The 57,671-nt window shown below is 63.6% G+C and carries 43 protein-coding genes and 1 pseudogene (1 of these 44 running past the window's edge); 18 read left to right on the top strand and 26 right to left on the bottom strand.

The annotated features are described in order from the left end of the window. Positions 1-74 carry the beginning of a response regulator gene (locus QSV36_RS16900; RefSeq protein ID WP_289133437.1) on the bottom strand. It extends 925 nt beyond the left edge of the window, so 74 of the gene's 999 nt are visible here — the first part of the coding sequence; its start codon is at positions 72-74; the stop codon falls past the left edge of the window. Between the two features lie 238 nt (positions 75-312). Between QSV36_RS16900 and QSV36_RS16895 the strand changes: the two genes are divergently transcribed. Next, positions 313-5,361: a trifunctional serine/threonine-protein kinase/ATP-binding protein/sensor histidine kinase gene (locus tag QSV36_RS16895; RefSeq protein WP_289133436.1), complete on the top strand. Its 5,049-nt coding sequence runs from the start codon at positions 313-315 to the stop codon at positions 5,359-5,361. A 117-nt stretch (positions 5,362-5,478) separates the two neighbouring features. Here QSV36_RS16895 and ycaC (QSV36_RS16890) read toward each other — a convergent pair whose 3' ends face one another. After that, a complete protein-coding gene (gene ycaC / locus QSV36_RS16890) occupies positions 5,479-6,105 on the bottom strand; it encodes an isochorismate family cysteine hydrolase YcaC (RefSeq protein ID WP_004375560.1) in 627 nt (208 codons plus the stop codon). Positions 6,106-6,177: 72 nt separating this feature from the next. Further along, positions 6,178-6,540, bottom strand: a complete 363-nt coding sequence (locus tag QSV36_RS16885) for a helix-turn-helix domain-containing protein (protein ID WP_170033726.1) — start codon at positions 6,538-6,540, stop codon at positions 6,178-6,180. 180 nt (positions 6,541-6,720) lie between these two features. Here QSV36_RS16885 and QSV36_RS16880 point away from each other — a divergent pair, with 180 nt between their 5' ends. The 3 genes from QSV36_RS16880 (at position 6,721) to QSV36_RS16870 (ending at position 10,437) form a co-directional block, all read left to right on the top strand. After that, positions 6,721-7,695: a GlxA family transcriptional regulator gene (locus QSV36_RS16880; protein WP_289133435.1), complete on the top strand. Its 975-nt coding sequence runs from the start codon at positions 6,721-6,723 to the stop codon at positions 7,693-7,695. Between the two features lie 181 nt (positions 7,696-7,876). After that, entirely contained in the window at positions 7,877-9,664 is a 1,788-nt protein-coding gene (locus QSV36_RS16875) for a monovalent cation:proton antiporter-2 (CPA2) family protein (RefSeq protein WP_289133434.1), read from the top strand. A gap of 194 nt (positions 9,665-9,858) precedes the next feature. Further along, on the top strand, positions 9,859-10,437 hold the full coding sequence (locus tag QSV36_RS16870) for a PBECR2 nuclease fold domain-containing protein (protein ID WP_289133433.1): 579 nt from the start codon (positions 9,859-9,861) through the stop codon (positions 10,435-10,437). A 195-nt stretch (positions 10,438-10,632) separates the two neighbouring features. Here the strand turns inward: QSV36_RS16870 and ycaC (QSV36_RS16865) are convergent, their stop codons facing one another. After that, entirely contained in the window at positions 10,633-11,262 is a 630-nt protein-coding gene (gene ycaC / locus QSV36_RS16865) for an isochorismate family cysteine hydrolase YcaC (protein ID WP_289133432.1), read from the bottom strand. A 180-nt stretch (positions 11,263-11,442) separates the two neighbouring features. Here ycaC (QSV36_RS16865) and QSV36_RS16860 point away from each other — a divergent pair, with 180 nt between their 5' ends. Beyond that, positions 11,443-12,354 (top strand): LysR substrate-binding domain-containing protein, encoded by a 912-nt coding sequence (locus tag QSV36_RS16860; RefSeq protein ID WP_289133431.1) that lies wholly within the window; start codon positions 11,443-11,445, stop codon positions 12,352-12,354. Here the strand turns inward: QSV36_RS16860 and QSV36_RS16855 are convergent. Further along, positions 12,315-13,514: a YbfB/YjiJ family MFS transporter gene (locus QSV36_RS16855; protein WP_289133430.1), complete on the bottom strand. Its 1,200-nt coding sequence runs from the start codon at positions 13,512-13,514 to the stop codon at positions 12,315-12,317. The two genes, QSV36_RS16860 and QSV36_RS16855, sit on opposite strands and share 40 nt — an antisense overlap. Positions 13,515-13,640: 126 nt before the next feature. Between QSV36_RS16855 and QSV36_RS16850 the strand changes: the two genes are divergently transcribed. The 3 genes from QSV36_RS16850 (at position 13,641) to QSV36_RS16840 (ending at position 17,444) form a co-directional block, all read left to right on the top strand. Continuing rightward, complete coding sequence (locus tag QSV36_RS16850) at positions 13,641-14,498, top strand: LysR family transcriptional regulator (protein ID WP_289133429.1); 858 nt, start codon at positions 13,641-13,643, stop codon at positions 14,496-14,498. Positions 14,499-14,581: 83 nt separating this feature from the next. Further along, entirely contained in the window at positions 14,582-15,844 is a 1,263-nt protein-coding gene (locus tag QSV36_RS16845; RefSeq protein WP_289133428.1) for an OprD family porin, read from the top strand. A gap of 1 nt (position 15,845) precedes the next feature. Then, the gene (locus QSV36_RS16840; protein WP_289133427.1) at positions 15,846-17,444 is read left to right on the top strand and encodes an MFS transporter; all 1,599 of its coding nucleotides are present in this window, start codon (positions 15,846-15,848) and stop codon (positions 17,442-17,444) included. Positions 17,445-17,610: 166 nt separating this feature from the next. On the opposite strand, the gene QSV36_RS16835 is transcribed toward QSV36_RS16840, so the two are convergent. The 4 genes from QSV36_RS16835 to ycaC (QSV36_RS16820) all read right to left on the bottom strand — a co-directional run bounded on the left by QSV36_RS16835 (position 17,611) and on the right by ycaC (QSV36_RS16820) (position 21,986). Further along, positions 17,611-19,452 (bottom strand): amidohydrolase, encoded by a 1,842-nt coding sequence (locus QSV36_RS16835; protein ID WP_289134199.1) that lies wholly within the window; start codon positions 19,450-19,452, stop codon positions 17,611-17,613. Between the two features lie 365 nt (positions 19,453-19,817). After that, positions 19,818-20,636 (bottom strand): alpha/beta fold hydrolase, encoded by an 819-nt coding sequence (locus tag QSV36_RS16830; RefSeq protein WP_225779736.1) that lies wholly within the window; start codon positions 20,634-20,636, stop codon positions 19,818-19,820. 38 nt (positions 20,637-20,674) lie between these two features. Continuing rightward, entirely contained in the window at positions 20,675-21,241 is a 567-nt protein-coding gene (locus tag QSV36_RS16825; protein ID WP_289133426.1) for an antibiotic biosynthesis monooxygenase, read from the bottom strand. Positions 21,242-21,356: 115 nt separating this feature from the next. Next, positions 21,357-21,986: an isochorismate family cysteine hydrolase YcaC gene (gene ycaC / locus QSV36_RS16820; protein ID WP_289133425.1), complete on the bottom strand. Its 630-nt coding sequence runs from the start codon at positions 21,984-21,986 to the stop codon at positions 21,357-21,359. A gap of 301 nt (positions 21,987-22,287) precedes the next feature. Here ycaC (QSV36_RS16820) and QSV36_RS16815 point away from each other — a divergent pair, with 301 nt between their 5' ends. After that, positions 22,288-23,715, top strand: coding sequence for a mechanosensitive ion channel family protein (locus tag QSV36_RS16815; RefSeq protein ID WP_289134197.1), 1,428 nt, complete (start codon positions 22,288-22,290; stop codon positions 23,713-23,715). A gap of 38 nt (positions 23,716-23,753) precedes the next feature. On the opposite strand, the gene amaA is transcribed toward QSV36_RS16815, so the two are convergent. Together amaA and amaB are read right to left on the bottom strand one after the other, a co-directional pair. Further along, the gene (gene amaA / locus QSV36_RS16810) at positions 23,754-25,040 is read right to left on the bottom strand and encodes an L-pipecolate oxidase (RefSeq protein WP_289133424.1); all 1,287 of its coding nucleotides are present in this window, start codon (positions 25,038-25,040) and stop codon (positions 23,754-23,756) included. Positions 25,041-25,206: 166 nt separating this feature from the next. Continuing rightward, positions 25,207-26,697, bottom strand: a complete 1,491-nt coding sequence (gene amaB / locus QSV36_RS16805) for an L-piperidine-6-carboxylate dehydrogenase (RefSeq protein WP_289133423.1) — start codon at positions 26,695-26,697, stop codon at positions 25,207-25,209. A gap of 135 nt (positions 26,698-26,832) precedes the next feature. Here amaB and QSV36_RS16800 point away from each other — a divergent pair, with 135 nt between their 5' ends. Then, positions 26,833-27,723, top strand: a complete 891-nt coding sequence (locus QSV36_RS16800; protein WP_289133422.1) for a LysR family transcriptional regulator — start codon at positions 26,833-26,835, stop codon at positions 27,721-27,723. Positions 27,724-27,864: 141 nt separating this feature from the next. Beyond that, positions 27,865-29,259, top strand: coding sequence for a 2-oxoadipate dioxygenase/decarboxylase HglS (gene hglS, locus QSV36_RS16795; protein WP_289133421.1), 1,395 nt, complete (start codon positions 27,865-27,867; stop codon positions 29,257-29,259). Positions 29,260-29,300: 41 nt separating this feature from the next. Here hglS and QSV36_RS26120 read toward each other — a convergent pair whose 3' ends face one another. The 3 genes and pseudogenes from QSV36_RS26120 to QSV36_RS16785 form a co-directional block, all read right to left on the bottom strand. After that, positions 29,301-30,023, bottom strand: coding sequence for a methyl-accepting chemotaxis protein (locus tag QSV36_RS26120; RefSeq protein ID WP_437179847.1), 723 nt, complete (start codon positions 30,021-30,023; stop codon positions 29,301-29,303). A 135-nt stretch (positions 30,024-30,158) separates the two neighbouring features. Next, a pseudogene (locus QSV36_RS26115) lies at positions 30,159-31,199 on the bottom strand (Cache 3/Cache 2 fusion domain-containing protein); the annotation flags it as partial. 167 nt (positions 31,200-31,366) lie between these two features. Then, positions 31,367-32,293: a LysR substrate-binding domain-containing protein gene (locus QSV36_RS16785; RefSeq protein WP_289133419.1), complete on the bottom strand. Its 927-nt coding sequence runs from the start codon at positions 32,291-32,293 to the stop codon at positions 31,367-31,369. Positions 32,294-32,447: 154 nt separating this feature from the next. On the opposite strand from QSV36_RS16785, the gene QSV36_RS16780 reads away from it, so the two are divergent. Next, positions 32,448-33,836: a NorM family multidrug efflux MATE transporter gene (locus tag QSV36_RS16780; protein ID WP_289133418.1), complete on the top strand. Its 1,389-nt coding sequence runs from the start codon at positions 32,448-32,450 to the stop codon at positions 33,834-33,836. A 60-nt stretch (positions 33,837-33,896) separates the two neighbouring features. On the opposite strand, the gene QSV36_RS16775 is transcribed toward QSV36_RS16780, so the two are convergent. Further along, positions 33,897-35,453, bottom strand: coding sequence for a putative bifunctional diguanylate cyclase/phosphodiesterase (locus QSV36_RS16775; RefSeq protein WP_502945718.1), 1,557 nt, complete (start codon positions 35,451-35,453; stop codon positions 33,897-33,899). A gap of 405 nt (positions 35,454-35,858) precedes the next feature. On the opposite strand from QSV36_RS16775, the gene rep reads away from it, so the two are divergent. Next, positions 35,859-37,868 carry a DNA helicase Rep gene (gene rep / locus QSV36_RS16770; protein WP_186671893.1) on the top strand — a complete coding sequence of 670 codons (2,010 nt, stop codon included), beginning with the start codon at positions 35,859-35,861 and terminating at the stop codon, positions 37,866-37,868. Between the two features lie 60 nt (positions 37,869-37,928). Further along, positions 37,929-38,501, top strand: coding sequence for a xanthine phosphoribosyltransferase (locus tag QSV36_RS16765; protein WP_289133416.1), 573 nt, complete (start codon positions 37,929-37,931; stop codon positions 38,499-38,501). A gap of 121 nt (positions 38,502-38,622) precedes the next feature. On the opposite strand, the gene QSV36_RS16760 is transcribed toward QSV36_RS16765, so the two are convergent. The 5 genes from QSV36_RS16760 to dadA all read right to left on the bottom strand — a co-directional run bounded on the left by QSV36_RS16760 (position 38,623) and on the right by dadA (position 44,352). Then, the gene (locus tag QSV36_RS16760; RefSeq protein WP_289133415.1) at positions 38,623-40,482 is read right to left on the bottom strand and encodes an acetyl-CoA hydrolase/transferase C-terminal domain-containing protein; all 1,860 of its coding nucleotides are present in this window, start codon (positions 40,480-40,482) and stop codon (positions 38,623-38,625) included. Between the two features lie 128 nt (positions 40,483-40,610). After that, entirely contained in the window at positions 40,611-41,015 is a 405-nt protein-coding gene (locus QSV36_RS16755; protein ID WP_038408395.1) for a c-type cytochrome, read from the bottom strand. Positions 41,016-41,169: 154 nt separating this feature from the next. Continuing rightward, on the bottom strand, positions 41,170-41,718 hold the full coding sequence (locus QSV36_RS16750; protein WP_013974777.1) for a cupin domain-containing protein: 549 nt from the start codon (positions 41,716-41,718) through the stop codon (positions 41,170-41,172). A 109-nt stretch (positions 41,719-41,827) separates the two neighbouring features. Beyond that, on the bottom strand, positions 41,828-42,901 hold the full coding sequence (gene alr / locus QSV36_RS16745; protein WP_289133414.1) for an alanine racemase: 1,074 nt from the start codon (positions 42,899-42,901) through the stop codon (positions 41,828-41,830). A gap of 146 nt (positions 42,902-43,047) precedes the next feature. Then, complete coding sequence (gene dadA, locus QSV36_RS16740; RefSeq protein ID WP_170033773.1) at positions 43,048-44,352, bottom strand: D-amino acid dehydrogenase; 1,305 nt, start codon at positions 44,350-44,352, stop codon at positions 43,048-43,050. A 156-nt stretch (positions 44,353-44,508) separates the two neighbouring features. On the opposite strand from dadA, the gene dadR reads away from it, so the two are divergent. Further along, positions 44,509-44,997 carry a transcriptional regulator DadR gene (gene dadR, locus QSV36_RS16735; protein WP_003258963.1) on the top strand — a complete coding sequence of 163 codons (489 nt, stop codon included), beginning with the start codon at positions 44,509-44,511 and terminating at the stop codon, positions 44,995-44,997. A gap of 2 nt (positions 44,998-44,999) precedes the next feature. Here the strand turns inward: dadR and QSV36_RS16730 are convergent, their stop codons facing one another. From QSV36_RS16730 to QSV36_RS16720, 3 genes are all read right to left on the bottom strand, one after another. Beyond that, positions 45,000-45,353 (bottom strand): YkgJ family cysteine cluster protein, encoded by a 354-nt coding sequence (locus tag QSV36_RS16730; RefSeq protein WP_289133411.1) that lies wholly within the window; start codon positions 45,351-45,353, stop codon positions 45,000-45,002. Between the two features lie 539 nt (positions 45,354-45,892). Continuing rightward, on the bottom strand, positions 45,893-46,228 hold the full coding sequence (locus QSV36_RS16725; protein ID WP_289133409.1) for a hypothetical protein: 336 nt from the start codon (positions 46,226-46,228) through the stop codon (positions 45,893-45,895). After that, a complete protein-coding gene (locus QSV36_RS16720) occupies positions 46,225-50,724 on the bottom strand; it encodes an RHS repeat-associated core domain-containing protein (protein WP_289133407.1) in 4,500 nt (1,499 codons plus the stop codon). The genes QSV36_RS16725 and QSV36_RS16720 overlap by 4 nt, the downstream gene beginning before the upstream one ends. Before the next feature lie 348 nt (positions 50,725-51,072). Here QSV36_RS16720 and QSV36_RS16715 point away from each other — a divergent pair, with 348 nt between their 5' ends. Beyond that, entirely contained in the window at positions 51,073-52,365 is a 1,293-nt protein-coding gene (locus QSV36_RS16715; protein ID WP_289133405.1) for an NAD(P)/FAD-dependent oxidoreductase, read from the top strand. Positions 52,366-52,391: 26 nt separating this feature from the next. Here QSV36_RS16715 and QSV36_RS16710 read toward each other — a convergent pair whose 3' ends face one another. Continuing rightward, entirely contained in the window at positions 52,392-52,622 is a 231-nt protein-coding gene (locus tag QSV36_RS16710; RefSeq protein WP_225779750.1) for a DUF1127 domain-containing protein, read from the bottom strand. A gap of 177 nt (positions 52,623-52,799) precedes the next feature. Between QSV36_RS16710 and QSV36_RS16705 the strand changes: the two genes are divergently transcribed. Together QSV36_RS16705 and QSV36_RS16700 are read left to right on the top strand one after the other, a co-directional pair. Continuing rightward, a complete protein-coding gene (locus tag QSV36_RS16705; RefSeq protein ID WP_289133403.1) occupies positions 52,800-54,230 on the top strand; it encodes an aminotransferase-like domain-containing protein in 1,431 nt (476 codons plus the stop codon). Between the two features lie 60 nt (positions 54,231-54,290). Then, positions 54,291-55,844, top strand: a complete 1,554-nt coding sequence (locus tag QSV36_RS16700; RefSeq protein WP_289133401.1) for a phospholipase D family protein — start codon at positions 54,291-54,293, stop codon at positions 55,842-55,844. 35 nt (positions 55,845-55,879) lie between these two features. Here the strand turns inward: QSV36_RS16700 and QSV36_RS16695 are convergent, their stop codons facing one another. Continuing rightward, entirely contained in the window at positions 55,880-57,019 is a 1,140-nt protein-coding gene (locus QSV36_RS16695) for an MFS transporter (RefSeq protein WP_289133399.1), read from the bottom strand. 99 nt (positions 57,020-57,118) lie between these two features. Continuing rightward, positions 57,119-57,671, bottom strand: a 553-nt coding sequence (locus tag QSV36_RS16690) for an aldehyde dehydrogenase family protein (RefSeq protein ID WP_289133397.1), incomplete at its 5' end; no start/stop codon positions are given.

Raw genomic sequence — 57,671 nt, 5'->3', positions numbered from 1 at the left:
AACAGGATCGGCTTGCCGTCGACAAACACTTCGCGCCGCTCCAGCGACACCTGGGCATTGCCTATTCGGATCATGGCTTCCTCGCGCGGGCACCGGCATTTTCGCTGCCTGGGCAGCCTAGGCCAGCGAACGCGTTCAGACAATTATCCCGAGGGATAGGTTGGTCTGAGGACTATACAAAAGCCCGCCAGCTGCCAGGGGACGATAACGGACAACAGCGTGCCCGTTCCTGCCAAGCAAGCTGTAACCCGCATCAGCACTGGGCCCGCTGCGTATACTCGCGCCTCAGGATGTCGCTAGCGGGGGTGCTTTATGCTCGATGAACGCCTTGCCCACGGGCCCATCGATTACGACCAGTCGATCGACGAGGGCTGGCTGAACCGATGCGAGATCAGCGCGCTGGGCCAGGAAGGCGAGCTCAGCTACTTCCGCCTGCGCGACCCGGCCACCCGTCAGGCCTGGATCGCCGTGCGCGCCCCGCTCGAGGCCCCCGCCGCCTGCCAGCGCCTGGAACGTGACTACCGCCTGCAACTGGACCCACAGTGGGCGGTAGTCCCGTCGGCGTTCGTACGTTCGGCCGAAGGCCCATTGCTGGTGTACCCGGCCGGCCGCTCGGTCGCCGACCTGCTCGCCGACGGCCCGCTGGCCCTGACGCCGTTTCTGGACATCGCGGTAAATGCTGCCAATGCCCTGGCACAGGCGCACGAACACAATGTGCTGCACGGAGCGCTGCAGCCCGGGCATGTATGCCTGCATGGCCACCAGCGGGTGCGGCTGGGCTTCTTTCGCGCCGACCACGCGCAGCGGCTCAGCGACCAGGGCGCCCCGCTCGGCAACTGGGCCTACCTGGCGCCGGAGCAGGTTTGCCCGCACGGCAGCAGCAGCGACCGCCGCAGCGACATCTATGCCCTGGGCGCCATCCTCTACCAGCTATTGCTGGGCGAGCTGCCACTGGCCGGCCGCGACATCCAGCACTGGCGCCAGCTGCATGCCGGCGTACAGCCGCGGGCGGCCTGCGAAGTGAACGGCAACGTGCCACAGCCCCTCAGCCTGATCCTGGCCAAGGCTTTGGCCAAAGAGCCGGACGCCCGCTACCAGAGCGCACGCGCCCTGGCGGTCGACCTGGCTCATTGCCAGCGGCAATGGGCGGCCACCCAGACCATGGCGCCCTTTACCCCAGGTTGCGCCGACCCGGTCGCGCCCAGCCGCGTGCGCCTGTATGGCCGCAGCACCGAGCAGCAGGCAATCGCCCGGCTGCTCAAGGCCATGCGTCGCGACAGCGCGCCACAAGTCCTGCTCATCAACGGTGCAGTCGGCATGGGCAAGTCGAGCCTGGTCGAAGCCGTCCTCAAGGCCGACACCGAGGGCTACCGCGCCGTCGGCAAGTGCAACAGCCTGGCCCAGGCCGTGCCCTACACGCCATGGGTTGACATACTCGGTGCGCTGACCACCCAGTTGCTGGCCAAGAACAGCCAGGACCTGGATACCCTGCGCCGCGAGATCCTGCAGCGCATCAAAGGTCATGGCCGCCTGCTCGGCAAACTGGCCCCGGACCTGCAGCTCATTCTCGGCCCGCAGCCGCAACTGCCGGCCAAGCTCACGCGCCTCGGGTTGCACAAGGAATTGCACGCGGTCATTGAATTCCTCCAGGTTTTCAGCCGCCCTGGACAACCGCTGGTACTGTTCTTCGACGACCTGCAGTGGGCTGACGACGCCTCCCGGCAGCTACTGGCCCAATTGCTGGCGGATGCGCCCGATAACCTGCTGCTGATGTTCGCCTGCAACAACGACGCGCCCACCAGCAGCCCGCCACTGGCCATACCCGCAACGCTGCGCAGCACCACGCTGAACCTGCAACCGCTGGGTGTCGAGGCGGTAACCGCACTGATTGGCGAGCGCTACCACGTCGCCCCCGGGGACGCCTTGCCGCTGGCCGAAAGGGTTCATGACAAGACAGCCGGCAACCCGTTCTTCATCAACCAGATCCTCAAGGCGATGGTCGAAGACCAGCTGTTCACCTTCGACACCCATGCCATGCGCTGGTCGTGGTGCCTGCACGCCGTGACTCGACACTGCTACGCCGACAATGTCGCCGAGCTGATGATCCAGCGCCTGGCGCGCCTGCCCGCAGCGCAACGCGACCTGTTACGGGTCGCCAGCGCGGCGGGCGGCCGCTGCGATCAGCACCTGCTGCGGCAGGTGCTCGTCCAACCGCCAGGCGAACCGTTGAAAGCCTTGATTGGCGCGGGTTTCCTGCAACCAGGGGCGAACGGTTTGTGCTTCACCCATGACCGGGTGATGGAAGCCGCCTACGCGCTCACCCCGGCGTCCGAGCGCGCCTCGCTGCATGCCCGCATTGCCCTGGCCATGCGCCAGGCCTGGGCAGGCCGCCTGCACGAGGTACTGTTCGAGCTCGCCAGCCAGCTGCAACGCGCCAGCCCGTGCGGGTTTGCAGCGGACGACTGCGAAGCGTTCCTGCAGCTTCTGCGCGAAGCGGCATCACGTGCACGCGACCGTGGCGCCTTCGAGCAAACCGCTGATTACCTGCATACCGCCGAGCAGTTGCTGCAGCACGGCGCCTCGCTGGAAAGCCGCACCACCCATGGCTTTGCCATCGCCTGCATGGCGACGGAGTGCGACATTCAGCTATCGCGGACGAGCAGCGCCGAAGCCCGCCTGACGGAATGCCGCCAGCACGCACACTCGGCGTTGGACCAGGCACGGGTGTGCCGCCTGCAAGCATTGCTGTGCACCTTGCGCGGCGACTATCAGGTGGCCATCGACAGCGCCCTGTCCGGCCTGGACCTGCTGGGTATAAACCCGGCGCGGGGCGTCGACTGGCAACAGGCCGAGGCCTGTCATGCCCATGTACAAGCTCTGGTCGAACAGAAAGGCCGGCATTGCCTGGAGTCACTGCCACGCACCGACTCAGAGGAAGTGACGGTCGCCATCAGCCTGCTGGCCACGCTGTCATCCTCGTTTTTCGTAAAGGACGACATCTGTTTCCTGCACCTGGCCAAGCTCATGGAAATGTCGCTGCAGCATGGCGTCGCCCCGGGCAGCACCTACGGCATGGCCTGGTACGGGGTGATGATTGCCGAGCGTTTCGGTGCCTACCATGACGGCCATGCCTATTGCCTGGCCGCGCTCAAGCTGATCGAGCGGCACGGTCTCGAGGCCGACCTGACCAGTGCCCTGCTGGCCCTGGACCAGGTCAGCGCCTGGACCTCGCCCATGGAGTTCGCCCGCCGCACCGCGCTCGACGCAATCCACTCGGCGCGCCTGAGCGGCGACCTGGCGATGAGCTGCTACGCCTGCAACCACCTGGTTTCCGACTCGCTGTTCATGGGCCGCTACCTGCCGGAAGTGGTCGAGGAAGTGGCGCAAGGCCTGGCCACCGTGCGGCGCCACGGCTACCACGATGTCGAACAGATCCTGCAGGCCCAGCAAGCGTTCGTCGCCATCCTCGGCGGTATGCCCGGCCAGGCCTCGGCCGCTTCTTCAAAATCCCCTACCACGCGGTTCTTCCAGCACCTGTTCGCCGGCATGGGCGCCTTCTACATGGGCAATATCGCGCAGGCCATGCGCAACCTCGCATTGACCGCTGACAACGCCTGGGCTGCACCGGCACACATCAACCTGGCCGACTACCACCTGTTCCGCGGCCTGGCGCTGGGCAGCCCGGAGGCCCCCGGCAACCAGGCCGACAAGCTGCGCGAGCTGCATACCCTGCGCGAGCGCTTCAGCCGCTGGGCCGGCTTCAACCCGGCCACCTTCCGCAACAAGCTGCTGCTGATCGAGGGCGTGATCGCCAAGCTCGAAGGCGACGGCCTGGCTGCGATCCGCTGCTTCGACCAGGCGCAGATCGCCGCTACTGCCGCCGGTTTCATCCACGAGCAGGCGCTGGCCCATGAACAACTGGCCGAGGTGTGCATTCCCAGCGGCCTTATTTCCGGGGCCAACCTGCACCTGCGTATCGCCCGCGACTGCTTCCATATCTGGGGCGCGAGCGGCAAGGTGCACCAACTGGAGACGCTGCATCCATTCCTGCGCACCCAGCCGATCCAGGAGACCTATCGCGCCACCCAACAGGCCAGGCTGGACCTGGAAGCCGGTATCGAAGCCGCGCGGGCGTTGTCCGAGGAAGTGCTGCTCGAAGGCCTGATCGAAACCCTGATGGGCCACCTGACCCAGCACTCCGGCGCCGACCACGGCGCGCTGCTGATCGTCAGCGGTGCCGAGTTCCAGATGGCCGCCCTCGCCTACATCGATGATGACGGACTGCACGTGAGCATGGACAACTGCCAGAGGTTCATGACCCAGGCGCCGCTGTCGGTCATCAACGCCACCATGCGCACCCGCAAGCCGCTGGTACTCAACGATGCCATCAGCGATTGCCCGGAGGCTTTCCGCCCGCAGTTGCAGGCACGCAACGCCCGCTCGGTGCTGTGCCTGCCGCTGGTAATCCAGGGCGTGCTGATCGGCCTGGTATACCTGGAAAACCGCCTGGTGCCGAACCTGTTCGGCAGCCAGCGCCTGGCCATGCTGGAAATTCTCGCCTCACAGGCAGCGGTGTCGCTGCAAACCGCCAAGTTCTATACCCGCCTCGCCGAAGACAACCAGACGCGCGCCCAGATGGAAGCCGAATTGCGCCGCTCGCGGGCCGAATTGGCGCGCAGCGCACACCTGCAGGTGATGAACGAGCTGTCGGCCTCCATCGCCCATGAAATCAGCCAGCCGCTGCTGGGCATCGCTTCCAACGCCGCGGCCAGCCTGCGCTGGCTGAAGCGCGCCGAGCCCAACCTGGAAGAAGCGATTGCCGGCCTGGAAGACATCCGCAATGACAGCGAACGGGCCGCCAACATCGTGCGGGCGCTGCGGGCGCTGGCCAAGCAGTCGCCGATGCAACTCAAGGCGGTGCAGCTGGACGAGCTGATCCGCGAGGTGGTGCGCCTGACCTCGGCCGATGCCGCCAGGAGCCGGGTCGACGTGCAGACGCAGTTGCAAGCCGGGGTGTGCGTGACAGCCGACCCGGTGCAGTTGCAGCAACTGATATACAACCTGATCACCAATGCCCTGGAGGCACTGGCGGGGTATCGCAGTGATGGCGTGCTGCAGATTGCCTCGGCGCTGGTCGAGGGTGGCGTGGCGATCTGTGTGGACGACAACGGGCCGGGGATTGCCGCAGACGAGCGCGAGCGTGTCTTCGATGCGTTTCATACCACCAAGACCGGTGGCATGGGCATGGGTCTGGCGATCTGCAGCTCGGTGGCCCAGGCGCACGGCGGGCAATTGCAGGCGCTGGTGTCGCAGCTGGGTGGGTGCCGGATTCGTTTCACTTTGCCTGTGAATTCTTCTTGAGCCTGTACCGGCCCTTTCGCGGGTGAACCCGCTCCCATAGGAACTACACGGAACTCAAGAGCTGTGATGTACCTGTGGGAGCGGGTTCACCCGCGAAGAGGCCGGTACGGGTTTGCATCAACGGGCGCTCAGGGCCGCATAGCTGTTCATCAGGTTGCGGTAGTTGGGGATGCGCTGCGACAGCAGGTTGCCCAGCCCTTCGATATCGTTGCGCCAGTCGCGGTGCAGCTCACAGGCCACCGAGAACCAGTTCATCATCTGCGCACCTGCCTGGGTCATGCGCACCCAGGCTGCCTGCTGCACGGTCTCGTTGAAGGTGCCCGAGGCATCGGTCACCACGAACACTTCAAAACCTTCCGCCAGCGCCGACAGGGTCGGGAAAGCCACGCACACATCGGTCACCACACCGGCGATGATCAGCTGCTTGCGGCCAGTGGCCTTGATTGCCTTGACGAAGTCTTCATTGTCCCAGGCGTTGATCTGGCCCGGGCGGGCGATGTATGGCGCGTCCGGGAACATTTCTTTCAGCTCGGGCACCAGCGGGCCGTTCGGGCCTTGCTCGAAGCTGGTGGTGAGGATGGTCGGCAGGCCGAAGAACTTGGCCAGGTCGCCCAGGGCCAGCACGTTGTTCTTGAACTCGTTGGGCGAAAAGTCCTGCACCAGCGAGATCAGGCCGGTCTGGTGGTCGACCAGCAGCACCACGGCGTCGTCTTTGTTCAAGCGCTTGTAATCGGGTTGGCTCATGGGGGTGACTCCTTGGGTTGGGATAACGGGCCGGCCCTGTCCGCAGGGGTTATACCGGCGGATAGCTTCGGCTTAAGAAAGTACCTGCGCCTGGCGCCACGCCTTCGGCGGCTGGCCGACCAGGCGGCTGAAAGCGCGGGTGAAATGGGCCTGGTCGCAAAAGCCGCATTCCAGGCTCACGTGGGTGATGGGCGCTTCGGTCGCGAGCAGGCGCTTGGCCTTTTCCATGCGCGCCAGCAGGCGCCAGGCCTGGGGCGACAGGCCGGTAGCCACTTTGAACGCGCGGGAGAAATGGCTACGAGTGAGGTTGCATACCGCGGCGATCTCGATGATCGACAACGGGCTGTGCAACATCAGTTCCTTGGCCCGGCGCAGCCGCGCGGGCGTTAGTGCGCCGGGGGTTTGCAGCGGCGCTTCGGGCGTCCCAGGGTGCATGGCGACTCTCCTGTTCAATGAAGAAAGTCTCGCCCCCGGCGCATGACAAAGTCCTGAGCCAAACCTGAATTGTTGTTAATTGTGCGTTGCTGGCCCAGGCCGTTTTGCCGATACCATAAGATGCGTTTCGTATTCAGCTTCTGGCCGCTGCCAGCGGCCGGCATTCAAGGCGAAAGAGGTATGCAGGAAAACCCCGCCCACCGCACCGTGGCCATGGTGCTGTTCAACGATGTGTTGCTGCTGGATGTCACCGGCCCCATGGATGCATTTGCCATCGCCAACCGGTTCCTGCCTGCAGAGCGGCAGTACCGGCTGCTGACCGTGGCCGAGGGGGAAGCGGCGGTACGCGGCTCATGCGGCCTGAAAGTGGTGCCTGACCGGCGCCTGGAGGATATGCCGGAGGCCGTCGACCTGTTGCTGGTGCCAGGTGGCCCGGGGGCCTATGACATCGCCCTGCCCGGGATCGAGCGCTGGTTGCCCCAGGCCGTGCGCCGGGCCAGGCGCTTCGGCGCCATCTGTACCGGGGTGTTCCTGCTGGGGCGGGCCGGGTTGCTGGATGGCTATCGCTGCACCACCCACTGGAACTACGTGGAGCGCCTGGCCCAGGCGTTTCCCCTGGCCAAGGTCGAAACCGAGCAGATCTACGTGATAGACCGCTGCCTGATCACTTCGGGCGGCATCACCGCTGGTATCGACCTGGCGCTGGCGGTGGTCGCTGAAGACCACGGCAAGGCACTGGCCCTGGACGTAGCGAAAGTGCTGCTGGTCGCCCGCCATCGCCAGGGCGGGCAGACGCCCTACGGGCCGCTGCTGGCGGCGGTGCCGCGGGATGACTCGCCGATTGCCCGGGTACAGGCGTACATCGTCGACCATATCGAGCAGGCGTTTACCGTACAGAAGATGGCCGACCTGGTGGCCATGAGCGGGCGCAACTTCGCCCGCACGTTCCAGCGCGAGGTGGGCATCACACCGTTGCAGTACTTGCAGAACGCGCGCATCGACCGGGCGCGCAAGCTGCTGGAAGGTAGCGATCTGCCGTTGAAGGTGGTGGCCGCGCAGTGCGGGTTCGGCAGCGACCGGCATATGCGCAAGGTGTTCTGTGAGCGGATCGGCATGACGCCGGCGCAGTATCGGGCGCAGTTCGGGGGCAGTTGAGCTGCAGGTCTACTGTGCCGACCTCTTCGCGGGTTCGCCCGCAAAAGGGCCGACACAGGCTGTCACCTATTTCGGGACAATCTTTCTCCGCCCAGGCGGATTGTCTGCCTCCAGCCGTGCCCCCAGAATTGTCCGTCAAACTGATCTAACGCTGCCCCGGCAGCTCATGGAGTACGAGCCAATGCCACACGAAGGCAGCCTTCTGCAAACCGCGGTGATCTTCCTGCTCGCCGCAGTCCTCGCCGTTCCCCTGGCCAAACGCCTGCAATTGGGTGCCGTGCTCGGCTACCTGCTTGCCGGGGTGATCATCGGCCCGCAGGCACTCGGCCTGATCCGCGATACCGAAAGCGTGGCGCATATTTCCGAACTGGGCGTAGTCCTGCTGCTGTTCATCATCGGCCTGGAATTGTCGCCCAAGCGCTTGTGGCTGATGCGCAAGGCGGTGTTCGGTGTCGGGACTGCCCAGGTACTGCTGACCGGCGCAGTGATCGGCGCCATCGCGCTGTTCGGCTTCAGCCAGACGCTAGCGGCAGCCATCGTGCTCGGCCTGGGCCTGGCGTTGTCGTCCACCGCCCTCGGCCTGCAGAGCCTGGCCGAGAGCAAGCAGCTCAACGCGCCACACGGTCGCCTGGCGTTCGCCATCCTGTTGTTCCAGGACATTGCCGCGATCCCGCTGATCGCCCTGGTCCCGCTGCTGGCCGCCAGTGGCCCGGACACCAGCAGTGGCGACAGCCTGGGGCATGGCCTGAAGGTGTTCGCCAGCATTGCCGTGGTCATTGTCGGTGGCCGTTACCTGCTGCGCCCGGTGTTTCGCACCGTGGCCCGCACGCGCCTGCCGGAAGTGTCCACGGCCACCGCGCTGCTGGTGGTGATCGGCACCGCCTGGCTGATGGAACAAGCCGGTATCTCCATGGCCCTGGGTGCGTTCCTTGCCGGGCTGCTGTTGGCCGATTCGGAATACCGCCACGAGCTGGAATCGCAGATCGAACCGTTCAAAGGCTTGCTGCTGGGGCTGTTCTTCATCAGCGTCGGCATGGGTGCCAACCTGCGCCTGCTGCTGGAGATGCCGCTGGTGCTGCTGGGCCTGACCCTGTTGCTGGTGGCGGTGAAGCTGGTGCTGCTGATCGGCGTCGGCCGCCTGGCCGGTGGCCTGAGCAGCGCCAGCGCGCTGCGCCTGGGCATGGTGCTGGCCGCAGGTGGCGAGTTCGCCTTCGTGGTGTTCAAGCTGGGCAAGGACCAAGGCCTGTTCGACACCCAGACCTATGACCTGCTGTTGATGACCATCACCCTGTCGATGGCGATTACCCCGCTGTTGATGATTGGCTGCGCCCGCGCCCTCAAGCGCCCGCAAGCGGTGCGTGAAGTGCCTGAGCAGTACAAGCAGATCCAGACCGACACGCCACGGGTGGTGATCGTCGGCATGGGCCGCATGGGCCAGATCGTCGCGCGCATCCTGCGCGCCCAGAAGATCCCGTTCATTGCCCTGGAAACCTCGGTGGACACCATCGAGATGACGCGCATGTTCGAACAGGTGCCGGTGTTCTACGGCGACCCGCTGCGCCCCGAGGTGCTGCATGCGGCCAAGGTGGGCGAGGCGGAGTACTTCATCATCACCATCGATGACCCGGAGGCCGCCATCCATACGGCAGAGCGGGTCAAACGCCTGTACCCGCACCTGAAAGTGCTCGCCCGAGCGCGTAACCGCCAGCATGTGCACAAACTCGTGGATGCGGGTGCCGAACCGATTCGCGAGACGTTCTACTCCAGCCTCGAGATGACCCGCCGGGCATTGGTGGGGTTGGGCTTGAGCGACGAGCAGGCGGCGGACCGCATCGAGCGGTTTACCCAGCATGACGAAGAGGTGCTGGTGGCCCAGGGGCAGGTGCGCGATGACCGGGCCAAGGTGATGCAGACGGCCAAGGAGGCGCGGGTGGAGTTGGAGCGGTTGTTTGCTTCGGATGCGGATTGAAGAAAGGCGCATCGACATAGGAAGAGGGCTCAGCCCTCTTTTTTTTGCCTCGCGATAGCGGGACTGCTGGAACCCCATTTAGGAAACGCCCTACAAGACGAGTCACTCCCCGTCTGATTGTTCGAGGAAACCCTTCTCCCTAGGCTCACTTGCCGCCATCGCGTCAGCGACACTGATCGCAGCCAGGTATTGCATTGAGCCCCAACAACCCAGTCGCGAAGATCGCCGAGAAGAAAGGCCAGAGCACTTGGCTGGATGAAAAACTACCGGACCTCAGAACGCTTGCACGTGAATTACGTGCCCAGGCTATCGAAGAGCTGGCTGCTGCCGATTCGCATGACTCCGTAATTGAATTCGCTGCACAGTATCTGGGTTTGGATACAGATAAAGCCGGTGTTGTAACTGTCAAAACGCCAATGGGTGATGTTCGGATTCAGCGGAGCTGTCTCTATCACATCTTCGAAAAGCGGCAAGACGCCCGAGAACGCTATGTGAAAGTAGCGCTGGATACGCTGCTCGGACCATTTGAGATCTGGCAGGTTGCCTACACCAATCGCACCCACAGGCTGGCCTTCATTGGCGTCTACGAAACCAAGCGGCAGGTGCTGGTGGTCGTGACGCTCGATAGAGGCAAAATGCTGTGGAATTTCATGCAATGCGATGCAAAGGCGCTGAACAAGCATCGCCACGGTAAGCTGCTTTACAAGCGGTACACCTTTCTGGCGAGCAACGAAAAGGGCCACTGTCACCAGTGGCCCTATGTCCGTGCTTGATATTCATATACACACCCTCAAGCCGGGGTGTGGAGGTCTCACCCGACGCTGATGATTCAGCCATCGACGGGGTTCCTACACCAGCTATTGCCGCTGAATGGCAGCTGGTTTCGCGCTCAGGTGAAACGCTAACAACACGCTTGGCCCTAGTCAACGATGGCCTCCGGCAGAGGCCATCCATCAAGTTGCTTGATGTTACTTAGCCGCAGTCAGAGCGTTATAGCTGGTAATCAGATTGCGATAGTCCGGAATATGGTTGGAGCACAGCGCCGCCAGGCCCTCGATGTCGTTGCGCCAGTCGCGGTGCAGTTCGCAGGCCACGCCGAACCAGGTCATCAGCTGTGCACCGGCCTGGCTCATGCGGTCGTGGGCGGCGTCGCGGGTCATGGAGTTGAAGGTGCCAGATGCGTCGGTCACCACGAACACTTCGAACTCTTCTTCCAGGGCCGACAGCGCCGGGAAGGCTACACAGACCTCGGTCACCACGCCGGCGATGATCAGCTGCTTCTTGCCGGTGGCCTTCACTGCCTTGACGAAGTCTTCGTTGTCCCAGGCGTTGATCTGGCCTGGGCGGGCGATGTACGGGGCGTCCGGGAACAGCGCTTTCAGCTCGGGTACCAGCGGGCCGTTGGGGCCTTGCTCGAAGCTGGTGGTGAGGATGGTCGGCAGGTTGAAGAACTTGGCCAGGTCAGCCAGCGCCAGCACGTTGTTCTTGAACTTGTCCGGCTCGATATCGCGCACCAGCGACAGCAGGCCAGCCTGGTGGTCGACCAGCAGGACAGCGGCGTCGTCTTTGTTCAGGCGGTTGTAGGTGAATTTGCTCATGGTCTGTGCTCCCAAGGGTTTATGAATTTTTCAGCATTTCGAGATGTTTCGCGTTGATGGGCACAGATTAAAATCACCCCCTTTAAGGCGGTAGATAGCAAAATTTGGCTTTAGCGTTCTGATTCATGAACGATGATTTGCTGGGCCAGCACCGGCAACCACACGCCTGGAGACCGATCATTGGAAGACCTCAACTCGCTCTACTACTTCACCCAGGTAGTCGAGCACGGCGGCTTCGCCCCGGCCGGGCGAGCGCTGGACATGCCCAAGTCAAAGCTCAGCCGGCGCATCGCCGACCTTGAAGACCGCCTGGGTGTACGCCTGCTGCACCGCACCAGCCGCCATTGTTCGCTCACCGAGATCGGCCAGGCCTACTACAACCGCTGCCTGGCCATGCGCGTGGAAGCCGAGGGCGCGGCGGAGATCATCGAGCGCAACCGCAGCGAACCGCGCGGTCTGGTACGCATCAGCTGCCCGACTACCCTGCTCAACTCCTGGGTTGGCCCGATGCTGACCCGCTACATGCTCAAGTACCCCCAGGTGGAACTGTTCATCGAGAGCACCAACCGCCGCGTCGACCTGCTGCACGAAGGTTTCGACGTCGCTCTGCGGGTGCGCTTCCCGCCACTGGAAAACACCGACATGGTGATGAAGGTACTGAGCAACAGTACCCAGTGCCTGGTCGGCCAGCCGCAGTATCTGGAGCGGCTGCCCAAGGGCTTCGACCCGCAGCTGCTCGGCACGCTGCCCAGCCTGCACTGGGGCAGCGCCCAACGCGAATACCACTGGCAGTTGTTCCAGGGCGAGAACACCAGCCACAGCATCGTCATCCCGCATACGCCACGCATGGTCACCGACGACCTGTTCGCCCTGCGTCATTTCGTGGTCGCTGGTGTGGGCATCGCGCACCTGCCGCGGGTGGCAGTGCGCGAGGACCTGGCGTCCGGGCGGCTGGTGGAGCTGTTGCCGGGTTGGCACCCGCGCTGCGGCATCGTGCATGCGATCTTCCCGTCGCGGCGCGGTTTGCTGCCCTCGGTACGGGCACTGATCGATCACCTGGCCGAAGAGTTCGCCATCAGCGACATGGCCTGATTGTCGCTGGCCAGCATGTCCACCAGCAGCGCCAGCACCACCGCACCGGCCGCCACGGCGAACAACACGCCGTAGTGGCCACCGCTGGCGGCGAACAGCGCCGAATAGGCGTAGCCGGCAATGGCCTGGAAGCTGGCGAAGGACACCGTAGCACGGCTCCAGGTCGCATTCTGTCGGGCATGCCCCGGCACCAGTTGATGGACCCGCGCCAGCGCCAGCGGCACGATGCCGGGCGGGAACGAGCCGATCAGCAGCGCTGCGGCCCCCAGCAGGCGCAAGTCGTGGCTACCCAGCAGCACAGCCAGGGCAGCCAGTTGTGCCAGCAACACCCAGCGGATGCCGGCACGCGCCCCCAGATGGTCAGCCAACAACCCGTAGAGCACCGGGCCGGCGATCGCCCCCAGGCCATACAAACCCCAGATCATTGCACCGGCATGGGTACCCGCGCCCAGCCCACGGCTGACGTAGTCCACCAGGAACATCATCGGCGCCACCAACGCGGTGGCCATCAGCGCGTATTGCCCGAACAGTACCAGCACCGCCGGTGAAACTGCAGCCGGGCCCGGCGCATGGCCGCCCTGTTGATGCTCCTGCTCGGCCGGCCACCCGCCCCAGCTGCTGAGGCTCAACAGCAGTGACAGCGCGGCCAGCCCGAACCAGGTTTCCTGCAGCCCTTGGCCAAGCAGCCACGGTACCAGGCTGGCAGCACCGGCGATGCCCAGGCCAATGCCAAGGAAAATCGCGCCACTGGCCAGGCCCCGCCGCGCGGCAGCGACATGGGGCAGGATCGCGCTGGCCGCCAGCACCATGATCACCCCGCCGGCAACGCCGGACAGCAGGCGCCAGGCAAAGAACCAGGCAACCGACAGCGGCCAGGCACAGGCCAGGAATGCCAGGCTGACCAGCACCATCATGCCGCGCAGCACCGCTGCGCTCGACCAGCGCCTTGCCAGCGGCCTGCCGGCCAGGGCGCCGACCAGGTAGCCGGCGAGGTTGGCCGCGCCCAGGTAGACCACCGCCGAGCTCGCGAACCAGTGCGCCTCGATCAGCGCCGGCACCAGCGGTGTATAGGCAAACCGCGCCAGGCCGATACCGACCAGGCTGGCACACAGCCCGGCCCAGATCGGCAGCCAGGGCGCGCGTTGAGTTTCTGCAGTCATGTTCTTCCCTTGCGCCAGGCAGCGCTTGTTGATGGCGATGGGAAAAGCATAAAGTCGCCAGGCGATGAAATAACGCAGCGATTTCTCATTGCAGGCATGCACTTTTGCATCACAGAGGACAACCTGATGAACTGGGACGACACCCGTGTCTTTCTCGCCCTGTGCCGGGAGCGGACGCTGCGCGGCGCAGCCCGCAGCCTGGGTGTCGACCAGGCGACGGTCGGCCGCCGGCTTGCTTCGCTGGAACAGGCGCTGCACGCCACGCTGTTCCTGCGTGCAGCCAGTGGCTATACGCTGACCCCCGCTGGCGAAACGGCGATGCGCGCAGCCGTCGAAATGGAAGCTGCCGCCGCCGGCCTGCAGCGGCAGGTACTCGGCCTCGACGACCGCCTTGGCGGCGTGGTCCGGGTCACCACAACCGACTCCTTCGCCCTGGACTTCATCATCCCCGCCGTTGCCCGCCTGCGCATGGACCATCCTGGAATAGAGGTGCAGCTGCAGGCCTCCACACAAATGCTCAACCTCAGCCAGCGTGAAGCGGATATTGCCGTGCGCACGCAAAAACCGGACAACCCGGAGCTGGTGGTGCGCCGGCTGGCACGCTGGCAGAGTGGCCTGTTCGCTTCACGGGATTATCTGCAGCGCTTTGGCGAACCCGAGCCTGGCAGCAGATTTGCCGGGCATGAGCTGGTGGTCTACCAACCTTATCTGGACAGCGGCAAGGAGGTGATGCTGGCTGGTGAGCCGATCGCACGCGGGCGCATTGCCATGACCTGCACCTCAGGATTGATGGTGCGCCGGGCACTGGCCAGCGGGCTCGGGCTAGGCGAATTGCCGGTGCCGCTGGGTGAGCGGGATGGGTTGCAGCAGGTGTGGGCGCACGGCAAGCCGTATGACATCTGGCTGGTGACCCATCAGGACGTGCGGCGTACCGCCCGTGTGCGGGCGGTGATCGAAGCGATTGTGCAGGCGTTCGCTGACTAGCCCACCTGCCCTCCAGCACACCCTTACAAGACCCCTGGCCTATCCTTCATCCATAGTCCCGGATCATCCCCGCTGGAGCCCCCATGATCCGCGCCAACCCCGGACCAGGCCGCGCCCTGCTCGCCACCCTTGCCCTCTGTCCACTGCTCAGCCAGGCCGACGAAGCTGGCTGGTCGCTGCTCAGCCGCAATTACTTCCTGCACAGCGACTTCCGCTCGCCCTCCGGTAGCAGCCAGAGCTACCGCCAGGAATGGGCCCAAGGTTTCATCGGCGACATCCGTTCCGGCTTCACCGAGGGCACCCTCGGCGTCGGTATCGATGCCCACGGTTTTCTCGGCTTCAAGCTCGACGGCGGTCGCGGCCATGCCGGTACCGGCCTGCTGCCGCGCGACAGTGATGGCCGCGCCGAGTCCGGCTACTCCAGCGCCGGCGCCGCCCTCAAGCTGCGCCTGGGCGACACCCAGTTGCGCTACGGCGAGATGACCGTGGAAACCCCGGTGTTCGATACCGCCGACAAACGCCTGCACCCGGAATACGCCACCGGCTGGTTGCTGGAGAACCGCAGCCTGCCCGACTGGCGCCTGCAGGCCGGGCGCTTCACCGCCTTCAACAACCAGGACAACAGCGCTAGCCATGATGATTTCAGCGGCTACGGCGCCAGCACCGCCAACCGCGCCATCAGCCTGGCCGGCGCCACCTTCGCGCCCCCAGGCCCATTCGGCGCTGCGCTGTACGCCGGGCAGTTGCAGGACACCTGGCGCCAGGCCTACCTCAACCTGAACCTTGCCGAGGGCAACTGGCGCCTGGACGGTAACCTGTACAAGACCCGCGACACCGGCAACGCCAGCGCCGGGGCGATCGACACCCTCGCCTACAGCTTGCTGGCCAGGTACAGCTTCGGTGCCCAGGCGCTGAGCCTGGGCTATCAGAAGGTCGAAGGCGACACCCCGTTCGACTTCGTCGGTGGCGACTCCATCTACCTGGCCAACTCGATCAAGTACGCCGACTTCAACGGCCCTGGCGAGCGCTCCTGGCAAATCCGCCATGACCTCGATTTCGCCACCCTCGGTGTGCCCGGCCTGAGCCTGATGGGCCGCTACGTCAGCGGCCGCGGTATCGACGGCAGCCACGCCCCGGCGCGCGGCGCCTATGTAGGCCAGTATGGCAAGGGCGGCAAGCACTGGGAGCGCGACATCGACCTGAAATACGTGGTGCAGTCGGGCGCCGCCAAGGGCTTGAGCCTGTCGCTCTCCCATGTCAGCCACCGCGCCAACCAGGCCCAGGCCGGCGATGACATCGATCGCCTCTACCTGATCATCGAATACCCACTCAAAGGCAGCTTCTGACATGAGCACATCCCCTTCAGGCGCCTGGAGCCCGTTGCGCAACACCACCTTCCGCATGCTGTGGATCGCCACCATCGCCTCGAACATCGGCACCTGGATGCACGAGGTGGGCGCCGGCTGGCTGATGACCACGCTGTCGGCCAGCCCGCTGCACGTGGCGCTGATCCAGGTGGCCGGCTCGCTGCCGATGTTCTTCCTGGCCCTGCCGGCCGGCGCCGCGGCGGATATCGTCGACAAGCGCCGCTACCTGTTGCTGGTACAACTGTGGATGGCCGGCGTGGCCGCTGTACTGGCGGCCCTGACCTTGCTCGGGCTGATGAACGTCACCTTGCTGCTGGTACTGACCCTGGCGCTGGGCATCGGTACGGCACTGATGATGCCGGCGTGGAGCGCGCTGACGCCGGAGCTGGTGGGCAAGCAGGACCTGGCCAACGCAGTGGCGCTTTCCAGTGTCGGCATCAACGTGTCCCGTGCCATCGGCCCGGCTTTGGCGGGGGTAGTGGTGAGCATGGTCGGCCCGTGGCTGACCTTTGCCCTGAATGCCATCTCGTTCGCCGGCGTGATCCTGGTGTTGTTGCTGTGGAAACGCGAGGTGAAGGAGCCACTGCTGCCGGCCGAGCGCTTCGTTGGCACCATGCGTACCGGGTTGCGTTTCGCCCGCAGTGCCAAACCGTTGCAGGCGGTGATGCTGCGCGCGCTGGCGTTCTTTTTCTGCGCCAGTGCCGGTACCTCACTGCTGCCGCTGATCGTGCGTGGCGAGATGCGTGGCAGCGCAGCAGATTTCGGCCTGCTGCTGGCCGCCATCGGAATTGGCGCAGTGGCTGGCGCCACCTTGCTGCCACGCCTGCGCGAACGCATCAATCGCGACCGCCTGGTGATGCTGGCCAGCCTGCTGTATGCCCTGTTCCTGTTGGCCCTGGCGCTGGTGCGCAATTTCTATGTACTGCTCCCGGCAATGCTGCTCAGCGGCGCGGCGTGGATCGCGGTGCTGTCCAACCTGCAGGTGGCAGCGCAGACCTCGGTGCCGGCCTGGGTACGGGCGCGGGCATTGTCGGTGTACATCCTGATCTTCTTTGGTGCCATGGCCGCCGGCGGGCTGCTGTGGGGCACGCTGGCCAGTCATGCATCGATCACCTTGAGCTTGCTGCTGGCCGCAGGCGGGCTGGCATTCGGCACCTTGCTGACCTGCAGGGTGACGCTGCCGGAAACCGAAGCCGAAGCGCTGACACCGTCGCTGCATTGGCCGGTGCCGGTGCTGAGCGATGACCTCGACCAGGACAACGGGCCGGTGATGGTCACCGTCGAATACCATATCGAACCGGCCAAGGCCGCAGCCTTCCAGCGGGCCGCGCGGGAGCTGGAGGCGATGCGCAAGCGCAATGGCGCGTTGTCGTGGGGGTTGATGCGCGACAGTGCCGATCCGGCAGTGTGGCTGGAGTTCTTTTTTGAAGAGTCGTGGCTGGAGCATTTGCGGCACCACCACCGGGTGACCCGGGGTGAGCTGAAGATCGAGGCCCGAGTGCGGATGTTGCAGACCGATGGGGTGGAAGTGAAGATCCGGCATCTGTTGGCTGGAGGGGAGCACAAGGCTCACCATTGATGTTGGCTTTTCCGGCCTCTTCGCGGGCTCGCCCGCTCCCACAGGAATCGCACAAAGCCTGAGGGCTGTGGTGTACCTGTGGGAGCGGGCGAGCCCGCGAAGAGGCCAGCACTGAAGGAGCAAAAAAAGGGGCCAGATACTGGCCCCTTCTTCACATCAGCTCAGCTTAGAAAGCGAAGCACGTACAACCCAGCGCCCCCCAGAAGCCCTGGAAGTCATTCACTGGCACATTCGAATGCCGTGCCTTCTCATGACTGTGCGCATGCACCCCGCAAGGCCCGACGCACTGGTGCGCCACTGCTGCCAGCGATGGCGTACCCACGCGCCAGTGGCCCGGCACCTTGGTCACCGGCGACCACTCCGGCAGCACCGGCACCTGTGGCGGGCCGAGCTTGTCGAACTCGGCCGCGGCGTAAACCACCTTGCCATCGACCACGGTCAGCACCGACTCGATGCCCTTGATCGCTTCTTCATCGACGCTGAAGAAGTCCAGCGACAATGCCGCCAGGTCGGCCAGCTGGCCCACCTTGATTTGTCCCTTCTTGCCCTGCTCGCTGGAGAACCACGCGCTGCCCTGGGTAAACAGCTGCAATGCAGTGTCGCGGCTGAGGCCTTCAGGGTACAGCTCCATGCCACCGACAGTCTTGCCGCTGACCAGCCAGTACAGCGAGGTCCATGGGTTGTAGCTGGACACGCGGGTGGCGTCGGTACCGGCACCCACTGGCACGCCCATGTCGAGCATGCGCTTGATCGGCGGGGTCTGCTCGGCAGCCTTGGCGCCGTAGCGGTCGACGAAGTACTCACCCTGGAAGGCCATGCGGTCCTGGATGGCGATACCACCGCCCAGCGCACGCACGCGTTCGATGTTCTGCGGGGTGATGGTTTCGGCGTGGTCGAAGAACCACGGCAGGCCATTGAACGGAATGTCGCGGTTGACCTTCTCGAACACGTCGAGCATGCGCGTGATCGATTCGTTGTAGGTGGCGTGCAGGCGGAATGGCCAGCGTTGCTCGACCAGGTGGCGCACCACCGGCTCCAGCTCTTGCTCCATGGTCTGCGGCAGGTCCGGGCGCGGCTCGAGGAAGTCCTCGAAGTCGGCGGCGGAGAACACCAGCATCTCACCGGCACCGTTGTGGCGCAGGAAGTCGGTGCCGCTGTGCAGCTTGACGCTGGAGGTCCACTTACGAAAGTCGTCCAGCTCTTCCTTGGGCTTCTGGGTGAACAGGTTGTAGGCGATGCGCACGGTCAACTGGTTGTTGTCGGCCAGTTGCTGGATCACCTGGTAGTCGTCCGGGAAGTTCTGGTAGCCACCACCGGCGTCGATGGCGCTGGTCAGGCCCAGGCGGTTGAGTTCGCGCATGAACTGGCGGGTAGAGTTGACTTGGTACTCCAGCGGCAACTTCGGCCCCTTGGCCAGGGTGGCGTAGAGAATCATCGCATTGGGGCGGGCAATCAGCATGCCGGTCGGGTTGCCGAACTTGTCACGCTGGATCTCGCCACCCGGTGGGTTGGGCGTGTCCTTGCTGTAGCCGACAGCCTTGAGCGCAGCGCGGTTGAGCAACGCGCGGTCATACAGGTGCAGCAGGAACACTGGCGTGTCCGGGGCGGCCTGGTTGATTTCTTCCAGGGTGGGCATGCGTTTTTCGGCGAACTGGAATTCGTTCCAGCCACCGACCACGCGCACCCACTGCGGGGTAGGCGTGCGCGCGGCCTGGTCCTTGAGCATGCGCAGGGCATCGGCCACCGACGGCACGCCTTCCCAGCGCAGCTCCAGGTTGTAGTTCAGGCCGCCACGAATCAGGTGCAGGTGCGAGTCGTTCAGGCCCGGAATGACCGTGCGCTGTTTGAGGTCGATGATCTGCGTGGAGGCGCCCTTGTGGGCCATGGCCTCGGCGTCGTTGCCCACGGCGATGAAACGGCCATCCTTGATGGCGACGGCGGTCGCGGTGGGTTTTTCACGATCAACGGTGTGCAGTTTGCCGTTGAACAGGATCAGGTCGGCGGTCATGGAACCTCCTTGAGTGGATGCGTAAGCGGAACCGGTAAAGGGCAATGCGGACCAGAGCGCACCGGCGGCACCAAGCACGCTGCTGGTGGCGAGGAACTGGCGACGGGTCTTGTCGTTGCGGTCCTGGGACATGGTCTTCTCCGTCTGGTGGCGGCGCCGGCAGGCGCAACTGCGGAGCATGCCGGTGAGTGCAGGGCCAGGGCTTGGATGGATGTGCGGTGGGTTGTAGAAGGTTAGCCCTGTTCAAGCTTTGTGCTGCCTGGGCTGCCGCTTCGCGGGTGAACCCGCTCCCACAGGGACATCACGGGCCTGTAAGACTGTGGTGTCCCTGTGGTAGCGGGTTTACCCGCGAATGCCTTCCACAATTACTTCTGGAGGAACGCCAGCAAGTCCTCATTCAGCTGCTGTGCATGAGTCACCGCAAACCCATGCGGCGCCCCGGCATACACCTTCAGTTCAGCTCCGCGAATCAGCTCCGCCGCCTGCTTGCCGGTGGTCTCCAGCGGCACGATCTGGTCGTCGTCGCCATGGATCACCAGGGTCGGCACATCGACCTTGGCCATGTCCGGGCGGAAGTCGGTCTCGGAAAACGCCGTCACGCAATCCAGGGTGCCCTTGATCGACGCCATCAGCGCGATGTTCAAGGTCTGCGTCTGCACCCCCTGGGATACCTGCTGCCCATGGTTCAGGCCATAGAACGGCGTGGCGAAATCGGCGATGAACTGCGCCCGGTCGGCACGCAGACCGGCGCGGATGCCTTCGAACACCGACAGGTCGACACCCTGTGGGTTGTCGTCACGCTTGCCGAAGATCGGCGTCACTGCGCCCAGCAAGACCAGGCCAGCCACACGCTCGCTACCGTGACGGGCGATGTAGCGGCTGACATCGCCACCGCCCATCGAGAAGCCCACCAGGGTCACCTCGCGCAGGTCGAGGTGCTCGATCAGCTGGGCAATATCGTCGGCGAACGTGTCGTAGTCGTAGCCACTCCACGGCTGGCTCGAGCGGCCGAAGCCACGGCGGTCGAAGGCGATGGCGCGGTAACCGCGGCTGGCCAGGAACTCCATCTGCGAGTCCCACATGTCGGCATCCAGCGGCCAGCCGTGGCTGAACAGCACGGGCTTGCCACTGCCCCAGTCCTTGAAGTAGATCGAAGTGCCATCGCGGGTAACGAACGTGCTCATGTCGGTATCTCCTTGAAAATGTCGAAGTAAAGGCTTGCTCAGCCGCGCAACCAGTTGGCGCAGCGACGGGTGACCCAGGGCATGATGTAGAACACCACGGGCAGGATGACGAACAGGTTGGTGATCAGGTTGCCGATGATCGCGCCGCCCAACTGCGGAAAGCGCGCGAACAGCGGCGCCAGCAGATGTGGAATGACCAGGGTCATCGGGCAGATCACCAGGTAGGTCAGCAGCGCCTGCTTCCAGCGCGGCGGTTGCGCGGCACGGGTGTTCGGCGGGGTGAACCAGAACTCCGGGTCGTCATGCACCTGGGTGTGGTCACCGCCTTCGAGCAACGGCAGCACTTCGTTGACCAGTGCCTGGCGCTCGGCCGAATTGACCCAGGCCTGCAGCAGGCTGGCGTCGGCGAAGCGCACCACGGTGGTGAAGTGCAACCCGCCGTCGTCGGGGCGAATGACGTTGACGTCCAGGTGCCCCGGTTGCCGCCGTGCAGCGCTGACCGTGCGCTTGAGCCAGGCTTCATAGGCGGCCAGCGACGCGGCGCGGACCTTGTGCTGGATGACCAGGGTCACCACATTGCGGTTGTCTTGGAATGCGGTGTTCATCGGCGTTCCTTGGGATGAGCTTGCCCGCATCCACTGTGCAACGATGGACGGGCGGAGGATTGGACGGGTGTGCTGCACTGGCCGGGCACCGACTGGCGGTGCCCGGGACCGTGGCTTACTTGCTGGCGTTGAACGCGTTGTAGCTGGTCATCAGGTTGCGGTAGTCCGGGATGTGGTTGGAGCACAGCGCCGCCAGGCCTTCGATGTCGTTGCGCCAGTCGCGGTGCAGTTCACAGGCCACGCCGAACCAGCTCATCAGCTGCGCACCGGCCTGGCTCATGCGGTCATGCGCGGCGTCGCGGGTCATGGCGTTGAAGGTGCCGGAAGCGTCGGTCACCACGAACACTTCGAACTCTTCTTCCAGGGCCGACAGCGCCGGGAAGGCTACGCAGACCTCGGTCACCACACCGGCGATGATCAATTGCTTCTTGCCGGTGGCTTTCACGGCCTTGACGAAGTCTTCGTTGTCCCAGGCGTTGATCTGGCCAGGGCGGGCAATGTACGGGGCGTCCGGGAACAGCGCTTTCAGCTCGGGTACCAGCGGGCCGTTGGGGCCTTGCTCGAAGCTGGTGGTGAGGATGGTCGGCAGGTTGAAGAACTTGGCCAGGTCGGCCAGCGCCAGCACGTTGTTCTTGAACGCGTCCGGCTCGATATCGCGGACCAAGGACAGCAGGCCAGCCTGGTGGTCGACCAGCAAGACAGCGGCGTCGTCTTTGTTCAGGCGGTTGTATTTGAAGTTGGTCATGGTCGTTGCTCCTAAGGTTTTGAAGTTCAGTAAGTTGGGTGTTTCGCGTTGATGGGAGAAGATTAAAACCATCACCTTTAGTGCGGTAGATAGCGGTTTTTGGCTTTAGCGTTCTATTTTATGAACGATCAATTGGCGTTGGATTTGTTGGCCACTTCGCGGCCAAATCCGCTTCCACAGGCAGTGAACTGGCTTTGCTATTTGCGCGATCCCTGTGGGAGCAGGTTTGCAGGCGCCCATTGCCTGCAACGACAACCTGCTCTATTACTACCCACAGCCCTCCCCTACACCTGAGACCTTCATGCTGGCGTTCATCCAGTCATACCCGCTGTTGCTCGGCATCGCCTTGATCCTGCTCGACCTCGTGCTCTGGCAGCTCATTCCCCTCCAGCACCGGGCCTGGCGCATCGGCGCGCGGCTGGTGCTGTTCTTGCTGTTCAGCTCAGTACTGGTGGCCGCCGGCATGAGCCCACTGCAACCGCCTCCCTGGGCCGACGATGTCTCACGCAACCTGTTGGCCACGGTATTGGCCATCGGCTGGTGGCTGTTCGGCGCGCGTACGGTAACGGTGGTGTTCGGCCTGTTGCTGGTGGCCCGTGGCAGCCATGGCGGGCGCTTGCTGCAGGATGTGCTGGGGGCGTTGATCTTCCTGGCTGCCGTGGTCGCCGCGGCAGGCTATGTGCTGCAGCTGCCGGTGAAGGGCCTGCTGGCCACCTCCGGGGTAATGGCCATCGTCATCGGCCTGGCGCTGCAAAGCACCCTGGCCGACGTGTTCAGCGGCATCATTCTGAACACCACGCGGCCCTACCAGATTGGCGATTCGATCTCGATTGACGGCACCGAAGGCAAGGTGCTGGAAATCGACTGGCGGGCTACCCGCCTGCTCACCGGCAGTGGCAGCCTGGCAGTGATCCCCAACTCGGTGGCAGCCAAGGCGCGGCTGCTCAACCACAGCCGCCCGGCCGACGTACATGGCGTATCGATCAGCGTGGTGGTACCGGCCAAGGTGCGCCCCAAGCGCGTGTTCGATGCGCTGGAAAAAGCCTTGCAAGGCGTCAGCGCCATTCTTGCCACGCCAAAGCCGAAGGTCGCGGTGAAGGCATCGACGCTGGAGTCAGTGGAGTACGAGGCCAGCGGCTTCGTCGCCGACGCAGGCGCCAAGGGTGATGCGCGCAATCAGCTGTTCGACCTGGCGCACCGGCACCTGGAGGCCAGCGGGGTGATGTGGAACGTTGACCTGGCCATGCCGCCGCGCAGCCGCCAGCGCGAGGTACTGGACGAAGTGCGGGTGTTCCGTTCGCTGAGCGATGAAGAACGCGATGCCTTGAGCCAGCGCATGACGGCAGTGGAATACCTGGCAGACCAGGTGATCCTGGGCGTGGGTGAGCAATCCGAGCACCTGCTGGTGATTGGCAGCGGCGTCGTATCGGCGTCGATCCGTGATGGCGACAGGCTGGTGGAGGCCGGGCGCATGGGGCCCGGTGAGGTGTTGGGAATTGAGGGCATCATCGACGAGGACGACTCGTTTGCCGAGTTCCGTACGTTGACCAGTTGCGTGCTGTATCGCATCGACAAGGAACAGGTCAAAAGCTGCCTGGTGCAACGTGGCGAGGTGCAGGCAGCGCTGGGCAAGTTGCAGCGCTTCAGGCGGCAGAGCCGGGAGTCGCTGTTGCTGCAGAAGCCGGCTTCGATCAAGAAAGGCGGCTTCCTGAGCTGGTTGCACAAGTAGGCCTGGGCCGCCACGCTCCTATGAACGCGACGTAGCGCTTACAGCACGACCCTCAGGCATTGCCCAGCGTGGTACAGCGAGAACCCGGACTCGTAGAATGCAGTGCGCAGCGAAGGTGCACTCACCCCCTTCATCGGCGAGAACGGAATCGGCAGGCTGCCCGCCTCGCCCTTCAGCAGGAACTCGGCAAACGCTCGGCCGATCACGGTCCCGGTGGTATTGCCACGCCCGTTGTAGCCGGTGACAGCCACCAGCCCCGGCGCTGGCTCGAACAGGCGCATCAGGTGGTCGGGGGTGAAGTCGATACAGCCGGTCCAGTGCATCTCCCATTCAACCTTGCCCAGCTCGGGGTAGTAGTGGCTCTGAATCCGGTCGGCCCAGCTGCGCACGAACCAGGCCGGCTTGTTGTCGACCCGGCCGAGGCTGCCCAGTAGTAGGCGGCCCTGGTCGTCGCGGCGGATGCTGCTGAGCACGGTGCGGGTGTCCCACGAACCCTGGCCATGCGGCAGGACCTTGTCGGCGGCAGCGCCGTGCAACGGCTTGGACGCCACCTGGTAGTAGTAACCGCGGAAGAACTGCTTCTGCAGGTTGCTCCAGTCGCCTTCGGTGTAGGCACCGGTGGAAATCACCACCTTGTCGGCGCGCACCGCGCCACGTGCGGTCTTCACTCGCCAGGCATCGCCATCACGCGCCAGGCCCTCGACCGACGACTGCTGGAACAGCTTGCCGCCCAGGCGCGCCACCGCGGCAGCCAGGCCCTGGGTATAGCCCATGGGGTTGATGGTGCCGGCGCGGCGGTCGAGCAGCGCGGCGGAGATCTTGTCGGTACCGCAGTATTCCTGGCATTGGGCGCCGGTCAGCAGCTCCACATCGGCACCCCGGCGGCGCCATTGTTCATGGCGGGCTTCGAGGTCGGCGATGCCGGTGGCGTTGTGCGCCATGTGCAGGGTGCCTTTGTGCTGGGCCTGGCACTCGATGCCAAGGCGCTCGATCATGGCGAACACTTCAGCCGGGGCCTCACCCAGCACCTTGTTCAGGCGGCTGCCCTGCTGCAGGCCGAGGGTGGCTTCGACGTCGTCAGGGCGAATCCAGGTACCGGCGTTGACCAGGCCGACGTTGCGCCCGGAGCCACCGTGGCCGATCTTCCAGGCTTCCAGCAAGATCACCGACTTGCCCTGCTCGAGCAGGTGGATGGCCGCTGACAGGCCGGTAATGCCGCCACCGATCACGCAGACATCGGCCTTGTGCTCACCGGCCAGGGCCTGGGCGGCGACGCTCGGTTTGCTGACAAATTCCCACAAGCATTCTTGACGCAGTTCGGACATGGCCCGGCTCCAGCAATTTGTTCTTGTTTGGGGCCGCGTTAGGGCCCATTCGCGGGCAAGTCCGCTCCCCCAGGAGGTACACAGGTTTCGAAATCTGTGGCGACCTGTGGGAGCGGGCTTGCCCGCGAACCGGGGGCCAAGCCCCCGGCCATGCAGCATCAACCCATCAGTCGAACACGATACCCTGCGCCAGCGGCAGCTCGCGCGAGTAGTTCACGGTGTTGGTCTGGCGACGCATGTAGCCTTTCCAGGCGTCCGAACCGGACTCACGGCCACCGCCGGTTTCCTTCTCGCCACCGAACGCACCGCCGATCTCGGCGCCGCTGGTGCCGATGTTGACGTTGGCGATACCGCAGTCGCTGCCCGAAGCACTCTGGAAGCGCTCGGCCTCACGGATGTCGGTGGTGAAAATGCACGACGACAGGCCTTGTGGCACTTCGTTGTTCAGGCGCAGGGCCTCTTCGAAATCGTCATAGGCGAGCACGTACAGGATCGGGGCGAAGGTTTCGTGGCGCACCACGTCGCTCTGCGCCGGCATTTCGGCAATGGCAGGCGACACGTAGTAAGCGTTCGGGTACTGGTCGGCCAGCTGGCGCTCGCCGCCAAACACTTGGCCGCCTTCGTCACGAGCCTTGGCCAGCGCACCCTGCATGGCATCGAACGACTGCTTGTCGATCAGCGGGCCAACCAGGTTGTCCTTGCGTGGGTCGCCAATACGCACCTTGCCGTAGGCGGCTTTGACGCGGGCAACCACTTCGTCCTTGATCGAGCGGTGCACGATCAGACGACGCAAGGTGGTGCAACGCTGGCCGGCGGTACCCACAGCGGAGAACAGGATGCCGCGCACGGCCAGGTCCAGGTCGGCACTCGGGGCCAGGATCATGGCGTTGTTGCCGCCCAGTTCCAGGATGCTGCGGCCAAAGCGGGCAGCCACGCGCGGGCCTACTTCACGGCCCATGCGGGTGCTGCCAGTGGCGCTGACCAGCGGTACGCGCGGGTCGTCGACCAGGGCTTCGCCGGCTTCGCGGCCGCCGATCACCAGTTGCGCCAGGCCAGCCGGGGCATCACCGAAGGCTTTCAGGGCTTTTTCGAAAAGCGCCTGGCAGGCCAGGGCGGTCAGCGGGGTCTTTTCCGACGGTTTCCACACCACCGAGTTGCCGGCCACCAGGGCCAGGGCGGTGTTCCAGGCCCAGACCGCAACCGGGAAGTTGAAGGCACTGATCACACCGACCACGCCCAGCGGGTGCCAGGTTTCACGCATGTGGTGGCCAGGGCGTTCGGAGGCGATGGTCAGGCCGTACAGCTGACGCGACAGGCCAACGGCGAAGTCGCAGATGTCGATCATTTCCTGCACTTCACCGAGGCCTTCCTGGGTGATCTTGCCGGCTTCGATCGATACCAGCTCGCCGAGGTCGGCCTTGTGCTCACGCAGCACTTCACCGAACAGCCGCACCAGTTCGCCACGGCGCGGGGCCGGCACGCTGCGCCAGGCTTCGAAGGCGCCTTGCGCCTGGTCGATGCGGGCGATGGTCTCGGCCTTGCCGAGCAGTTTCACCGAGGCGATCTGGCTGCCGTCGATCGGCGTGTGAACAGGGTAGTCGCCCTGGGTGTAAGCCTCGGCGGCAACGCCAAGGCGCTCGAGCAATCCAGCAACCATTGTGCTTCTCCTACATCGGGTGATGGGGTGGAAAAATGATGTGGATCAGTATTAATCCGATCACATAGGTACAACAAACGACCTTTATTCCGCATATCATTCCGTCAGGTAATGATTTGAGCCGCAGAGACCGCTATGTCCAAACGCCTGGTGCCGTCCATGACCGCCCTGCAGTGCTTTGAAGCTGCAGCCCGCCATTTGAGCTTTACCCGTGCCGCCGAAGAACTGCACCTGACCCAGAGCGCGGTCAGCAAGCAGGTGGCGCAGCTGGAGGACATGCTGCGCCACCACCTGTTCCTGCGCATCCGCCGCCGCCTGCAGCTGACCCCGGCCGGCAGCCTGTACCTGGCCGAGGTCAACAAGATCCTCACCCAGGTCGACATGTCCAGCCGCTACGTGCTCACCTACGGCGAGCAGACCGAGATATTGAAGGTAGCCACCCAGCCGAGTTTCGGCGTGCGCTGGCTGATTCCGCACCTCAAGGGTTTTGGCAAACGCCACGGCAATATCCACCTCGACATCCGCAACGAGATGGAGCCGTTCGCCTTGCTGCAGGGTTCGGCGGACGTGGTGTTCTTCTACGGCCAGGGCACCTGGCCGGGGGCCACCTGCGTGGAGTTGTTCGGTGAAGAGGTGGTGCCGGTGTGCGCACCGGAGCTGCTGGCCGGCCGCGAACTGGCCGATGCCGGGCAACTGGCCGAACTGGTGCTGCTACAGAGCACCTCGCGGCCAGAGGCGTGGCACGAATGGTTTCTGGAGCTGGGCCTGGAAAGCGTGAGCGCCTACCACGGGCCGCGCTTCGATACGTTCTATATGGCCTTGAGCGCTGCGCAGTCCGGGTGCGGGGTGGCGCTGGTGCCGCGCTACCTGGCGGCGAAGGAACTGGCCGAGGGCAGCCTGGTAATGCCGTGGAACCATGCAATGCCCAGTGCCGGGGCACATTACCTGGCGTATGCCGAGCATGCAGCGGAGGTGCCCAAGGTGCGGGCGTTGGTGGAGTGGATTCGCGAGCAGCTGGCGGATTGAGAGCGCCAGGGCCGCCTTTCGGCCCCAGCACCCTTCAGGTCGATCAAAAAAGGAATGACACACTCACTTTTTTTCGCTTGTAAGCCAAGTGCATTCCCCGCTTTCATGTAAGCGTCCGAACCCAACCAATGGAAGCTAGCGATGCCCGCCCACGATTTCGTCAGCCCCGACAACATCCGCGCGCAGTTCTCCGCCGCCATGTCGCTCATGTACAAACAGGAAGTGCCCCTGTACGGCACGCTGCTGGAGCTGGTGAGCGAAATCAACCAGCAGGTCATGGCCCGGCAACCTGAAGTCGCCGAGGCCCTGCGCTGGACAGGCGAGATCGAACGGCTGGACCAGGAGCGCCACGGGGCCATCCGCGTCGGCACTGCTGAAGAGCTGGCAACCATTGCCCGCCTCTTCGCCGTGATGGGCATGCAGCCGGTCGGCTACTACGACCTCAGCTCCGCCGGAGTGCCAGTTCACTCCACCGCCTTCCGCGCAGTGCATGAGCAGTCGCTGCACGTCAGCCCGTTCCGCGTGTTCACCTCGCTGCTGCGCCTGGAACTGATCGACAATCCGCAGCTGCGTACATTGGCAGAGAACATCCTGGCCAAACGCAAGATCTTCACCGACCGCGCCCTGGAACTGATCGCCCAATGCGAACGTGACGGTGGCCTGAACGCGGCAGATGCCGAGGCGTTCGTGCAAGAAGCGTTGCATACTTTCCGCTGGCACCATGACGCCACCGTGACTGCCGAGCAGTACCAGCAGCTGCACGACCAGCATCGCCTGATCGCCGACGTGGTGGCCTTCAAGGGCCCGCACATCAACCACCTGACCCCGCGCACGCTGGACATCGATGCGATCCAGGCCGGCATGCCGGCCAAGGGCATCCCGCCAAAGGCTGTGGTCGAAGGCCCGCCTACCCGCCGCCATCCGATCCTGCTGCGCCAGACCAGCTTCAAGGCCCTGCAGGAAAAGGTCGCCTTCAGCGACCAGCAGGGCAGCGAAGGCAGCCACACCGCGCGTTTCGGCGAAATCGAACAGCGCGGTGCGGCCCTGACACCGAAAGGCCGCCAGCTGTACGACAAGCTGCTCGATGCCACTCGGGCCGCCTTGGGTGGCGTGCCGGCCGAGGCCAATGCCGAACGCTACATGGCGCTGCTGAAGGAGAACTTTGCCGAATTCCCTGACGACCTGGCACAGATGCGCCAGCAGGGGCTAGCGTATTTCCGCTACTTCGCCACCGAGAAAGGCCTGGCCGCGCGTGACCAGGATGCCCGCCCGAGCACCCTGGAAGGGCTGATCGAAGCGGGTCATGTGCACTATGAAGCGCTGGTTTACGAGGATTTCCTGCCGGTGAGTGCGGCTGGGATCTTCCAGTCCAACCTGGGTGACGATGCGCACACCGAGTACGGCAGCAATGCCAACCGGGCTGCGTTCGAAGCGGCGCTGGGCATGCAGGTGCAGGATGAGCTGGCCCTGTATGCACTGAGCGAGCGGCGGTCGCTGCAGGCCTGTGCGCAGGCATTGAACCTGGGTGCGATGTAAGGATTCAGATTACCGGGGGGCGCCGGGCGCCCCCTGCGGTTTCAGCGGAAGCGGTCCACTTCCTGGCGTAACTGTGCCGCCAACCCTTCCAGTTCACGCGCGGTGAAGGCCAGTTCATTGGCCACCTCGCGTTGTTCGCCGTTGGCCTGGGCAATGCTCTGCAGGTTGCGGCTAAGCACCGTCGCGGTGCTGCTCTGCTCCTGAGTCGCGGTACTGATCACGGCAAACTGCTCACCGGCCGCACGGCTCTGCTCGTCGATACGCGCCAACGCCTGGGCCACCTTGTCGTTGCGTTCCAGGCCTTCCTGCATCAGCTGGTTGCCTTGCTCCAACGTGGTGATGGCGTGCCCGGTCTGTTGCTGGATGCTGGTGATCATGCTGGAAATCTCGTCCGTGGCCTGACGGGTGCGTGCAGCCAATCCCCGCACCTCATCGGCCACCACGGCAAAGCCACGCCCCTGCTCGCCGGCACGGGCCGCCTCGATGGCAGCGTTCAAAGCCAGCAGGTTGGTCTGCTCAGCGATCGCGGTGATCACGCTGATGATGCCGCCAATTTCCTGCGAGCGGGCGCCCAGGCTGTCCATCACCGTAGCGGTACCGCCAAGCGCCTCGGCAATCTGCGTCAGCGAGCGTGATGCCTCGTCCATGGCATTGCGGCCGATGCGGGTCTGCTGGGCGTTGTCACGGGCCATGCGCTCGGTGCCGGCCATGTTGTCGGCGATGTTCATCGAGGTGGCGCTGAACTCTTCCACCGCGCCGGCCATGCTGGTGATTTCACCGGATTGCTGGTCCATGCCCTCGCACGCGCCGGCCGACAGGCCAGCCAGCGAGCGAGCACGGGTACTGACCTGCTCGGAGGCGCCGCGGATGTGCTCGACCATGGTTGCCAGTGCTTCGCCCATCTTGTTGAAGCTGCGTGCCAGCTGGCCGATCTCGTCATCGCTGGTCACGCTCAGGCGTGCCCCCAGGTCTCCCGCCCCAAGCGCTTCTGCCTGGCGCACCAGGTCATCCAGCGGGCGCAGCTTGCGGCGCAACAGCCACAGCGTGGCGGCAACAGCCAGCAGCATCGCCAGCAGGCTGCCGACGGCCAGGCGCAGGCCAACGCTCCAGGTCACTTCGCGGATCTCTGCCATCGGCATGCTGGCGACCACGGTCCAGGGCCCTTCGGCGAAGGGGGCGGTGGCGCTGTACAACTGCTGGTCGGCATTGGCCGGTGGCACCAGCCAGGCGCCCTTCTCGTCGCGCAAGGCCAACGAGCCGGTCTGGCCAATGCGGAAGCGCGCCAGGTTGGCGAACTGGGCATTCTGCGCGTCGGTATAGTCGAAGCCGACGAACAGCACGGCGATCACCCGGCCGCTGGCATCGGTCACCGGCACATAGCGGGTCATGTAGTTGCGCTCGAACAGCACGGCGCGGCCAACATACATCTGCCCGGCCAACAACCGGGCATAGGCCGGGTGCTGGCGATCGAGCAGGGTACCGATGGCACGGCTGCCGTCCTGCTTCTTCAGGTTGGTGCTGATGCGCACGAAATCGTCACCGCTGCGCACGAACAGCGTGGCGATGCCAGCGGTCATCTGCTGGAAATCGTCGACCAGCTGGAAGTCGTTGTTCAGCAGCTGGTTACCCAGGTACAGGGCAGGCGTGGCCTGGCCGGCGACCTGCACGGTCTCGCCCGCATGCAGCGACAGGCCCGAGGCGAAGCGCCGCTCGAACAGCCCGCTGAGGCGCTGGGTGTTGTCCTTGAGCGAGCCGTGGAAGGTGTCGAGCTGGTCGGCCAGCAAACGCGCCTCGCTGGCCAGGTGGGCCTGGCGGGTGGCGAGGTTGGCATCGTCCAGCGAGCGCAAGGCGAACAGGGTACTGCCGGAAATCACCAGCGCCAGCACAATGGCGAGGGCAACCCCCAGTTGCGAGGCGATTCGGGCACGCGGTTGAGACATGGTCAAGCTCCTGGCAAGAGGCCGGGATCGTCCTGATCACGTAGGCCACCCGCTTGTTGTCGTCGGGAAGCGCGCCCTCTTCCGGGACGCTGGTGCCACTTGATCGGCGTCGCCGGGGAATACTTGAGTGTCGGACCGGGATATTCGCAAACCTTTGCGCCTACCACTCAAGGCGCCGGCAGGATCTGCACATCGGGCAGATCCACTGCCGCCGCTTCGTCCTGCAGGAACCTGCTCAAGCGCCGCAAGCGCTCCCCGCCCGGGCGGGTGCGCGGCCACACCATGTAATAGTCCATGCCGCTGGGAACGGCGGTCGGCCACGGCAGGCTCAAGCGCCCCTGGGCCACGTCCTCGGCAACCATCAGCAGGTCGCCCATGGAGATGCCGTAGCCGCGCGCGGCCGCGATCATGCCGAGTTCCAGGGTATCGAATACCTGCCCGCCCTTTAGCGAAACCTGGTCGCCGAGGCCCATGCGCTCGAGCCAGGCGCGCCAGTCGCGCTTGTCCGGCGTCGGGTGCAGCAGCTCGATACCGGCCAGCTGTCGTTCGTCCCATGGTCCATCCGCGAGCAGGTCCGGCGCCCCTACCGGGATCAGCAGTTCGGCGAACAACCGGCGCACCTCCCAGTCCGGCGGAAACACGCCGTCGCTGAGCAGCACCGCACAATCGAACGGTTCGTTGCTGAAGTCCACATGGTCAACGTCCATCCAGGCACTGGTCAGTTGCACTTCGTTGCCGGGTTGCAGGTGCCGGAAGCGGCTCAGCCGCGCCAGCAGCCAGCGCATGGTCAGGGTCGAAGGCGCCTTCATGCGCAGGATGCCGTCCTCGCCACGCAAGCTCTCGCAGGCCCGCTCCAGCGCAGCGAAGCCTTCCCGCACGCCTGGCAGCAGCACCCGCGCTGCTTCGGTCAGTTGCAGGCTGCGGCCATTGCGCAGGAACAGGCGACAGGCGAAATGGTCTTCCAGAGTACGGATATGCCGGCTGATCGCGCTCTGGGTGATCGACAGCTCCTCACCGGCACGGGTGAACGAGCTCAGCCGGGCGGCAGCTTCGAATGCGCGCAGGGCATACAACGGTGGGAGCTGACGTGACATGAGGCACCTGCCATGCGGGCTGGGAAAGGATCACCGGCAAGCATATATGCATGAGTCGAACTCATGCCAACGATCGCTTTTATCCTTTTGTGCAAAGTTGACCAAAGCCTCAGAATCGCCCTTCGTTGATCGCCCCAGGAAAAAGGACCGTCCCATGCACGTCGCGCCCACTACAGAACTCAAGGCTTTGCTGCGCCTGGCCGGGCCGCTGATCGCCTCGCAACTGGCGCACATGCTGATGGTGCTCACCGACACCCTGATGATGGCGCGCATCAGCCCGCAGGCACTGGCCGGCGGTGGCCTGGGTGCGGCGAGCTATTCGTTCGTGTCGATCTTCTGCCTGGGCGTGATCGCTGCGGTCGGCACATTGGTGGCGATCCGCAAGGGTGCCAACGACATCGAGGGTGCCACCCGCCTGGCGCAGAACGGCCTGTGGCTGGCCTGGGGCCTGGCGCTGTGCGCCGGGCTGGTACTGTGGAACCTCGAGCCGGTGCTGTTGCTGTTCGGGCAAAAACCGGAAAACGTGGCTTCGGCCGCCGAATTCCTTACCCTGCTGCCCCTCGCCCTGCCCGGTTACCTGACCTTCATGGCCTTGCGCGGCTTCACCAGCGCCCTGGGCCGCTCGACCCCGGTGATGATCATCAGCCTGGTGGGCACGGTGCTCAACTACCTGCTCAACGTGGCGCTGATCGAAGGCATGTTCGGCCTGCCCAAGCTGGGCCTGATGGGCATCGGCCTGGTCACCGCAGTAGTGTCTATGGGCATGGCCATCGCCCTGGCGCTGTATATCCGCTGGCACCCGGCCTATGCCGCCTACCCGCTGCGCAAGGGCCTGTCGCGCCCGTCGCTGCCGGCCCTGCGCGAACTGTGGCGGCTCGGCCTGCCGATTGGTGGTACCTACATGGTGGAAGTCGGCCTGTTCGCCTTCGCCGCGCTGTGCATGGGTGTGCTGGGCAGTACCGAGCTGGCGGCGCACCAGATCGCCCTGCAGATCGTTTCCACGGCGTTCATGGTGCCGACCGGCTTGTCGTACGCGGTGACCATGCGGGTGGGGCTGTACTTCGGCGCCGGCAACCTGCTGGCGGCGCGCAGCGCCGGGCGGGTGGGCATCGGCTTCGGGGCGATGATCATGTTTGCCTTCGCCGCGTTGTTCTGGCTCCTGCCCGATGCGCTGGTGGGGCTGTTCATCGACCGCAACGACCCGGCCTTCGCGGCGATCTTCCAGCTGGCGGTGCAGCTGCTGGCGGTGGCGGCATGGTTCGAGCTGTTCGACGGCATGCAGACCATTGCCATGGGTTCGATCCGCGGGCTGAAGGACGCCAAGACCACCTTCCTGATCGGGCTGGTGTGCTATTGGCTGGTGGGGGCACCGAGCGCCTGGCTGTTCACCTTTACCCTGGGCGGTGGCGCGGTCGGGGTGTGGTGGGGGCTGGCGTTGGGGCTGGCGTGTGCGGCGGTGGCCCTGACCTTTGGCTTTGAGTGGCGGATGAAGCGGCTGCTGGGGAAGGCCGGGCTGACTGGCAGGTCTGCAGTGTCTGCATGACCGTTGGGGCTGCTTTGCAGCCCTTGCGTCGCGATGGCGGGCGAAGCCCTCCCAAGGCTGTTACAGACTGACAAGCTTCGGCTTGCTGTAATCCAGCAAGAACGCCATCAACTCGCCCACCGGCAAAGGCTTGCTGACCAGGAACCCTTGCACCTGGTCGCAACCGAACCCGCGCAACAAGGCCAGCTGCTCTTCACTTTCCACCCCCTCGGCCACCACCTCGAGGTTGAGGTTGTGCGCCAGGTTGATCATGGCGTGCACCAGCTTGCGGTTCTCCTCACGCATTTCCATCTCGGCCACAAAACTGCGGTCCACCTTGAGCAGGGTGATCGGCAGGCTGTTGAGGTGCACGAACGAAGAGAACCCGGTGCCGAAGTCATCCAGCGAGAAACGCACGCCCAGGCGCCCCAGGGCATCCATGGTCTGGCGTACCAGCTCGTTGCGGCGCATCACCGCGGTTTCGGTCAGCTCGAACTCCAGCCAGCGGGCATCGACACCATGCTCGATGATCAGGCGGCTCAAGGTCGCCAGCAGCTGGCTGTCCTGGAACTGCCGGAAACTCAGGTTGACCGCCATGTGCAGTGGCTCCAGCCCACCCTCGCACAGTGCCTGCATGTCACGCAGGGCACGGGAAATGACCCAGTAGCCCAACGGTACGATCAGCCCGCTCTGCTCGGCCAGCGGCACGAACTCGCTGGGCGGCAACAGGCCACGCTCGGCATGGCGCCAGCGCACCAGCGCCTCCAGGCCGACGATGCGCCCGTCGGCCAGGTTCAGCCGCGGCTGGTAGTGCAGCTCCAGCTCGTCACGGCGCAAGGCGCGACGCAGTTCGCTCTCCAGGTCGGCAAGGCTGCGGGCATTACGGTTGATCCGCTCGTTGAACACGTGGAAGGTACAGCCCTGGCTACCCTTGGCCTGGCGCATGGCAATGTGTGCATGCCACATCAGCGGGTCGGCCCCGCCCTGCACGCGCGCATGGGCCAGGCCCAGGCTGCAGCCCAGCAGCAGGCTTTCGCCGTCGATCCAGTACGGCTCGGCCAACGCTTCGACAATGCGCTCGGCCATCCACTCGGCGCGGTTGGCGTCTCGGCGGGTGTCGATCAGCAGGGCAAATTCATCACTGCCCAGGCGTGCCAGCTGGTCGCCCGCCTCCAGCTGCTGCTTCAGGCGTGCCACCACTTGCAGGATCAGGCGGTCGCCACTCTGGTGACCAAGCGCATCATTGACGTGGCGGAAGTTGTCCAGGTCCAGGTGGCCAAGGGCAACGCCACGGCCTTCGTTCTCGGCCAGGCGCGCGGTGAGCAAGGCCTGGAAACCCTGGCGGTTGGCGATACCGGTCAACGGGTCCTGTTCGGCCAGGCGTTGCAAGGTGGCCACCAGCACGCCGCGCTCACGCACATGGCGCAGCGAGCGGCGCAAGGTATCGGCATTGAGTTGCTCGCGCACCAGCCAATCGCTGACCGCACTCGGTGGCAGCTCGGGCTCGTGCTCGAGCAGCAGGATGGTCGGCAGGTCGCAGCGCGCGGGTGCAGGCTGTAGCGCCGGGGTCGCCAGTACGACAGCCTGGCGGTCATGACTGAACAGGCTGTCTACCGCCTCCCAGTTGGGCGCAGTCAGCAGCACTGCAGCACCGTCCAATGCATGCACGCAGTCGCGCAGCAATACGGTCCATTCCGGCTCATCAGCCAACAGCAGCAAACGCAGAGGTTCGACAGGCGTGGACAAGCGGGCTCCTTAGGGCTTCACGGTGCAACGGAAGAGTCCGGGTATGCTACTGCACAAATGAGAATGATTTTTAAATTTGTGAGCGCAAAAGCTGGCGTAGCGTCCCGACGCATTTTGTCGTGCATCCTGCGCGAAACGGACTCAACCGGCAAATACGTTTTTTTCAGTACCTTGCATTACTCACACTAATACTGGCGTTCCCATAAAAGTCTGACTCAGACGTCAGACGGTCGCGCCACAACGGGCCCATGCCTGATAGAATGCGCGGCTATTTTCTGGCGACCCCCGGTTTCTAGCATGTCCCGACTCAATCCCCGGCAGCAGGAAGCCCGTGACTATGTCGGCGGCCCTCTTTTGGTGCTCGCCGGTGCAGGTTCGGGCAAGACCAGCGTGATCACGCGCAAGATTGCCCACCTCATCCAGAACTGCGGCATCCGTGCCCAGTACATCGTGGCGATGACCTTCACCAACAAGGCCGCCCGCGAGATGAAGGAGCGGGTCGCCACCCTGCTGCGTCCGGGCGAAGGCCGTGGCCTGACAGTGTGCACCTTCCACAACCTTGGCCTGAACATCATCCGCAAGGAGCACGAGCGCCTGGGTTACAAGCCGGGCTTCTCGATCTTCGACGAGTCCGACATCAAGGCGTTGCTGTCGGACATCATGCAGAAGGAATATTCCGGCGACGACGGCATCGACGAGATCAAGAACATGATCGGTGCCTGGAAGAACGACCTGATCCTGCCGCCCGAGGCCCTGGAAAAGGCGCGCAACCCGCGCGAGCAGACCGCCGCCATCGTCTACACCCACTACCAGCGTACGCTCAAGGCATTCAACGCGGTGGACTTCGACGACCTGATCCTGCTGCCGGTCAAGCTGTTCCAGGAGCACCCTGACGTGCTGGAGCGCTGGCAGAACCGCGTGCGCTACCTGCTGGTGGATGAATACCAGGACACCAACGCCAGCCAGTACCTGCTGGTGAAGATGCTGATCGGCATGCGCAACCAGTTCACCGTGGTCGGCGACGACGACCAGTCGATCTATGCCTGGCGTGGCGCCCGACCGGAAAACCTCATGCTGCTCAAGGAGGACTACCCCTCCCTGAAGGTGGTGATGCTGGAGCAGAACTACCGCTCCACCAGCCGCATCCTGCGCTGTGCCAACGTGCTGATCGCCAACAACCCGCACGCGTTCGAGAAGCAGCTGTGGAGCGAGATGGGCGTAGGCGACGAGATCCGCGTGATCCGCTGCAAGAACGAGGAAGCCGAGGCCGAACGCGTGGCTATGGAAATCCTCACCCTGCACCTGCGCACCAACCGTCCCTACAGCGACTTTGCCATCCTCTACCGGGGCAACTACCAGGCCAAGCTGATCGAACTGAAGCTGCAGCATCACCAGGTGCCGTATCGCCTGTCGGGCGGCAACAGCTTCTTCGGCCGCCAGGAAGTCAAGGACCTGATGGCCTACCTGCGCCTGCTGGTGAACCCGGACGATGACAACGCCTACCTGCGAGTAATCAACGTACCACGCCGGGAAATCGGCTCCACCACCCTCGAAAAGCTCGGCAACTACGCCACCGAACGCGGCATCTCGATGTATGCCGCCAGCGAGGAGCTGGGCCTGGGCGAGCACCTGGACGCCCGTTACACCGAGCGCTTGCAGCGCTTCAAGCACTGGCTGGACGGGGTGCGCCACAAGGTCGCCCTGGAAGACCCGATTGCCGCACTGCACGAGATGATCCGCGATATCGACTACGAGAACTGGATCCGCCAGCAGACCGCCAGCGACAAGGCTGCCGAGTTCCGCATCAGCAACGTCTGGTTCCTGGTCGAAGCGCTGAAGAACACCCTCGAGAAGGACGAAGAGGGTGACATGACCATCGAGGACGCCATCGGCAAACTGGTGCTGCGCGACATGCTTGAGCGCCAGCAGGAAGAGGAAGAGAACGCCGAAGGCGTGCAGATGATGACCCTGCATGCTTCCAAGGGCCTGGAGTTCCCCTACGTGTTCATCATGGGCATGGAAGAGGAAATCCTCCCGCACCGCTCCAGCATCGAGGCCGACACCATCGAAGAGGAACGCCGCCTGGCCTACGTGGGTATCACCCGCGCGCGCCAGACCCTGGCCTTCACCTTCGCCGCCAAGCGCAAGCAGTACGGCGAAATCATCGACTGCACGCCGAGCCGCTTCCTCGATGAACTGCCGCCGGAAGACCTGGCCTGGGAAGGCCTGGACGACGCGCCGGTCGAGGTCAAGGCGGCACGCGGCAACAACGCCCTGGCCGATATCCGGGCGATGCTCAAACGCTGATCAACCATTACTCTTACTATTGCCGCGTACAGCGGCCACCTTTGTTTCGAGGTAAACACAGTGGAAGCACTGCACCAGAAGATTCGCGAAGAAGGCATCGTGCTTTCCGATCAGGTTCTCAAAGTCGATGCGTTTCTCAACCACCAGATCGACCCTGCGCTGATGCAGCTGATCGGTGACGAGTTCGCCCGCCGGTTCGCCGACGCCGGCGTGACCAAGATCGTCACCATCGAGGCCTCGGGCATCGCCCCGGCGGTGATGACCGGCCTGAAGCTGGGCGTGCCGGTGATCTTCGCCCGCAAGCACCAGTCGCTGACCCTGACCGAAAACCTGCTGACCGCCTCGGTGTATTCCTTTACCAAGCAGACCGAGAACACCGTGGCCATTTCGCCACGCCACCTCAACAGCAGCGACCGTGTGCTGGTGATCGACGACTTCCTGGCCAACGGCAAGGCGTCGCAGGCACTGATCTCGATCATCAAGCAGGCCGGCGCGACCGTGGCCGGCCTGGGCATCGTCATCGAGAAGTCGTTCCAGGGCGGCCGTGCCGAGCTGGACAGCCAGGGCTACCGCGTTGAATCGCTGGCCCGGGTGAAGTCGCTGGAAGGTGGTGTGGTGACCTTCATCGAGTAAGCCTGCACCGCCCCTACGCCGGCAAACCAGCTTCGACAGAGACCGCACAACGCTCAAGCCTTGTGCAGTGCCTGTGGCAGCTGGCAGGCCGGCGATGGGCTGCCAAGCAGCCCCCGGCAATTCAACCGGCTGCCGCCAACCCCGCCAGCAACAGCCGCTGATACAGCTCTTCCTTGAGCCCCTGCGGCTGATCCAGTCCCATTCGCAGCAGATGCCGTTCATACCCTTCGGGCCCCGGCGCATCCAGTGCTGCCTTGCCCAGCTCCAGCACCTCGCTCAGCTTGAACTTGCTCTTCAACCAGTTCAGCGCCCGCAGCAAATCCCGCTCTTCAGCCGTAAAGTCCGTGCCCAGCGGGTACTCCGGGAACAGCCGCGAATGCTTCGTCCTGATCGCCTCCAGGCGCTGCGGCGTGTTGTCGGTAAAGCGTGAATCCAGCTGGAAATCCCGGGCGAGCTTGCCAGCGTCTTTTGCCTGTTCGATCAGCCCCTGTTGGAAGCGTGAATCACACACCGCCAGCAAACGTGCGATTACCTCGCTGTCGGTCTGCCCGCGCAAGTCGGCAATGCCGTATTCGGTCACCACGATATCGCGCAAGTGCCGCGGTATGGTGCAGTGGCCATAGGTCCAGAACAGGTTCGAGGTCACCTCCCCGCCCGCTTCGCGCCAGCTGCGCAGCAGCAGGATCGAGCGCCCACCCTCCAGCGCATGCCCTTGGGCAACGAAGTTGTACTGGCCACCCACGCCGCTGAGTACGCGGCCATCTTCCAACTGGTCGGCCACCCCGGCACCGAGCAGGGTCATGCCGAACGCGGTATTGATGAAGCGCGCATCGCGACGCTGGCGACGCTTGAGTTGCTCCTGCCCATACAGCTCGTTGATGAAGCTGATGCGGGTCATGGCAAACCGTGCCCGCTGTTCCAGCGTCATGTCGCGCAAGCGCTGGTAGAAGGCCTGGGGGCCAAGGAAGAAGCCGCCATGCAGCACGGTGCCCTGGGCATCCGCCGGGGGTCGCAACAGGCCCGCCTCCGCCAGCACCAGCAGGCCGTTGACGAACATCTCGCTGCAGCCATACAACCCCTGGGCGAAACCACCCAGCCCTCCTTCCCGCTCGATCAACGCTTGCCATGGGCCCATATCCAGGTCATCGAGTACGGCACGGTAGCCGGCGTTGTCGCCCTGACGCGCCAACAGGGCGGCGGCTACCGCGTCGCCCATGGCACCGATGCCGATCTGCAACGTGCCGCCGTCCCGTACCAGGCTGCTGGCATGCAGGCCAATGCAATGATCCTGGGTGCTGACCGGCATGTTCGGCGTGGAAAACAGGCGACGCTGCTCGGCTTCATCGAGCAACAGGTCGAAGGCATCCATGGGCAGCTCGGCGTCGCCTGGCATGTACGGCAGTTCGGCATGCACCTGGCCGAGCATGAGGATGGTTTCGCCAGCGGCACGGCGCCTGGCGATCATCGGCAGCAGGTCGAGGGTGATGTCGGGGTTGCAGGCCAGGCTCAGATGCACCGGCCGCTCCGGGGTAGCCGCCACCAGCTGGGCGATCAGGTTCAGGCCCTTGGCGTTGATATCGCGCGCGGCGTGGCTGTAGTTGCTGCTGACGTAGTCCTGCTGGGCAGACTCGCTGTGCAGCAGGCTGCCGGGCTGCAGGAAGAACTGCTCGACCCGAATGTTCGGCGGCAGGCTGTCGTTGCGCAGGTCGGCGAGGTAGCTGAGGTCTTCGTAGTCGGCGAAAACCCGCTCGACGAAGGGTTCGAGAAAGCGCCGCTGCAGGCCATCGCCCAGTGATGGACGGCCGAGCGAGAGTGCGGTGTAGATGGTCAGGCGGCGCTCGGGCCGCTCGCGTACACGGGCATACAGGGCATTGACGAAAGCGACCGGCTTACCCAGCCCCAGCGGCAGGCCCATGTGAATATGGGCTGGCAAGCGCGCCAGGACCTGCTCGACAGCCTGATCGATGGAGCAGAGGTGCATCGGGGCCTCCTGAGACATCCATGGGTTCAGGGGTTGGACACGGGCCGTAAGTCATTGGTTGCCGGTACTGGCGCGATAAAAACAAAGCCCGCCAGAATCAGGCGGGCCTTGTGCAATTCAGCTGCTTCTCACAGCCCGGACATCTTCTTGATGGCCCCTTTGAGGTCATCATCCGAACAATCCGCGCAGGTGCCTTTCGGCGGCATGGCGTTGATACCGGTAATGGCCTTGGCCAGGATGCCGTCCAGGCCGCCCTGGTGGTCGGCACGTTCTTTCCAGGCTGCGGTGTCGCCGATCTTCGGTGCGCCGAGCAGGCCAGAGCCATGGCAGGCGTTGCAGTGTTTGGCGATGATCTCGTCCGGTGTCTTGGCGCCCCCGCCACCTGCGGCAGCGGCCACTTCCATGCCCTTGCACTCCTGGCCCTGCACACACACCTGGCCAACCGGCTCCAGGCGCTTGGCGATGTCGTCATTGGTCGCAGCGGTTGCGCTCATTGCCCAGAGGGCGAATACGGCTGCTGGTACGGCCAGCATCTTCTTGATTTGGTTCACGCGAACACCCTCATGGTGGCTAATCACGCTCGCGGCCACGAATCGGCGAGCGCTGAAAAGTATAGCGGGAACCCGGAGGCCGTGAAACGACCCCACACGGGAAAGGGGTATTGCCGAATCAATGCACTGCGCTGGATCAAAAGTTCGATGGTGTCGCCGCGCTGATCAACCGCGCCGGCCGGTCGAACGGGTTGCGAAAGCGGTGCGGGCGGGTGCTTTCGAAGTAGTAGCTGTCGCCCTCTTCGAGAATGAAGATCTCGTTGCCGACCACCAGCTCCAGGCGGCCTTCCAGCAGGATGCCGGTTTCCTCACCGTCATGGGTGAGCATTTCGGCACCCGTATCGGCGCCTGGTGGGTATACCTCGGTGAGAAAGGCGATGGCGCGGTTGGGGTGCGACTTGCCGACCAGCTTCATGGTCACCGCACCGTCCGAGATATCGATCAGCTCATGGGCCTTGTAGACGATCTGCGTGGGGCTTTCAGGTTCCAGTTCGACCGAGAAGAACTCGACCATGGACATGGGAATGCCGCTCAGCACCTTGCGCAGCGAACTGATCGAAGGGCTCACGCTGTTCTTCTCGATCATTGAGATGGTGCTGTTGGTCACCCCGGCTCGCTTGGCGAGTTCACGCTGGGACAGGCCCTTGAGCTTGCGGATGGCTTGCAGTCGTTCGCCGACGTCCAAAGCTGGAGCCTCCTGAAACGGTGGAAAAGGGGGTGGATGTGAACGATATCATGGCAATGCCGTTCAGTATTTACAACACACAGCCCCTTAACCTGTCCGCTTCAGCGTTTCATTCGCCGCAGTAGTCCCGCGGTACCCGCTTCAGGTTGCAGAAGATCTGGTAGGGAATGGTGCCCGCCTGGGCGGCCACCTCGCTGGCCAGCACCTGCTTGCCCCACAGTTCGACGGGGCTGCCGACGGTCGCTTCCGGTATGTCGGTCAGGTCGACGTTGAGCATGTCCATCGATACACGGCCGATCAGCTGCGTGCGCTTGCCGGCGACCAGCACCGGGGTGCCATTCGGCGCCTGGCGTGGGTAGCCATCGGCATACCCAATGGCGACCACGCCCACACGGGTCGGGCGTGGGCTGATGAACTTGGCGCCATAGCCCACCGGCTCGCCGGCGGGCAGCTCGCGCACGCTGATCACCCGCGATTGCAGGGTCATGACCGGTTGCAAGCGCTCGGCCTCGGCCTGGGCCCCTTCGAACGGCGTGGCACCGTACAGCATCAGGCCCGGGCGTACCCAGTCACTGGGTGCCTGCGGCCAACCCAGCACAGCGGGCGAGTTGCGCAGGCTGCATTCGGCGGCCAGGCCCTGGCGGGCGGCCTCGAATACGGCGATCTGCTGGGCGGTGGCGTCGGCATCCAGCTCGTCGGCGCGGGCAAAGTGGCTCATCAGCACGATGCGCGCGACCTTGCCACTGGCCAGCAGGCGCTGGTAGGCCTCGTGGTAATCCTTGGGGTGCAGGCCGACTCGGTGCATGCCGCTGTCGAGCTTGAGCCAGACTGTGAGCGGCTTGTGCAACTGGGTCTGCTCGATCGCTTCCAGCTGCCACAGCGAGTGCACCACACACCACAGGTTGTGCTCGGCGATCAGCGCCAGTTCGCTAGCCTCGAAAAAGCCCTCCAGTAGCAGTACCGGCGCCTTGATGCCGGCGGCGCGCAACTCCAGCGCCTCTTCGATGCAGGCCACGGCAAAGCCGTCGGCTTCGGCTTCCAGCGCGAGGGCACAGCGCACGGCACCATGGCCGTAGGCATCGGCCTTGATCACGGCGAGGGCTTTGGCACCGGTCAGTTCACGGGCCAGACGGTAGTTGTGGCGCAGGGCCTGGAGGTCGATCAAAGCGCGGGCGGGACGCATGGCGGCTGCCTTATGGTGGTTCGGGTTGAAATCGGTGTTGGGTTCTTCGCGGGCTCGCCCGGGCCCACAGGTACTGCACAGTTTTCAACCTCTGTGGTGTTCCTGTCGGAGCGGGCGAGCCCACGAAGAGGCCGGTACAGGCGAACTTACTGCTGGTGAGCCGGCGCAGCCTGCCCATGCTTGGCCACTTCCCGGCTGTTGCCATAGCGGAAGATGTCCAGGCCTTCGGCACTGATCTGCGGCTTCTTGCGCGCAATCAGGTCGGCCAGCAGGCGACCGGAGCCGCACGCCATGGTCCAGCCCAAGGTACCGTGGCCGGTGTTCAGGAACAGGTTGCGGAACGCCGTGGCACCGACGATCGGCGTACCGTCCGGGGTCGCCGGGCGCAGGCCGGTCCAGAAGCTGGCCTGGCTCAGGTCACCGCCGCGAGGATAAAGGTCGTTGACGATCATCTCCAGCGTTTCGCGCCGACGAGGGTTCAGCGACAGGTCAAAGCCGGCGATTTCAGCCATTCCGCCAACACGAATACGGTTGTCGAAACGGGTGATCGCGACTTTGTAGGTCTCGTCGAGGATGGTCGACGTCGGGGCCATGTCGGCGTTGGTGATCGGCACCGTCAGCGAGTAGCCCTTCAGCGGGTACACCGGGGCCTTGATGCCCAGCGGCTTGAGCATCTGCGGCGAGTAGCTGCCCAGCGCCAGCACGTAGCGGTCGGCGGTTTCCAGCTTGCCGTCGATCCACACGCCATTGATGCGGTCGCCGGCGAAGTCCAGGCGCTGGATATCCTGGCCGAAGCGGAACTCCACACCCAGCTTGGTGGCCATGTCGGCCAGCTTGGTGGTGAACAGCTGGCAGTCGCCGGTCTGGTCGTTGGGCAGGCGCAGGGCACCGGCCAGGATGTCTTTCACGCCAGCCAGGGCCGGCTCGACACGGGCAATGCCGTCGCGGTCAAGCAACTCGTAAGGCACGCCGGACTGCTCGAGCACGGCAATGTCCTTGGCTGCGGCGTCTACCTGGGCCTGGGTCCGGAACAGCTGGGTAGTGCCCAGGCTGCGGTTTTCATAGGCGATGCCGGTTTCGGCCCGCAGCTCGTCGAGGCAGTCACGGCTGTACTCGGACAGGCGCACCATGCGCTCCTTGTTCACCGCGTACCGGCTGGCGGTGCAGTTGCGCAGCATCTGCGCCATCCACAGGTACTGGTCGACATCGCCGGTGAGCTTGATGGCCAATGGGGCGTGGCGCTCCAGCAGCCATTTGATGGCCTTCAGCGGCACACCCGGTGCAGCCCAGGGCGAGGCATAGCCGGGCGAGATCTGGCCAGCGTTGGCAAAACTGGTTTCCATGGCCACCGCCGGCTGGCGGTCGACCACAGTCACTTCGAAACCTTGCCGGGCCAGGTAGTAGGCACTGGCGGTTCCGATCACACCGCTACCAAGTACCAGAACTCGCATCGTTTTATTCCTCGCACGCGGCGCACCGCAGTCTTTTGTTGAGATGGCATGGATGCGCGCAGTATAGGAATTTGAAGGCAGTGCAATTCACTATATAAAAGCCTATTATTGGCGAGAATTCTCGGCAATATCGCCTTTCACGGAGGGGCATCCCCTATGCGAACCCAGCACCAGAGCAAGCGTGAGCTGGACAAGATCGACCGCAACATCCTGCGTATCCTGCAGAACGACGGGCGTATTTCCTTCACCGAACTGGGCGAGAAAGTCGGGCTGTCCACTACCCCTTGCACCGAGCGGGTTCGCCGCCTGGAGCGCGAGGGCATCATCATGGGCTACAACGCCCGCCTTAACCCGCAGCACCTCAAGGGCAGCCTGCTGGTGTTCGTGGAAATCAGCCTGGACTACAAGTCGGGGGATACCTTCGAGGAGTTCCGCCGTGCGGTGTTGAAACTGCCACACGTGCTGGAGTGCCACCTGGTTTCGGGCGATTTCGACTACCTGGTGAAGGCGCGCATTTCGGAAATGGCCTCGTACCGCAAGCTGCTCGGCGACATCCTGCTGAAGCTGCCGCACGTGCGCGAATCGAAGAGCTACATCGTGATGGAAGAGGTAAAGGAGAGCCTCTGCCTGCCGATTCCGGACTGAGGCTAGACCAGCACCTGGCGGGTGGTGGCAATGAACTGGTGGACCAGCTGCTCGGCGGCAGGGTCGATCATCTGCTCCGGGCCACGGCCCCGCGGGCAGGCCAGGCGCGGGGTGGTGCCGAACAGCCGGCAGATCATCGGGCGCTCTTCATAGACGGTGCAGCCGTTGGGGCCCAGGTGCACGCAATCCAGGCGCTCCAGGGCAGCGACCTGCTCGGCCTGCAACTTGCGCGGCAGGCGTGCCATTTCTTCTGCCGACGTGGTGACCGGGCCGCAGCAGTCATGGCAGCCGGGTTCGCACTCGAAGGAAGGGATGAGTTCGCGTAGGAAATGGATCTTGTGGCGGATGCAGGACATGGTGAAGTCCAAGTCAAAGAAGTTGCAAGAGCATAACCTTATACAGAAACCATCCATCGCGGAGCGGCCTTGTGCCGCGACAGATCTGCAAAATTCTCTAAATCGCGGCCCCAGCTTGCCAGTTCAGCGTGTCGAATAGCTTCACTGTCGACTTGATCTGTCATACGACGACTTCTTGACGTCATTGAAAATGAGCTCTGATTCCTGTGTTGTAGCATATCCTCAATGCGGCTGCACTGTCTCATGCTGATTGATAACAGAGCCAACTTAAACGCACTTCCCTCCAACAGCGCTTGAGAAGGCAAGGCCCACCATTGACATTATCAACAGCGCGACTCAAAGCGGCGGCTGCCGCCGCCTCGAATTCCATTTAGGGCAATTAAAAATCGATACGTCGCAAACAGCCCTTGAATTAATTTCAGGAGTTAATAGCGCTACTGCACCGTCTTGCAGATCATCAAATTCGCCAATGGTCGCGACGAGAATGATTTCGGCGGCTTGTAGATATTCGCAGTACATCTAAAGTGAACCAATAGGATCTATAGCCTTATGCGTTCACCCGTATAGAGTTCAATGTCATCAAGCGCGTCTTCAACTCTTCCGGCAAGACAGATATCTTGGTTCGCGAACTGCAGTGCAGTAGCGACCAAGCTGCGGTCAATTCTTCTATGTATTCTAGCAACGTGGCCGATGCATGTTATTGCAAGGCCTTGTATGTCATTGTCGCGGCTATTTAGAATGAGGCAGGCACATCTGCCCACTATCCAATCGGGATCATCCATATTCATGGCCGCGTACAAAATCGCTTCGATTATCGTATCCCTTTCGCCAGAATTTAAATCTTTTTCAATTTCGGAATATTGTTTGCTAGTCACTTGATTTTACCTTTTCGTGTAACCTTACCGGCGTTACGTAGAACGTTTTGCTGGTCTGTATGCAAATCACACCAGCATCTGACGTGCCCGTGAAATTCCTCGTCGCCATTAACGTAGGTCTTAGTCAGGTCTAAAACTACCAGCTCCTTATTTTCCGTATCGACTCCAACCCGTCTGGGCGAAGTACTTTTTACTAATATAGAGTTGTCAAGAGCTGCTTGGCCATCTGCAGGCGCCTTGCTCTTTAAAATGTTATCCTTTTTACCATGATAGTCCGCATTTTTAAAAATTCGAGCCAGACCGAAAGGGTCAATCCAAAACACCGGATTTGGACAATAGGCGTATACATTAAGACCGCCATTAAATCCAATTGGATCTTTGGCAATAAACCGGCCTAGCTGGGGATCATAAAAACGGTATCGGTTATAGTGCAGCCCCGTATCAATATCAAAATACTGTCCCTGAAACCGCAGGGGATTTGGATTGTCATTCCGCTTCGCATGCTCAATGCGCTTTTCCTCAGCCAACCCCCAAGCCTCGTAGCTACCACACCAAGCCACGTGTCCCATTTCATTGGTCAGCTCCATCGGCGTCCCAAGGTGATCACATTGATACCAAGCTAAAGTGTCGAACGGCTTTAGAGTGGGCTTGGACTGCCACACCGGATCTCGGTTAATGTCATACGGGAAGCCATAGATCGGCGGATGCAGCATCTCCTCAATATGGTTCATCATGCCTTGAGCGACTGGAATGAAAGTACCCGGCTCAAACACGTAGTGCGTGGTCTGCCCCTTGCCCTCTCGGCCTCGCTGCTCAAACGCCAGCGTATCGCCGTCCCATATGAACAACGTCAGATCGCAGCCTAACTTTTCATCCAGTGCGCGCCGCGCGTTTTCGTTCCAGACTGGCCCAGCTTGAACCCGCTTGCGGTACTTCGAACGTGAGTCCTTGTACACTCGGCGGCCCAACGCGTCGTAGCCGAACTCGACAGTCAGGCGGTCATCCTCGTATCGCCGCAGGCGGTCATACAGGTCCCAGGTGAATTTACCTGTTTTACCGTTCTCAATTCGCTCCAGCAGGTTGCCGCGCTCGTCATACCGATACTGCGTCCCGCAGTAACTGCGCAGCACGTTGTCCATCAACTTGCGTGGCGAGTGCGGATTAGCGCTTGGCGGTGCCTCTGGGTCCAACAGGTTACTCGCGGGATCGAAGGCGAACGTTTTCTTCTCATAGTTTTCGCTGGCTTCGATCAAACGGCCGACCGGGTCATACCGATAACGCAAATCGCCACGGTTCAAGTCGTTAATGTGGAGCAATTGGCCAGCTTCGTCGTAGCGGTAGTTGCGTGCTGCTATGCGTTTGGATTCTCCCTGGCGCACCAGGGACTGTTCCAGCAACTGGCCATTCGGGCTCCAGGTCTGGCGCTGGATCAGGCCATTGCCCTGTACGCGCCCGATTTCCCTATGCAGATCATCACGCTCGTAGCTGATCAGCTCCTGGTCATCGAGCTTGAGAGCGAGCAGATGGCCGCTGCCATAGGTCAGCCAGCTGACCCGGTGCCCATCGGGACGGGTGGTGGCGATGCGTTGGTTGAGGGCATCGTACTCATGCTTGAACACGGCAACCTGGGGCTTGGCAAGGTAATCCAGCCACTGGTGCTCACGCGTATTGTTGCCCGCCGCATCGTAGAACCATTGCAGCCTGCAGGCGCCATTGTTGGCCGCCAGCAGTTTGCCATTGCCGTCATAGGCGAAGGTTTCGGTTTCCCACTTCTTGCCGCCGCGCCTACCAGCATGGCTTTCGAGCAAACGGCCCATGGGGTCATATTCGAAATGCGTGATGCGATCGCCGTCGAGACGGCGAGTGGGCAGGTTGCTGCCATGGTCGTACAGGTAGTGAGTGGTCTGCTTGTCGAACCCGGTTTCCTTGAGCAGCCGCCCTACAGGGTCATACTTGAAGCTGGCTTCACTGTTGTTCTCATTGCGCAGGCGCACGAGTTGACCGAGCCTGTCCCAGTGGTAGGTAAGGGTGGTGTCGTTGGCGTTGTGGCGCTGATCGATTAGCCCGGCTTCGTTGTAGGTCCAGCGGGTGCGTCGGTACAAAGCATCGGTGTGGCTGAGCAGGCGCCCTTCGGCATCGCGCTCGAAGCGCTCGGTGGTCTTGTCCGGGTGGACCAGCAGCACCAGTTGGCCCGCTTCGTACTGGTACTCGGTGACCTCACCGGCAGCGTTGATCAGCTTGATCAGTTGACCCGCAGGGTCGTACTTCCACTGTGTGGTCTTGCCTGAGCAATCGGTATAGCTGATCAATTGCCCATCGCGGTTGTACGCCAGTTTCTTCTCACCGCCGTTGGCATCGGTGATGGCGATGGGCAGGTTGTCGCTGTTGTAGGTGTAGAGGGTCTTGTTCTCTAGTGGGTCCTGGGTTTCGATGATGTTGCCGCGCTGGTCATAGTCGTACTTCCACAGCCCGCCTTCGGCATCGCAGCTTTTGAAGCGCTGGTCAGCATCGTCATAGGCGTGATGCACCGAACGGCCATCTGCCTGTATGTGCTGCAGCAAATTGCCGCGCTCGTCATAGGCGTAGCGGTCGAGGGTGCCGTCGGTGTGAACATGCGAGGTGAGGTTCTTGCCAGCATCGCGGTAGAACCATTCCTCGTTGCCATCGGGATGGATGATACGGTAGGTGAAACCGAGGCTGTCGTAGAAGTGCCAGGTTTCATGGCCGAGCGCGTTGGTGACGTAGGTCAGGCGGATATTCCGGTCCCATTCCAGTCGGGTATCGAGACTGCCATCGTCTGCCCATTCACGTACGGCTTTGGCGTCGGCGCCTTCGCCTTGCCATTGCAGGTTCATGCTTCGGCCGGTGCGGTCGGTGTAGCGGGTGATCAGATGGTGCTCATAGCGGTATTCCCACTGTGCCGCATGCTCGTCACGGGCAGCGCACAGGTCCCCGTGGCTGTCATAGTCATAGCCGGCCAACTGGCGCACGGGGCGGCCGTCCCGCATCAGCCACAGGGCGATAACCTGCCCATGCGCATCGATATCGGTGTGCAGGTGCAGGTGCGCTGTCTCATTCTGATAAGTGACCAGATCGGATAACACAGGCTTGCCTGCACACCGGTGCTCATAGTGCAAGGCGATGCGGGCGCCACCGCGTTTCTTGATGGTGGTCAGCACATACCGCTCGCCATGCCTATGATAATGCTCCTCGACCTCGAGACCTCGGGCGATCACCAGGCGTTGCTTAGAGGGACGTACCAGCACTACAGCCTCGACAGGGTCATAGTGGAACTTGCCGAGGGCTGGGTCGGGATACCTATGGGTACGCCCGTCAGCCCCGTGATAGGCCAGTTGGCGGCTGCCGAGGTCGTCGATGCAGAGGGAGAAGGGCGTGACCCAGCGCGCGCCGAAGGGGCTGTCGTCCAGTGCTGCCAGGCTTGACCGGTACGTGCGAACCCAGGCGATGGGAAATACGCCGGGCAGCGTGAAATCGGTGTGGATGATGGTTTCGCTGCCGGTGGCAAAGCTTATGCTGCAGCCACTGCCCATAGGAGCGCCGTTACGGCAGTTGGGATCTTTCTTTGCCGGGCGCTCGGTACCGCGTGTGATCAGACCCTTCTGACCTTGCACATGGCGAGCCTGTGTGGTTTGGCCGCTGGATACGGAGACGGATAGCGGCCTGAGTGCTTTGCGTTTTTTCAGCGCCGTGATCAGGACATTGACAAGGTAGCCAATGCTGCCTTCTACACGGGCATCCGCCATGCCCATGATCTTGCCGGAGGCCTTGTGACCAATCTGCTCAGCCCGGTCGGCGGTGTCGAGCAGGCGCTGGCAAGTGCTCTTGTACAGCACGCGGTCTTCGATCATGAAGTGGGCGGCTAACGCCACGGTCGGGCCAAAGAAGATCGATGCGCGCTTGGCCTTCTTGACCAATGCGTCCTGACCGACGTCGCTGGCAACGCTTCTGAGCATTTGCGCGAAGGCCATGCAGGCCTTGCGGATCTCTGCGGCCACCTGAGTGAGCAAGTCGCCAAGGCGTGCCTCGAGGCCAGTGGCGAACTTTTCCAGCGTGCCGGGCACCTTTTCGTTGAGGTGTTGCTCCAGCGCCTCCAGCAGGGCTTCGGAAATGACCGCCGGCCCATTGCGGCGAATGCTGGAGAGGGTGCTGCGGATGGCCAGGCGCGCTGCGCCGACACCGGGGAACGGCACCAGACCGAATACGTTGACGCCGAAGCTGACCCAGGTGAAGTAATCGTCCTGGTCGCCCTCGATCAAGGTCAGCAGGTCACCAATGGCATCGATGGCTGCGAAGACAGTACCGACGCCGGGGATGACCGAGCCGGCAGTGTGCAAGGCATCCCAGCCGACGACACCGCCAGTGAGCTGGCGCAGCCATTGATCAAGCTTTTCCTTGCCGGCTTCGATGTCGTCTTCACTGACAAGGTCGACGGGGACGGTTGCGGCTTGGGGAACGCGTATGGCAGGCGCATTCATCGTGCAGGCCCTCCATCATCGAGTTGGTGTTTTGAGGTGGGATTTAGGGTGTTTTCGTGAGCCATTAGCGCTCCTGCTGTTCATTCCATCGGGCAGGTGAAAGACCGCAGGTAACGATGAGCACCTGCGGAATCAGTGAGCGGCACGGGCGTGTCGCGTCACCGGACGCTAACGGGGTATCGCTTCCAGGTCGCCTTCATGACGTCCTCAAAGCACGTAGGAAAAGTCGACGCAACTCACGAGATCGAGAGCAGGAGTTTTGACCGCGTCAGCTAGGCAGGCGGGTTGCCCGCCTCCGACCCCCGGCTTATCCTCCTCCAAACGCCCACCGCCCAAGGACTTGTTCCAATGATCCACAGCGCGCAGCACGCCGCCTCCTACTACGCCGCCAGCAGCGCGCCCCACCCTGATCACTCTTTCCTGCAAGGCGAACACAGCGCCGATGTGTGCATCGTCGGTGGTGGTTATTCAGGCCTGAACACCGCCATCGAACTGGCCGAGCGCGGCTTCTCGGTCATCCTGCTAGAAGCTCGCAAGCTTGGTTGGGGCGCCAGTGGGCGCAATGGCGGGCAACTGATCCGCGGTGTCGGCCATGGCCTGGAGCAGTTCGTCCCGGTGATCGGTGAGGAAGGCGTACGCAGCATGAAGCTGATGGGCCTGGAGGCGGTGCAGATCGTCCGTGAGCGGATCGAGCAACATGCCATCGCCTGCGACCTGACCTGGGGCTACTGCGACCTGGCCAACAAACCGGCCGAGTTGCCGGGTTTTGCCGAAGACGCCGAGGAATTGCGCAGCCTGGGCTACGCCCATGAGCTACGCCTGGTCGGCAAGGACGATATCCACAGCGTGGTCGGCGCCGACTGCTATGTGGGCGGGCTGGTCGACATGGGCTCGGGGCACCTGCACCCGCTCAACCTGGCCCTGGGTGAAGCCGCCGTGGCCAGCCGCCTGGGCGTGAAGCTGTTCGAGCAGTCCGAGGTCACCCGCATCGACTATGGCCCTGAAGTGCAGGTACATACCGCGCAGGGCCGGGTGCGGGCCAAGACTTTGGTCCTGTGCTGCAATGCCTACCACAATAACCTCAACCGCGAACTGGGCGGCAAGGTGCTGCCGGCAGGCAGCTACATCATCGCCACCGAACCGCTGGGCGAAGAGCGTGCCCGCACACTGTTGCCGCAGAACATGGCGGTGTGCGACCAACGGGTAGCCCTGGACTATTACCGCCTGTCCGCCGACCACCGCCTGCTGTTCGGCGGTGCCTGCCATTATTCGGGGCGTGACCCCAAGGACATTGCCGCCTACATGCGGCCAAAGATGCTCAAGGTATTTCCGCAACTGGCCGATGTCCGCATCGAATACCAGTGGGGCGGCATGATCGGCATCGGCGCCAACCGCCTGCCACAGGTCGGCCGCCTGGCCAGCCAGCCGAATGTCTATTACGCCCAGGCCTACTCCGGCCATGGGCTGAATGCCACGCACCTGGCCGCGCGCCTGTTGGGAGAGGCCATCAGCGGCCAGGAGAGCGGGCGCTTCGACCTGTTCGCCAAAGTGCCGCACATCACCTTCCCGGGCGGCCAACACCTGCGCTCGCCACTGCTGGCGTTGGGGATGCTGTGGCATCGCCTGAAAGAGCTGATCTGAAAGCGCAGGAGCGGCACCTGCCGTGACTAGTCTTTCCAGAAGGGTTTGCGCCCTTCTGTACGCGCCTGTTCCCAGCTCAGCCCGACGTCGCGCAACTCCTCGTCAGTCAACTGCAGCAGTGCCCTGCGGGTATGCCAGCGATGCAGCATCAGCCCCCAACGTCCCAACCCTTGCGGCGCGTTGAACACCTTGGCCTGCTGCCCGGCTTCCAGTTCCCTGGCCAACAGTTGCAAGCGCACATCGCTCATGCCACCCATCGCTGCATCCTCCGTTCGATTGATACCGTGGAGAAAGCATGCGCGCTGCAAGCACCGGCAATACAGATCCAATACAGGCCTATTATTCCCATACAGAATTGGCCGTCGGCCAACTGAATGCTGTATTTTCAACGCAACTGTACCGGTCGCTATGCCAATGCAGCACAGGAGTATGCCGTGACCCTCTACCTGAACCTCGCCGAGCTGCTCGGTGCCCGTATCGAGCAGGGCCTCTACCGTCCCGGCCAGCGCCTGCCATCGGTGCGCGCCCTGAGCGTGGAGCACGGGGTCAGCCTGAGCACCGTGCAGCAGGCCTATCGCATGCTGGAGGACAGCGGCATGGTCTCGCCGCGGCCCAAGTCCGGCTACTTCGTCAGCAACCTTCGCCAGTTGCCCGCTCTACCCGCCGTCAGCCGCCCGGCCCAGCGCCCGGTGGACATCTCGCAGTGGGAACAGGTGCTGGAACTGGTACGCAGCACGCCGCGCCAGGATGTTGTCCAGCTCGGTCGCGGCATGCCCGACATCGACAGCCCCACCCTCAAGCCACTTCTGCGCAGCCTCGCCCAGCTGAGCAGAAGGCAGGACATGCCAGGCCTGTACTACGACAACATCCACGGCAACCTGGCCCTGCGCGAACAGGTAGCGCGGCTGATGCTCGACTCTGGCTGCCGCCTGGGCCCGGCCGACCTGGTGGTGACCACGGGCTGCCATGAGGCGTTGTCGTGCAGCATCCGTGCAGTCTGTGAACCTGGCGACATCGTCGCAGTCGACTCGCCGAGCTTCCATGGCGCCATGCAGACCCTCAAGGGCCTGGGCATGAAAGCCCTGGAAATTCCCACCGACCCGGTCACCGGCATCAGCCTGGAGGCGCTGGAGCTGGCCCTGGAGCAGTGGCCGATCAAGCTCATCCAGATCACCCCCAGCTGCAACAACCCACTCGGCTACATCATGCCCGAAGCCCGCAAGAAGGCCCTGCTGAGCCTGGCCCAGCGCTACGACGTGGCCGTTCTGGAAGACGATGTCTACGGCGACCTGGCCTATACCTACCCACGCCCGCGCACGCTCAAGTCCTTTGACGACGATGGCCGCGTGCTGCTGTGCAGCTCGTTCTCCAAGACCCTGGCCCCCGGCCTGCGCATAGGCTGGGTGGCACCCGGGCGTTACCTGGAGCGGGTGCTGCACATGAAATACATCAGCACCGGCAGCACCGCCAGCCAACCGCAGCTGGCAATTGCCGACTTCATCGCTGCCGGGCACTACCAACCCCATGTACGGCGAATGCGCAGCCAGTACCAGCGTGGCCGCGACCTGATGAGCGACTGGGTGACGCGCTACTTCCCGGCGGGCACGCGGGTCAGCCGGCCCCAGGGTGGTTTCATGCTGTGGGTGGAATTACCCGAACATTTCGACACGTTGCGGCTGAACCGCGCTTTACTGGAACAAGGCGTACAGGTAGCCGTGGGCAGCATCTTCTCGGCCTCGGGCAAATTCCGCCACTGCCTGCGCATGAACTTCGCCGCGCGGCCGACACCGCAGGTCGAAGATGCAGTGCGCAAGGTCGGTGAAACCGCCCTTCGTCTACTGGATGAAGAAAACGCTGGCGCGTAACTTTGCGCCGCCCGCTACGGTCCAACCTTTCAAGCCTTCGTTGCACAGGACGATCCACCCTTGAGACTCCAGCGAGCCCTGCCTCTGCTGCTGGTGCTGCTGCTCGGCCTTGCCGGCTGTGCCAGCGTCGGCGCGCCCCGCGAAACCAGCCAGGCGCTGCCTGCCAACGACTCGGCCTTCGGCCGTTCGGTCCTGCGCCAGGCCGCGCCCTATAGCGGCCGCTCGGGCTTTCGCCTGCTGCCCAACAGCAACGAGGCGTTCCGCGCCCGCGCCGAACTGATCCGCAACGCCCAGGCGAGCATCGACCTGCAGTACTACATCGTCCACGACGGCCTCAGCACCCGCGCCCTGGTACATGAACTGCTGCGCGCGGCCGACCGTGGCGTGCGCATACGCATCCTGCTCGACGACACCACCAGCGACGGCCTGGACACCATCATGGGCACCCTTGATGCCCACCCGAACATTCACATCCGTGTGTTCAACCCGCTGCACCTGGGCCGTAGCACTGGCGTGACGCGCGCCGTGGGCCGCCTGTTCAACCTGTCGCGCCAGCACCGACGCATGCACAACAAGCTGTTCCTGGTGGACAACAGCATGGCCATCGTCGGCGGGCGCAACCTGGGCGATGAGTATTTCGACGCCGAACCCAACCTCAATTTCACCGACATCGACCTGCTCGGGGTAGGCCCGATCGCCGAACAACTGGGGCACAGCTTCGACCAGTACTGGAACAGTGCCCTCAGCCGGCCGGTTACCGACTTCCTCTGGCGCGACCCGGATGCCAGCGATCTGCGCGCCAGCCGCCAGCGCCTGGAAGTATCGCTGGCCGAAGCCAGGACCCAACACAAAGCCCTGTATGACCGCTTGATGGCCTACCAGTCACAGCCGCGCCTGGATGTGTGGCGCAATGAACTGATCTGGGCCCACGCCCAGGCACTCTGGGATGCGCCGAGCAAGGTACTGGCCGACGACGAACCGGACCCGCAACTGTTGTTGAGCCAGCAACTGGCGCCGGACCTGGCCAACGTGCACCGCGAACTAATCCTGATGTCGGCGTATTTCGTGCCGCGCGAGCCGGGCCTGCTGTACCTGACCGGCCGTGCCGACGCCGGCACTTCGGTGAAGCTGCTGACCAACTCGCTGGAAGCCACCGACGTGCCGGCTGTGCACGGCGGCTATGCGCCCTACCGCCGGGCCTTGCTTGAGCACGGTGTGCAACTTTACGAACTGCGTCGGCAACCCGGTGACCCCAGTGCCGGGCGTTTGAGTTACCACGGCAGCTCGGATTCGAGCCTGCATACCAAGGCAATCGTGTTCGACCGACGCAAGACCTTCATCGGCTCGTTCAACTTCGACCCACGTTCGGTGCTGTGGAACACCGAGGTTGGTGTGCTGGTGGACAGCCCGGAACTGGCCGAGTACACGCGCGAGCTGGCCCATCAGGGTATGGCACCTGCGTTGAGCTACCAGGTGAAGCTGGTGGGCGACAAACTGGTGTGGGTGACCGAGGACAATGGCCAGCGGCACATGCTGACTTCCGAGCCGGGCGGGATATGGCGGCGGTTCAATGCCTGGATCAGCAAGGCGGTCGGGCTGGAGAAGATGTTGTAACCGGATTTGGGGCTGCTTTGCAGCCCCAGATTCCATCAAGCCGATGCAGGCTCGAAAGCCCCGCGCCGTCGGGTCAACACCACCAACCCCGCAGCCCCCAGCGCCATCAGCAACGGCAGCGCGTGCCCACTGAGCCACTGGCTTCCCGCCCCTGCCAGCAATGGCCCGAGCAGGCAGCCGATGCCCCACAGTTGTGCCACATGGGCATTGGCCCGCACCAGTTCATCATCGCGGTAGCGCTCGCCGATCAACACCAGCGACAAGGTGAACAAGCCCCCGGCACTGGCTCCGAACAACACCCACAGCGGCCAGATCAGCGGCGTTTGCAGCAGCAGCGGAATGACCAGGCTGGACACCAGCAAGGTCACCGCACAGCCAGTGAACAAGGCACGTCGCGACATCCGGTCGGCCAGTGCGCCAATCGGCAGCTGCAACACCGCATCGCCCACCACCACGGTACTGACCATAAACAGGGCAATTTCGGTACTGAAGCCCTGCTGCAGGCAGTACACCGGCAGCAAGGTCAGGATCATCGCCTCGAACGAGGCGAACAGGGCGATGGCCCAGGCAATCACCGGCAAACGCCGGCAGAACGCGAATAGGTCGCTGAAGGTGACACTGCAGGCTTCGGTGCTCGGTGCGCCGCCACGCCCCAGGAGAATCAGCGGTGCCACCAGTAGCAAGGCGGTAGCGGCCCAGAAGCCAAAGTCATCATCGGAGCCGAGAAAGCCGAGCACCAACGGCCCGGCCAGCTGGCTGAGGGCATAGCTGCTGCCATACAGCGCCACCAGGCGGCCTCGCCACTGCTCGACCACCAACTGGTTGATCCAGCTCTCGCCGAGGATGAACACCACGGTCAGCGACATACCGATCAGCAGGCGCAAGAACAGCCACAGCGGATAACTGGGCAGCAAGGCGACCAGGCCGATCGACAGCGCCCCGCCCCACAAGCAAAGGCGCATGGCTGAAGGGACGCCGACCCAGCCAGCCAGGCGGCTGGCCAGGCTGGCGCCGACCAGTACACCCAGCGCCGGCATCGCGGCCATCACGCCAATGGCGAAGCTGCCATAGCCCCACGCCTCCAGGCGCAAGGATACCAACGGCATGCTCACGCCGAGCGCCAGCCCGACGCTGAGCACCGATGCCAGTACGGCGAAGTAGGTCCCCCAACGCATTGCAGCCTCCCAGGCAGAAATTCGAACAGCAGAAACGACGAAGCCGGGCAGCGTGAGCCTACCCGGCTATCGTTGGGGCTGCCGTGCAGCCCCCTGGGATTACAGCTTGATCCAGGTCGCCTTCAGCTCGGTGTACTTCTCCAGCGCGTGCAGCGACTTGTCACGGCCGTTGCCCGACTGCTTGAAGCCACCGAACGGCGCGGTCATGTCGCCGCCATCGTACTGGTTGACCCAGACGCTGCCAGCGCGTACGGCACGAGCCGTCTTGTGCGCCTTGGAGATGTCCGAGGTCCAGATACCAGCCGCCAGGCCATACGGCGTGTCGTTGGCGATGGCCACGGCCTCTTCGGCGGTATCGAAGGCGATCACCGACAGTACCGGGCCGAAGATCTCTTCCTGGGCGATCTTCATGGCATTGGTCACGCCGTCGAAGATGGTCGGCTCGACATACGTGCCGCCGGTCTCTTCCAGGGTGCGCTTGCCGCCAGCCAGCAGCTTGGCGCCGTCCTTGTGACCAGCCTCGATGTACGACAGCACGGTGTTCATCTGCTGGGTATCGACCAGGGCACCGACAGTGGTCTGTGGATCCAGCGGGTTACCCGGTTTCCAGCCTTTCAGGGCCTCGACCACCATGGGCAGGAACTTGTCCTTG

Source organism: Pseudomonas sp. BCRC 81390 (genome assembly GCF_030341915.1).
Lineage (GTDB): Bacteria > Pseudomonadota > Gammaproteobacteria > Pseudomonadales > Pseudomonadaceae > Aquipseudomonas.
The sequence above is the reverse complement of the archived record's forward strand: the minus strand, read 5'-3'. Positions and strand labels throughout refer to the sequence as shown.

Bases quoted from the DNA above. Each gene is read 5' to 3' on its own strand.
- QSV36_RS16880 (WP_289133435.1), top strand. From the start codon at position 6,721: ATGCAGGAAAACCCCGCCCACCGCACCGTGGCCATGGTGCTGTTCAAC.
- rep (WP_186671893.1), top strand. From the start codon at position 35,859: ATGTCCCGACTCAATCCCCGGCAGCAGGAAGCCCGTGACTATGTCGGC.
- QSV36_RS16855 (WP_289133430.1), bottom strand. From the start codon at position 13,514: ATGACTGCAGAAACTCAACGCGCGCCCTGGCTGCCGATCTGGGCCGGG.
- QSV36_RS16785 (WP_289133419.1), bottom strand. From the start codon at position 32,293: ATGTCACGTCAGCTCCCACCGTTGTATGCCCTGCGCGCATTCGAAGCT.
- QSV36_RS16695 (WP_289133399.1), bottom strand. From the start codon at position 57,019: ATGCGTTGGGGGACCTACTTCGCCGTACTGGCATCGGTGCTCAGCGTC.
- QSV36_RS16850 (WP_289133429.1), top strand. From the start codon at position 13,641: ATGAACTGGGACGACACCCGTGTCTTTCTCGCCCTGTGCCGGGAGCGG.
- alr (WP_289133414.1), bottom strand. From the start codon at position 42,901: ATGCGTCCCGCCCGCGCTTTGATCGACCTCCAGGCCCTGCGCCACAAC.
- QSV36_RS16885 (WP_170033726.1), bottom strand. From the start codon at position 6,540: ATGCACCCTGGGACGCCCGAAGCGCCGCTGCAAACCCCCGGCGCACTA.
- QSV36_RS16780 (WP_289133418.1), top strand. From the start codon at position 32,448: ATGCACGTCGCGCCCACTACAGAACTCAAGGCTTTGCTGCGCCTGGCC.
- QSV36_RS16835 (WP_289134199.1), bottom strand. From the start codon at position 19,452: ATGACCGCCGACCTGATCCTGTTCAACGGCAAACTGCACACCGTTGAT.
- QSV36_RS16845 (WP_289133428.1), top strand. From the start codon at position 14,582: ATGATCCGCGCCAACCCCGGACCAGGCCGCGCCCTGCTCGCCACCCTT.
- QSV36_RS16720 (WP_289133407.1), bottom strand. From the start codon at position 50,724: ATGAATGCGCCTGCCATACGCGTTCCCCAAGCCGCAACCGTCCCCGTC.
- ycaC (WP_289133425.1), bottom strand. From the start codon at position 21,986: ATGACCAACTTCAAATACAACCGCCTGAACAAAGACGACGCCGCTGTC.
- amaA (WP_289133424.1), bottom strand. From the start codon at position 25,040: ATGTCCGAACTGCGTCAAGAATGCTTGTGGGAATTTGTCAGCAAACCG.
- QSV36_RS16825 (WP_289133426.1), bottom strand. From the start codon at position 21,241: ATGAACACCGCATTCCAAGACAACCGCAATGTGGTGACCCTGGTCATC.
- ycaC (WP_004375560.1), bottom strand. From the start codon at position 6,105: ATGAGCCAACCCGATTACAAGCGCTTGAACAAAGACGACGCCGTGGTG.
- QSV36_RS16830 (WP_225779736.1), bottom strand. From the start codon at position 20,636: ATGAGCACGTTCGTTACCCGCGATGGCACTTCGATCTACTTCAAGGAC.
- QSV36_RS16710 (WP_225779750.1), bottom strand. From the start codon at position 52,622: ATGGGTGGCATGAGCGATGTGCGCTTGCAACTGTTGGCCAGGGAACTG.
- QSV36_RS16760 (WP_289133415.1), bottom strand. From the start codon at position 40,482: ATGCACCTCTGCTCCATCGATCAGGCTGTCGAGCAGGTCCTGGCGCGC.
- amaB (WP_289133423.1), bottom strand. From the start codon at position 26,697: ATGGTTGCTGGATTGCTCGAGCGCCTTGGCGTTGCCGCCGAGGCTTAC.
- QSV36_RS16875 (WP_289133434.1), top strand. From the start codon at position 7,877: ATGCCACACGAAGGCAGCCTTCTGCAAACCGCGGTGATCTTCCTGCTC.
- QSV36_RS16755 (WP_038408395.1), bottom strand. From the start codon at position 41,015: ATGCTGGCCGTACCAGCAGCCGTATTCGCCCTCTGGGCAATGAGCGCA.
- dadR (WP_003258963.1), top strand. From the start codon at position 44,509: ATGCGAACCCAGCACCAGAGCAAGCGTGAGCTGGACAAGATCGACCGC.
- QSV36_RS16815 (WP_289134197.1), top strand. From the start codon at position 22,288: ATGCTGGCGTTCATCCAGTCATACCCGCTGTTGCTCGGCATCGCCTTG.
- QSV36_RS16800 (WP_289133422.1), top strand. From the start codon at position 26,833: ATGTCCAAACGCCTGGTGCCGTCCATGACCGCCCTGCAGTGCTTTGAA.
- QSV36_RS16840 (WP_289133427.1), top strand. From the start codon at position 15,846: ATGAGCACATCCCCTTCAGGCGCCTGGAGCCCGTTGCGCAACACCACC.
- ycaC (WP_289133432.1), bottom strand. From the start codon at position 11,262: ATGAGCAAATTCACCTACAACCGCCTGAACAAAGACGACGCCGCTGTC.
- dadA (WP_170033773.1), bottom strand. From the start codon at position 44,352: ATGCGAGTTCTGGTACTTGGTAGCGGTGTGATCGGAACCGCCAGTGCC.
- QSV36_RS16730 (WP_289133411.1), bottom strand. From the start codon at position 45,353: ATGTCCTGCATCCGCCACAAGATCCATTTCCTACGCGAACTCATCCCT.
- QSV36_RS26120 (WP_437179847.1), bottom strand. From the start codon at position 30,023: ATGGCCGGCGCGGTGGAAGAGTTCAGCGCCACCTCGATGAACATCGCC.
- QSV36_RS16715 (WP_289133405.1), top strand. From the start codon at position 51,073: ATGATCCACAGCGCGCAGCACGCCGCCTCCTACTACGCCGCCAGCAGC.
- hglS (WP_289133421.1), top strand. From the start codon at position 27,865: ATGCCCGCCCACGATTTCGTCAGCCCCGACAACATCCGCGCGCAGTTC.
- QSV36_RS16895 (WP_289133436.1), top strand. From the start codon at position 313: ATGCTCGATGAACGCCTTGCCCACGGGCCCATCGATTACGACCAGTCG.